Annotated in this window: 49 protein-coding genes; 14 read left to right on the top strand and 35 right to left on the bottom strand. The window is 59.9% G+C overall.

All coding sequences use genetic code 11. The features are described from left to right. The first annotated feature begins 139 nt into the window (after positions 1-139). Both MRS74_RS19515 and MRS74_RS19510 read left to right on the top strand, forming a co-directional pair. A complete protein-coding gene (locus MRS74_RS19515; RefSeq protein ID WP_254581953.1) occupies positions 140-3,013 on the top strand; it encodes an FAD-binding and (Fe-S)-binding domain-containing protein in 2,874 nt (957 codons plus the stop codon). 521 nt (positions 3,014-3,534) lie between these two features. Continuing rightward, positions 3,535-4,428: an AEC family transporter gene (locus MRS74_RS19510; protein WP_254581952.1), complete on the top strand. Its 894-nt coding sequence runs from the start codon at positions 3,535-3,537 to the stop codon at positions 4,426-4,428. 124 nt (positions 4,429-4,552) lie between these two features. Here the strand turns inward: MRS74_RS19510 and MRS74_RS19505 are convergent, their stop codons facing one another. The 11 genes from MRS74_RS19505 to gyrA form a co-directional block, all read right to left on the bottom strand. Beyond that, positions 4,553-4,840, bottom strand: coding sequence for a ComEA family DNA-binding protein (locus MRS74_RS19505; protein WP_254581951.1), 288 nt, complete (start codon positions 4,838-4,840; stop codon positions 4,553-4,555). An 87-nt stretch (positions 4,841-4,927) separates the two neighbouring features. Beyond that, complete coding sequence (pyrF, locus tag MRS74_RS19500) at positions 4,928-5,641, bottom strand: orotidine-5'-phosphate decarboxylase (RefSeq protein WP_254581950.1); 714 nt, start codon at positions 5,639-5,641, stop codon at positions 4,928-4,930. 288 nt (positions 5,642-5,929) lie between these two features. Beyond that, positions 5,930-6,235 carry a LapA family protein gene (locus tag MRS74_RS19495; protein ID WP_254581949.1) on the bottom strand — a complete coding sequence of 102 codons (306 nt, stop codon included), beginning with the start codon at positions 6,233-6,235 and terminating at the stop codon, positions 5,930-5,932. 35 nt (positions 6,236-6,270) lie between these two features. After that, entirely contained in the window at positions 6,271-6,564 is a 294-nt protein-coding gene (ihfB, locus tag MRS74_RS19490) for an integration host factor subunit beta (RefSeq protein ID WP_067298806.1), read from the bottom strand. 108 nt (positions 6,565-6,672) lie between these two features. After that, on the bottom strand, positions 6,673-8,355 hold the full coding sequence (gene rpsA, locus MRS74_RS19485; protein ID WP_254581948.1) for a 30S ribosomal protein S1: 1,683 nt from the start codon (positions 8,353-8,355) through the stop codon (positions 6,673-6,675). A gap of 28 nt (positions 8,356-8,383) precedes the next feature. After that, on the bottom strand, positions 8,384-9,082 hold the full coding sequence (cmk, locus tag MRS74_RS19480) for a (d)CMP kinase (RefSeq protein WP_254581947.1): 699 nt from the start codon (positions 9,080-9,082) through the stop codon (positions 8,384-8,386). Next, positions 9,082-11,295, bottom strand: coding sequence for a bifunctional prephenate dehydrogenase/3-phosphoshikimate 1-carboxyvinyltransferase (locus tag MRS74_RS19475; protein ID WP_254581946.1), 2,214 nt, complete (start codon positions 11,293-11,295; stop codon positions 9,082-9,084). The genes cmk and MRS74_RS19475 overlap by 1 nt, the downstream gene beginning before the upstream one ends. Next, on the bottom strand, positions 11,292-12,395 hold the full coding sequence (gene hisC / locus MRS74_RS19470) for a histidinol-phosphate transaminase (RefSeq protein ID WP_254581945.1): 1,104 nt from the start codon (positions 12,393-12,395) through the stop codon (positions 11,292-11,294). Before hisC ends, MRS74_RS19475 begins: the two co-directional genes overlap by 4 nt. A gap of 22 nt (positions 12,396-12,417) precedes the next feature. Then, positions 12,418-13,521, bottom strand: a complete 1,104-nt coding sequence (gene pheA, locus MRS74_RS19465; protein WP_254581944.1) for a prephenate dehydratase — start codon at positions 13,519-13,521, stop codon at positions 12,418-12,420. Between the two features lie 24 nt (positions 13,522-13,545). After that, positions 13,546-14,628: a 3-phosphoserine/phosphohydroxythreonine transaminase gene (serC, locus tag MRS74_RS19460; RefSeq protein ID WP_254581943.1), complete on the bottom strand. Its 1,083-nt coding sequence runs from the start codon at positions 14,626-14,628 to the stop codon at positions 13,546-13,548. Positions 14,629-14,692: 64 nt separating this feature from the next. Beyond that, positions 14,693-17,347, bottom strand: a complete 2,655-nt coding sequence (gene gyrA, locus MRS74_RS19455) for a DNA gyrase subunit A (protein WP_254581942.1) — start codon at positions 17,345-17,347, stop codon at positions 14,693-14,695. A gap of 454 nt (positions 17,348-17,801) precedes the next feature. Between gyrA and ubiG the strand changes: the two genes are divergently transcribed. The 3 genes from ubiG to MRS74_RS19440 are packed head-to-tail and all read left to right on the top strand — an operon-like array spanning position 17,802 to position 19,977. Then, positions 17,802-18,518, top strand: coding sequence for a bifunctional 2-polyprenyl-6-hydroxyphenol methylase/3-demethylubiquinol 3-O-methyltransferase UbiG (ubiG, locus tag MRS74_RS19450; protein WP_254581941.1), 717 nt, complete (start codon positions 17,802-17,804; stop codon positions 18,516-18,518). Between the two features lies 1 nt (position 18,519). Further along, positions 18,520-19,206, top strand: coding sequence for an HAD family hydrolase (locus MRS74_RS19445; protein WP_254581940.1), 687 nt, complete (start codon positions 18,520-18,522; stop codon positions 19,204-19,206). A 30-nt stretch (positions 19,207-19,236) separates the two neighbouring features. Further along, complete coding sequence (locus tag MRS74_RS19440; RefSeq protein ID WP_254581939.1) at positions 19,237-19,977, top strand: YciK family oxidoreductase; 741 nt, start codon at positions 19,237-19,239, stop codon at positions 19,975-19,977. A gap of 151 nt (positions 19,978-20,128) precedes the next feature. Here MRS74_RS19440 and rluB read toward each other — a convergent pair whose 3' ends face one another. The 4 genes from rluB to MRS74_RS19420 form a co-directional block, all read right to left on the bottom strand. Further along, positions 20,129-20,980: a 23S rRNA pseudouridine(2605) synthase RluB gene (rluB, locus tag MRS74_RS19435; protein ID WP_254581938.1), complete on the bottom strand. Its 852-nt coding sequence runs from the start codon at positions 20,978-20,980 to the stop codon at positions 20,129-20,131. Positions 20,981-21,054: 74 nt separating this feature from the next. Continuing rightward, positions 21,055-21,450 carry an H-NS histone family protein gene (locus MRS74_RS19430; RefSeq protein ID WP_438362348.1) on the bottom strand — a complete coding sequence of 132 codons (396 nt, stop codon included), beginning with the start codon at positions 21,448-21,450 and terminating at the stop codon, positions 21,055-21,057. Positions 21,451-21,616: 166 nt separating this feature from the next. Further along, on the bottom strand, positions 21,617-22,237 hold the full coding sequence (locus MRS74_RS19425) for an L-threonylcarbamoyladenylate synthase (RefSeq protein ID WP_254581936.1): 621 nt from the start codon (positions 22,235-22,237) through the stop codon (positions 21,617-21,619). A gap of 57 nt (positions 22,238-22,294) precedes the next feature. Then, the gene (locus MRS74_RS19420) at positions 22,295-23,131 is read right to left on the bottom strand and encodes a PHP domain-containing protein (protein ID WP_254581935.1); all 837 of its coding nucleotides are present in this window, start codon (positions 23,129-23,131) and stop codon (positions 22,295-22,297) included. A 69-nt stretch (positions 23,132-23,200) separates the two neighbouring features. Here MRS74_RS19420 and MRS74_RS19415 point away from each other — a divergent pair, with 69 nt between their 5' ends. From MRS74_RS19415 to MRS74_RS19405, 3 genes are all read left to right on the top strand, one after another. Then, positions 23,201-23,743, top strand: a complete 543-nt coding sequence (locus MRS74_RS19415) for a septation protein A (protein ID WP_254581934.1) — start codon at positions 23,201-23,203, stop codon at positions 23,741-23,743. Positions 23,744-23,773: 30 nt separating this feature from the next. Beyond that, positions 23,774-24,073 carry a YciI family protein gene (locus MRS74_RS19410; protein ID WP_067298822.1) on the top strand — a complete coding sequence of 100 codons (300 nt, stop codon included), beginning with the start codon at positions 23,774-23,776 and terminating at the stop codon, positions 24,071-24,073. A 192-nt stretch (positions 24,074-24,265) separates the two neighbouring features. After that, positions 24,266-24,883: an OmpA family protein gene (locus MRS74_RS19405; RefSeq protein WP_254581933.1), complete on the top strand. Its 618-nt coding sequence runs from the start codon at positions 24,266-24,268 to the stop codon at positions 24,881-24,883. Between the two features lie 412 nt (positions 24,884-25,295). Here the strand turns inward: MRS74_RS19405 and purL are convergent, their stop codons facing one another. Then, positions 25,296-29,198, bottom strand: coding sequence for a phosphoribosylformylglycinamidine synthase (purL, locus tag MRS74_RS19400; RefSeq protein WP_254581932.1), 3,903 nt, complete (start codon positions 29,196-29,198; stop codon positions 25,296-25,298). A gap of 108 nt (positions 29,199-29,306) precedes the next feature. Here purL and mltF point away from each other — a divergent pair, with 108 nt between their 5' ends. Next, a complete protein-coding gene (mltF, locus tag MRS74_RS19395) occupies positions 29,307-30,770 on the top strand; it encodes a membrane-bound lytic murein transglycosylase MltF (RefSeq protein WP_254581931.1) in 1,464 nt (487 codons plus the stop codon). A 53-nt stretch (positions 30,771-30,823) separates the two neighbouring features. On the opposite strand, the gene tadA is transcribed toward mltF, so the two are convergent. The 3 genes from tadA to guaB form a co-directional block, all read right to left on the bottom strand. Beyond that, positions 30,824-31,345 (bottom strand): tRNA adenosine(34) deaminase TadA, encoded by a 522-nt coding sequence (tadA, locus tag MRS74_RS19390; RefSeq protein ID WP_254581930.1) that lies wholly within the window; start codon positions 31,343-31,345, stop codon positions 30,824-30,826. 263 nt (positions 31,346-31,608) lie between these two features. Then, positions 31,609-33,189, bottom strand: coding sequence for a glutamine-hydrolyzing GMP synthase (guaA, locus tag MRS74_RS19385; protein ID WP_254581929.1), 1,581 nt, complete (start codon positions 33,187-33,189; stop codon positions 31,609-31,611). Between the two features lie 98 nt (positions 33,190-33,287). After that, positions 33,288-34,757, bottom strand: a complete 1,470-nt coding sequence (guaB, locus tag MRS74_RS19380) for an IMP dehydrogenase (protein WP_254581928.1) — start codon at positions 34,755-34,757, stop codon at positions 33,288-33,290. A 235-nt stretch (positions 34,758-34,992) separates the two neighbouring features. Between guaB and xseA the strand changes: the two genes are divergently transcribed. The 4 genes from xseA (at position 34,993) to MRS74_RS19360 (ending at position 38,762) form a co-directional block, all read left to right on the top strand. Beyond that, a complete protein-coding gene (gene xseA / locus MRS74_RS19375) occupies positions 34,993-36,345 on the top strand; it encodes an exodeoxyribonuclease VII large subunit (protein ID WP_254581927.1) in 1,353 nt (450 codons plus the stop codon). Next, the gene (locus tag MRS74_RS19370; RefSeq protein ID WP_254581926.1) at positions 36,345-37,205 is read left to right on the top strand and encodes a M23 family metallopeptidase; all 861 of its coding nucleotides are present in this window, start codon (positions 36,345-36,347) and stop codon (positions 37,203-37,205) included. The genes xseA and MRS74_RS19370 overlap by 1 nt, the downstream gene beginning before the upstream one ends. 57 nt (positions 37,206-37,262) lie before the next feature. Then, complete coding sequence (bamJ, locus tag MRS74_RS19365) at positions 37,263-37,886, top strand: BamJ family beta-barrel-assembly machinery protein (RefSeq protein WP_254581925.1); 624 nt, start codon at positions 37,263-37,265, stop codon at positions 37,884-37,886. A gap of 114 nt (positions 37,887-38,000) precedes the next feature. Continuing rightward, complete coding sequence (locus MRS74_RS19360; protein WP_254581924.1) at positions 38,001-38,762, top strand: alpha/beta fold hydrolase; 762 nt, start codon at positions 38,001-38,003, stop codon at positions 38,760-38,762. 121 nt (positions 38,763-38,883) lie between these two features. On the opposite strand, the gene MRS74_RS19355 is transcribed toward MRS74_RS19360, so the two are convergent. The 4 genes from MRS74_RS19355 to kynA all read right to left on the bottom strand — a co-directional run bounded on the left by MRS74_RS19355 (position 38,884) and on the right by kynA (position 43,153). Next, positions 38,884-40,296: a sodium-dependent transporter gene (locus tag MRS74_RS19355; RefSeq protein WP_254581923.1), complete on the bottom strand. Its 1,413-nt coding sequence runs from the start codon at positions 40,294-40,296 to the stop codon at positions 38,884-38,886. A gap of 116 nt (positions 40,297-40,412) precedes the next feature. Beyond that, positions 40,413-41,654, bottom strand: coding sequence for a kynureninase (gene kynU / locus MRS74_RS19350; RefSeq protein WP_254581922.1), 1,242 nt, complete (start codon positions 41,652-41,654; stop codon positions 40,413-40,415). Between the two features lie 2 nt (positions 41,655-41,656). Further along, positions 41,657-42,283 carry an arylformamidase gene (gene kynB / locus MRS74_RS19345; RefSeq protein ID WP_254581921.1) on the bottom strand — a complete coding sequence of 209 codons (627 nt, stop codon included), beginning with the start codon at positions 42,281-42,283 and terminating at the stop codon, positions 41,657-41,659. A 9-nt stretch (positions 42,284-42,292) separates the two neighbouring features. Next, positions 42,293-43,153, bottom strand: a complete 861-nt coding sequence (gene kynA, locus MRS74_RS19340) for a tryptophan 2,3-dioxygenase (RefSeq protein WP_254581920.1) — start codon at positions 43,151-43,153, stop codon at positions 42,293-42,295. A 118-nt stretch (positions 43,154-43,271) separates the two neighbouring features. Here kynA and MRS74_RS19335 point away from each other — a divergent pair, with 118 nt between their 5' ends. Then, positions 43,272-44,177: a LysR family transcriptional regulator gene (locus MRS74_RS19335; RefSeq protein WP_254581919.1), complete on the top strand. Its 906-nt coding sequence runs from the start codon at positions 43,272-43,274 to the stop codon at positions 44,175-44,177. Between the two features lie 15 nt (positions 44,178-44,192). Here the strand turns inward: MRS74_RS19335 and MRS74_RS19330 are convergent, their stop codons facing one another. From MRS74_RS19330 to antB, 12 genes are all read right to left on the bottom strand, one after another. After that, positions 44,193-45,452 carry a TRAP transporter large permease gene (locus MRS74_RS19330; protein ID WP_254581918.1) on the bottom strand — a complete coding sequence of 420 codons (1,260 nt, stop codon included), beginning with the start codon at positions 45,450-45,452 and terminating at the stop codon, positions 44,193-44,195. Continuing rightward, the gene (locus MRS74_RS19325) at positions 45,449-45,997 is read right to left on the bottom strand and encodes a TRAP transporter small permease (RefSeq protein ID WP_254581917.1); all 549 of its coding nucleotides are present in this window, start codon (positions 45,995-45,997) and stop codon (positions 45,449-45,451) included. Before MRS74_RS19325 ends, MRS74_RS19330 begins: the two co-directional genes overlap by 4 nt. Positions 45,998-46,055: 58 nt before the next feature. After that, on the bottom strand, positions 46,056-47,033 hold the full coding sequence (locus MRS74_RS19320; RefSeq protein ID WP_254581916.1) for a TRAP transporter substrate-binding protein: 978 nt from the start codon (positions 47,031-47,033) through the stop codon (positions 46,056-46,058). 226 nt (positions 47,034-47,259) lie between these two features. Then, positions 47,260-48,876, bottom strand: a complete 1,617-nt coding sequence (locus MRS74_RS19315) for an indolepyruvate oxidoreductase subunit beta family protein (RefSeq protein WP_254581915.1) — start codon at positions 48,874-48,876, stop codon at positions 47,260-47,262. Beyond that, the gene (locus tag MRS74_RS19310) at positions 48,876-51,038 is read right to left on the bottom strand and encodes a ferredoxin family protein (protein ID WP_254581914.1); all 2,163 of its coding nucleotides are present in this window, start codon (positions 51,036-51,038) and stop codon (positions 48,876-48,878) included. Before MRS74_RS19310 ends, MRS74_RS19315 begins: the two co-directional genes overlap by 1 nt. Before the next feature lie 216 nt (positions 51,039-51,254). Beyond that, positions 51,255-52,220, bottom strand: coding sequence for a TRAP transporter substrate-binding protein DctP (gene dctP, locus MRS74_RS19305; RefSeq protein WP_254581913.1), 966 nt, complete (start codon positions 52,218-52,220; stop codon positions 51,255-51,257). Between the two features lie 53 nt (positions 52,221-52,273). After that, complete coding sequence (locus MRS74_RS19300; RefSeq protein ID WP_254581912.1) at positions 52,274-53,593, bottom strand: TRAP transporter large permease; 1,320 nt, start codon at positions 53,591-53,593, stop codon at positions 52,274-52,276. Continuing rightward, positions 53,593-54,114, bottom strand: coding sequence for a TRAP transporter small permease (locus tag MRS74_RS19295; RefSeq protein ID WP_254581911.1), 522 nt, complete (start codon positions 54,112-54,114; stop codon positions 53,593-53,595). Before MRS74_RS19295 ends, MRS74_RS19300 begins: the two co-directional genes overlap by 1 nt. 99 nt (positions 54,115-54,213) lie before the next feature. Next, a complete protein-coding gene (locus MRS74_RS19290; protein WP_254581910.1) occupies positions 54,214-54,651 on the bottom strand; it encodes an acyl-CoA thioesterase in 438 nt (145 codons plus the stop codon). 32 nt (positions 54,652-54,683) lie between these two features. After that, complete coding sequence (locus tag MRS74_RS19285) at positions 54,684-55,127, bottom strand: MarR family winged helix-turn-helix transcriptional regulator (protein ID WP_067298847.1); 444 nt, start codon at positions 55,125-55,127, stop codon at positions 54,684-54,686. Positions 55,128-55,315: 188 nt separating this feature from the next. Continuing rightward, positions 55,316-56,335: an anthranilate 1,2-dioxygenase electron transfer component AntC gene (gene antC, locus MRS74_RS19280; protein WP_254581909.1), complete on the bottom strand. Its 1,020-nt coding sequence runs from the start codon at positions 56,333-56,335 to the stop codon at positions 55,316-55,318. 39 nt (positions 56,336-56,374) lie between these two features. Then, positions 56,375-56,863: an anthranilate 1,2-dioxygenase small subunit gene (antB, locus tag MRS74_RS19275; RefSeq protein WP_254581908.1), complete on the bottom strand. Its 489-nt coding sequence runs from the start codon at positions 56,861-56,863 to the stop codon at positions 56,375-56,377. Between the last annotated feature and the right edge of the window lie 172 nt (positions 56,864-57,035).

Here is a 57,035-nt window from a genome sequence, read left to right as displayed (position 1 = left end):
CATGGTGTTCTGGCCCCAGCTGGTGCTCTGGCTGCCGGCCAATGCCTATAGCTGACAGCCCGGGCTGCTCACACAGCCCTGTTAAACCTTTTGACCAACGAGCTGCGCGTCATTGCCGCTCAGATGAGGCTATCGACAGATGAAACCGGCTTACTCCCTATTCCTGCGGGAACTGGCGGCCTTTATCCCCCAGGCCCGCCTGATCACCGATCCGCTGCGCACGCTGGCCTATGGTACGGACGCAAGCTTCTATCGCCTCGTGCCCCAGATCGTGGTGCGGGTTGAGTCCGAACAGGAAATCATTCAGCTGATACGCCTGGCTGGCGAACAGCATATCCCCCTCACCTTCAGGGCTGCGGGCACCAGCCTGTCCGGGCAGGCGGTGACAGACTCGGTGCTGGTGCAGCTCGGGGATGGCTGGAAGGGGCATCGCCTGCACGATCATGCCCTGGCCATTAGCCTGCAACCCGGCGTCATCGGCGGTCATGCCAACCGCTACCTGGCGCCCTATAACAAGAAGATAGGCCCCGACCCTGCATCCATTAACAGCGCCATGATTGGCGGTATCGCCGCCAACAACGCCAGCGGCATGTGCTGCGGCACGGCGCAGAACAGTTTTAACACCCTGGCCAGCATGCGTCTGATTCTGGCCGATGGCACCCTGCTCGACACGGCGAGGCCCGAGTCGGTAACAGCCTTTCGCAGGAGCCACCGGATACTGCTGGACACCCTCGACAGCCTGGCCCGCCAGACACGGGAAAATACAGCACTCAACCAGCGCATTACGCACAAATACCGCCTTAAAAATACCACCGGCTACGCGCTCAACGCCCTCACCGAACACAAGGATCCGATCGAAATTCTGCAGCACCTGATGATCGGCTCCGAAGGCACCCTGGGCTTTATGGCCGAGATCACCTACAACACCGTCGATGATCATCCCCACAAGGCCTCGGCACTGATTTTCTTCGAACAGCTGCAAAGCTGCTGTGAGGCCGTGGCCCTGCTCAAGCCCACGCCCGTGGCGGCGGTGGAGCTGATCGACAGGGCCGGCCTGCGCTCAGTCGAGAACAAGCCCGGCATGCCTGACTTTATAAAGCAGCTGCCAGGCGGCGCCACCGCCCTGCTGGTTGAGACCCGTGCCGCCAGCCCTGAACTGCTGGCGCAGCAGGTCAGTGCCATTAGCGCTGCAATCGAGCACCTGTCCACGCTAGAGCCGGCGCGCTTCAGCACCGATACAGCCGAATGCGCTCAATACTGGGCCATCCGCAAGGGCCTCTTTCCCGCCGTGGGTGCGGTGCGTGAAACCGGTACGACCGTTATTATCGAGGATGTCGCCTTTCCGGTGGCGCGCCTGGCGGACGCCGTGGCCGACCTGCACCGAATTTTCCAGAAATGGGACTACCCCGATGCGCTTATCTTCGGCCACGCGCTGGAGGGTAACCTGCACTTTGTCTTCACCCAGGCCTTCGACACCGCCGATGCCCTGAGGCGCTATGAAGGCCTGATGGACGATGTCGCACAGATGGTCGTCGGGCGTTACGACGGCTCGCTCAAGGCGGAGCACGGTACCGGACGCAACATGGCGCCCTACGTGGAGCTCGAATGGGGTAGCGAGGCCTATCAGCTGATGTGGCAGCTCAAGGAGTTGCTCGACCCGCTCAACATTCTGAATCCTGGTGTGCTACTCAACCGTGATCCGCGGGTACATCTGGCCAACCTTAAACCCATGCCTGCAGCCGATGCCATCATCGACAAGTGTATCGAGTGTGGCTTTTGCGAGGCGAGCTGCCCGTCCCGGGACCTGACCCTGACGCCGCGCCAGCGCATTGTTATCTGGCGTGAAATCGCTCGCCTTGAAGCCAGTAATGACGACCCCGAGCGCCTTGCCCTCATGCGTGAGGAATATCGCTACCAGGGCACCGATACCTGTGCCGGCTGCGGGCTCTGCTCCACCAGCTGCCCGGTGGGTATCAATACCGGCGACCTGACGCGCTCCATCCGCAGCCGCGACAACGAGAATCAGACCCGGCTCGCCCAGTGGCTGGCCGAACATTACGCTGGCCTCAACCGCACCAGCAAAGCCGCCTTTCGCCTGGCCGACGGCGCCCACGGCCTGTTCGGCAGCAATGCCATGAAAGCCATTACCGGCAGCCTGCGCAAGCTCAGCGGCGAGCGCATTCCGCTCTGGACCGATGCCATGCCAAGGCCCGCTGCCAGAATTCCTACCCTGACCGCACAGCCCGACAGCCAAAGACCCAGGGTGGTCTATCTGCCCAGCTGTGCCAGCCGGACCATGGGGCCGGCCCGGGGCAGCGCCGACAGCCGTTCTCTGGCCCAGGTGACCGAAGCCCTGTTGCGCAAAGCCGGCTATGAGGTGATTTATCCACAGGGGCTGGAAGGACAGTGCTGCGGCATGCCGTTTCAGTCCAAGGGCATGTTCGAGGCCGCCGATTTCAAACGCAACGAAACCGCCGACATACTGCTCGCCGCCAGCGAAAACGGCGCCCTGCCCGTGTACTCAGATACCAGCCCCTGCAGCCTGCGACTGAAGGAGTCGCTGGACAGCCGCATTCGCCTGTTCGACAGCGTAGACTTTATCGATCAGTTCCTGCTAGCGCGCCTGGAGTTCCAGCCGCGCAGCGAACCCGTTGCACTGCACGTCACCTGCAGTGCAAGCCGCATGGGCCAGACCGAGGCACTCAAGCGTATCGTCGGCCAGTGCACCACGAAACTGGTGATACCGGAGAATATCGGCTGCTGCGGCTTTGCCGGCGACAAGGGCTTCACCACCCCCGCACTAAATGCCTCAGCGCTGCGCACTCTGAACCAGGCCGTACAGGGCTGCCAGCAGGGTGTATCCACCAGCCGTACCTGCGAGATTGGCCTGACGCATCACAGCGGCATTGATTACCACTCTATCGTCTACCTGCTGGATGAATGCTCCCGCGCCAGGTCGCCTCAGGCGCACGCTGGCACCCAAGAGACAGCCAACGCCATGCAACGGGCTTGATTCGGGCGAAACAGGGACAGTACCATTCGCACTCAGGCTACAATCTGAAACCCAGCAGCCTGTCGAACTTGGCCGGTCGTAGCGAGGGAAAGACCGATTTGAGTTGGTATTTGAGCTCTGTTGAAGTGATAAATCGGCAGGATTGCCGATTCGCACAGCGATAGCTGCCCGAAGGGCAAGCTACAGGGATGTCGCTTGTGAAAAGTGCTTCTATGTAGCATTTGGAACCAAGTGGTAAGAACCGCTTTAGCGGGGTCGCAGACCGAGGAGCCTGCGACGAGTAAAAAAGAGCACTGGATATGGCCCTTCTTTGCACAAGAGAAGGGACTTTTCCGCATGACTGCATGGATGCAGGAGTTAGGGCGAAGCAGGATGCCCGAGCCGAGTAGATCAGTGTTAAATCCGGCAGACTGCCAGGCGACATCACAGTCGCAGCGCTGCGCGCGTGACCCGATTTCCAAAACCGAAGCGACCTGCGTCGACCGGTGCCACCGCCTTTTACTCCACAGGGAAAAATATCAATGGACGACGCTTCTCTCCTGCTGCTGGAACGCATTTTCCAGGTCGTCTTCCCGCTGGTCGCCATTGTAACCGTGGGCTATTTCTATGCACGCCGCATTCACACTGACATGTCGGTGGCCAACCGCGTAAACATGGATGTCTTCACGCCAGCCCTGATTCTGTCCGTCATGGCGGACCAGTCCTTTGATCTGGCGCTCTATCAGCCGCTGGCGATCGCAGCAGTCTGCGTGGTCATTGGTTCCGGGCTCCTGCTGGCGCCGTTTTGCCGCCTGATCGGTATTCACCCCAAGACCTTCTTGCCCCCCATGATGTTCAACAACAGCGGTAATCTCGGGATTCCGCTGGCCGTGCTGGCCTTTGGCGACTATGCCCTGCCCGCGGCAGTCGTGCTCTTCCTGGTGGAAAACACTCTGCATTTCACTCTGGGCATGTACATGCTCAACCCCCGCACACATCCGCTTTCAATGCTGCGCATTCCCATGATCCTCGCCGCCATCGCAGGCCTGGTCATCAGCAGCGCAGGCTGGGTATTGCCCGTGTATGCAAAAACCTTTATCGACATGCTGGGGCAAATCGCCATCCCGCTGATGCTTTTCTCCCTCGGCGTGCGCATGCTGAGTATTGATTTGTCGAACTGGCGCAGCGGTGTCATAGGCGCCATCCTTTGTCCGCTGAGCGGTGTGCTGATGGCACTGGCAACGCAGCAGGTCGTCCAGCTGGATGAGACCCAGTTTAGTTACCTGATTCTGTTCGGCGCCCTGCCGCCGGCACTGCTGAACTACCTGGTGGCCGAGCGCTACAACCAGGAACCACAGCAGGTGGCATCCATTGTGCTGCTGAGCAATATCGCCAGCCTGGTGATCATTCCGCTGACGCTGGCCTTTATTCTGTAAATCCTGCGTCGGTATTCACGCCCAAATCCCACTCCTGCGCATCCATGCGCCCGTGGGATACATACATCCCTGTATATAAAAACGGCACCTGTGCAGGTGCCGTTTCATTTGCAGGCGGAACAAGCTACTTGGCGGGCGCCGACGTTACGCTGATCAATTCACGGTTCTTGTCCACCGTTGATGTACCTATGCCCTTTACCGCACTAAGCTCATCAACGCTGCCAAAGGGACCCTTGCTATTGCGATAATCCACAATGGCCTGGGCCTTGGCAGGCCCGACGCCGACCATCACGCTGGATAACTGCTCAGCAGTGGCGGTATTTATATCCAGAGTATCCGCTTGAGCCACAGAGAGGGGTACAAAAGCGAGGCAAAACATCAACAACAGGGTACGCAGTAATCGAGAGTTCATCATGAACCTCCTTGTCATCATTATTTAATAGCCGAACTCCTTGTCGACTGTTAAATAGGGATAGCATAGAGGTCGACTTTGCGCCACTCAGCCGCGGATCTGGGCCAGCTCCTGCTGAATGCTTTCGAGCACCGCCAGCGGATCTGCCGCCTGGGTTATCGGCCGCCCGATCACGAGGTAGTCACTGCCCGCCTGCACCGCCTGAGCCGGCGTCATGATGCGGCGCTGATCACCGGCATCCGCATTGGCCGGGCGAATACCCGGCGTTACCAGTTTGAAGTCGGCGCCGATCAGGCCGCGCAGCGGCCCCACTTCCTGGGCCGAACAGACCACACCATCCAGGCCACTGCGCTCGGTGAGCTGAGCCAGACGCTTTACCTGCTCAAGCGGCTCGATATCGATACCTATATCGCAAAGATCCTGTCGCTCCATGCTGGTCAGCACGGTAACGGCAATCAGCAGCGTCTTGCTGCCGACAACGCTGTCAATCTCGTTGCGCGCAGCTTCCATCATGCGGCGCCCGCCGGATGCATGAACGTTCACCATCCAGACACCAAGCTCGGCCGCCGCCCGTACCGCCTTGGCGGTGGTATTGGGTATGTCGTGGAACTTGAGGTCGAGGAATACATCAAAACCGCGGCCTTGCAGTGTTTCCACAATCGCCGGCCCGCTGCGGGTAAACAACTCCTTGCCCACCTTGAGCCGACACTGCGCCGGATCGAGTCGTTGCGCCATTGCAATGGCCTGGGCCTGATCGGGATAGTCGAGCGCGACCAGTACCTGTTTTGAATCCGTTGCCATGAAACCCTCGTGTGTTAGCGTTCACTGTGCCATCAGGCCGGTATGCAGCAGCCATTGAATGCCGCGCGGCGCCTATTATACAGCCAAAAGTGCAGTTTGCAGGCCCCATTGTACACAAACACAAGCGCACTCCGGAGCGAGCACACAAGCTTCAATACAGGCAATGAAGAGACAGATGAGCAGAGGGAATATCAAACAAGGAGGGAATAGCAGAGGCGAGCCAAAAACACGGCCTAACCAAACACAGGCGCTCTGGGTCCCGGTGCCTGGTTCTGCCCTATCGAGCCATCAGATGCTGTCTTTGGCCACCAGGGCGCGTTGCCGTTCCAGATCATGCTGTGCCACGGCCAGGCGTTTGCGGGCCGAACGCAGGCGGGTTTTAAGCCCCAGTACGGCGACACTGCTGAGCAATATCCCGAGCACACCGCCACAGACGAACGCCGCAATCAGCCAGAGCGACAGGCTGGCCTGGGGCAACTGCACCAGAATCAGGTCGATCGAAACCTTGTCGGTATTATGAATAGTGAAGAGTATCCCAACGAACAGGATAACGAGACACAAAACAACGAGTAGCAGCGTTCTCAACCAGCGCACCGGATCAAGCCTCCAACAGGCAGAGTAGATAAACTCTAGTATTCAGACAGACTGTCATTGACCTGCTCCCGCAGTTCCTTGCCAGGTTTAAAATGCGGCACATGCTTGGCCGTCAATGGCACCGACTCACCGGTCTTGGGATTACGTCCCACCCGAGGTGCGCGGTAGTGTAACGAAAAACTGCCAAAGCCGCGAATCTCGATCCTGTCACCATGCGCCAGCGCCTCGGTCATATGATCCAGCATCGTTTTGACGGCAAGCTCAACGTCCTTTACAGATAGCTGATTATGACGATCTATCAGTCGTTCAATCAACTCTGACTTGGTCATGACAACTCTCCCTAAAGATTCAGGCTATTTGGCAAGCCTTCATTCCACTGGCGCTTGGCCGCCACACACCGGTAATACAAACAGGGAGAGCCAAGCTCTCCCTGTTGATCAACTATCCGACTTGTTCATTTGCGCCTTGATCAGGTCACCAATGGTCGTCGGGCCGGCGGATACCACCGGTTGTTCCTGTACCACCTTGAGCGCCTGCTGATCGAGCTTGGCATCGCGCTGCTTCTGCGACAGCTGGATGCTGCGGTTGCGACGATCCACATTGACAACGGATGCTTCCACCGCGTCACCCACCTTGAAATGGGCCGTCAGGTTGTTGCCGTGCTCAACCGATACATCACCTGCCCGCAACACACCGCTAATGCCGTCTGCCAGCTGCAGGGTCACCTGCCTGGCATCAACCTCGCTTACGCTCCCGGTCACAAGCGCGCCTTTGCCGAACTGCGCAGCAAAGTCTCCAAACGGATCCCCCGCCAGTTGCTTGACGCCCAGTGCAATGCGCTCGCGCTCGGTATCGATCGACAGCAGCACGGCGGTCAGGTCGTCACCCTTGTTGAGGGTTTTGGCGACCTGCTCACCCGGCAGGTCCCAGGACAGATCGGACAGATGCACCAGGCCATCGATACCGCCGTCCAGGCCGATAAAGACGCCAAAGTCGGTAATGGAACGAATCTTTCCGCTCAGGGTATCGCCCTTGCTGTAACGGCTGGCAAAGGCCTGCCACGGATTGTCGCGGCACTGCTTCATGCCCAGCGAGATACGACGTCGATCGGTGTCGATATCGAGCACCATGACTTCGATTTCATCGCCAACCTGCACCACCTTGGAGGGATGCACGTTCTTGTTCGTCCAGTCCATTTCGGATACATGCACCAGACCTTCGACACCGGCCTCAATCTCGGCAAAGCAGCCGTAGTCAGCCACATTGGTGACCCGGGCGCTTGACCTCGTACCCACCCCATGGCCATCCATCAGCGTCAGCCAGGGATCCTGACTGAGCTGCTTCAGCCCCAGAGACACACGATTGCGCTCGGTATCAAATCGCAGCACCTTGACGTCGATTTCATCGCCAACCTGTAACACTTCGCTCGGATGCTTCACCCGCTTCCAGGCGATGTCCGTAATGTGCAGCAGCCCATCCAGACCACCCAGGTCGATAAAGGCACCGTAATCGGTCAGGTTCTTGACGATACCCTTGATGACGACGCCTTCCTTGAGCTGCGACAGCAACTTGTCGCGTTCCTCATTGTAAGAGGCCTGCAGTACCGCACGACGGGATACCACTATGTTGTTGCGCTTGGCGTCCAGCTTCACCAGCTTGAAATCAAGCTCGACACCTTCAAGATGGGCGGTATCCCGAATGGGGCGAATGTCGACCAGCGAGCCCGGCAGGAAGGCCTGTACGGTATCCAGATCCACGGTAAAACCACCGCGCACCTTGCCGACGATAACGCCTTTGACGACTTCGTCGTTCTCGAACGCCTGCTCCAGCAGATTCCAGCTCTCGGCGCGCTTGGCCTTCTCGCGGGACAGCGTGGTGGCGCCAAAGCCGTCTTCAACCGATTCAAGTGCCACCTGTACGGTATCGCCGACAGCAATATCCAGCTCGCCCTGCTCATTGAAAAACTGCTCTCGGGGAATAAAGCCTTCAGACTTGAGGCCCGCATGCACCATGACAAAGTCATTTTCGATCGCGACCACTGTTCCCGTGACGATGGAGCCAGGCGCCATCTTCAGGTCTTTGAGGCTTTCCTCAAAGAGTTCGGCAAAACTTTCGCTCATTACCGCCCCATCCTCACAAAACAGAAGCTTACCAGGTCAAACCCTTATGTCTGGCCTGATCCATAACCACCTTCAAAACCTCGTCGATACTCATCTGGGTCGAGTCCAGAATCACCGCGTCAGCCGCGGGTTTCAGCGGCGCCACCGCACGGTTCATATCGCGGTCGTCACGTGCTTGAATATCAACCAATATCGTATCAAGGCTAGCATCGAGACCCTTATTTATCAACTGGTTATAACGGCGCCGCGCACGCTCTTGCGCACTGGCATCCAGATATATTTTTAACTCGGCAGCGGGGAACACCACCGTGCCCATGTCGCGCCCGTCTGCGATCAGCCCCGGGGCCTCACGAAATGCACGCTGGCGCTCAAGCAAAGCCTCGCGCACCGGCCCACAGGCGGCCACCCGGGACGCATCCGCGCCGGCTTCCTCGGTGCGAATCTGCTGGGTCACTTCTTCGCCTTCAAGCAGCACCTGAACCTCATTATCTTCACCGCGCGGCACAAACTTCACATCCAGATGTGCCGCCAGCACGACCAGCGCTTCCTCGTCGTTCAGCGCAACACCGTGATGCCGTGCTGCCAGTGCTGTCAGCCGATACAGGGCACCGCTGTCCAGCAAATGCCACCCCAGCTGGCGCGCCAGCAATCGGCAGATAGTTCCCTTGCCAGAACCACTTGGGCCATCGATGCTGATTACCGGCACGCTCAATTGCTTCGAGACCATCAGTCCCTCTCCTTACCTATTCTGAACCCCGCCTGACAGGCGAGTGCAACAAATTCGGGGAATGCAGCCTCAAGACAGGCGCATTCCGTAATATGAAATTCTGTGTTGGCACGCAGTGAGAGGGCCACAAAGGCCAAAGCGACACGATAGTCGCCAGTGGCACTGAGCGCACCTCCACCGATGGGGCCTCCGCGGACGCAAACACTGCCAGCCCCCACCAGAGCCTCAACGCCCAACTCATCCAGCCCAGCGACCACAGCCTGCAGCAAGGTATCCAGTCCGTAACGCAGTTCACCGATACCACGAATCCAGGTCGTACCCTCGGCACAGGCGGCAGCAGCCATCAGCAGCGGCAACTCATCGCTGGCACGGGCCAGCAGTACGCCTGGGACTTCGATGGCCTGCAGTGGGCGGTAGCGCACGCGGATATCCGCTACCGGCTCGCCACTCACCTCGGTGGCATTGTCGAATTCGATATCCGCCCCCATCAGGCGCAGTATCTCTATCAGGCCAATGCGGGTCGGATTAATACCCACATGCTCAAGCAGCAGCTCGGAGCCCGGTGAGATCGCCGCGCCTACGATAAAGAAGGCCGCCAGAGACATGTCGCCCGGCACATCGATACGGGCCGCCTGCAGCTGACCACCAGCCTGCAGCGCCACCTGCCCCCGGGAGCGTTCCAGCGTCCAGCCCAACCCCTGCAGCATGCGCTCGGTATGATCGCGGGACGGCGTCGGCTCTATGACCCGCGTAGTACCGCGGGCGTAGAGCCCGGCCAGCAACAGCGCCGACTTGACCTGGGCGCTGGGCAGCGGCAACTGCTGCGCAATACCCTGCAGCGACTGGCTGCCGCGAATCCGCAGTGGCGCCAGGCAACCCTCTGCGGTGTCTATCTGTGCGCCCATCTGGCGCAGCGGCCGCACCACCTGCTCCATCGACCAGCTTGACAGCGAAGCATCGCCCGTCAGCTCGGTATCAAAGCTCTGGCCCGCAAGCACACCGCACAGCAGTCGCATTGACATGGCAGAACGCCCCAGATAGAGCGGACCGGGCGGCGGCTGCAGACCCTGCAGGCCAACGCCGTAGATCTTCACGGCACCCTGGTGCGGCCCTTCGATCACCACTCCCATATCGCGAAACGCCTGCAGCGTGGCGAGGCTGTCTTCGCTTTCAAGGAAGCCCTCGATCCGCGTAATGCCTGTCGCCAGGGAGCCCAGCATGATGGCTCGGTGCGAAATCGACTTGTCGCCCGGCAGCCGCACCTGCCCCGTCAGCGCAGTGCCCTGCTGCGCCCGATAACTTACCGCGGCGTTGTGTTGATTCTGTGAATAGGCGGAGCTGGACAGTATGCGGCTGAAATGATCCCGCGAGGCTTTGGCGCGGGTGAAAATACCCAGCATCGCCTGACTGTCGGCCGAACTGATGGCCTGGCGCAGTTTTTCGACCCCGGCGCTGAAGCGATCCAGCTGTGCCAGGATAGCATCGCCATTAGTCAGGCAAATGTCATGCCACATGGTGGGGTCTGAGGCAGCAATGCGGGTAAAGTCCCTAAAGCCGCCGGCGGCATAGCGAAAAATGTCGGTATTAGCCGCTTCTGCGGCCAGCGTATCAACCAGGGAGAACGCCAGCAGGTGCGGCAGATGACTGGTTGCTGCCAGTACCTGGTCATGGCGCGCCACCTCCATCTGCAGCACCTCGGCGCCGACGGCCTGCCACATGCGGGCGATCACCAGGGTCGCGTCGGTGGAGGACGCAGCGGTTGGTGTGAGGATGACCTTGTGACGCTCAAACAGCTGTGCATCGGCCGCCGCAACGCCACTCTTTTCGGAGCCAGCAATCGGGTGACCGGGAACGAAGGTGGCAGGCAGGCAGCCGAATACCGCCTCGGCCGCCGCCACCACATTGCCTTTGGTACTGCCGACATCGGTCAGCAGGGTATGCGGGCGCAGCGCCGTACTGATTTCTGCCAGCACTGCATCGGTCGCCTTGACCGGCACCGCCAGCACCACCAGATCGGCGGCGGCAACAGCCTGGCGCAGATCATGGGCCGCCTCGTCAATCACGCCCAGCGCAAGCCCGGCTTCGAGCTCAGCGGGATTACGGTCGTAGCCGACCACAAGCCGACAGTAGCGCCGATGCTTCAGGGCCTTGGCCAGCGAGCCACCGATCAGCCCCAGGCCGACAACCAGCACGTTATTAATGCAAAACTTCACGCAGACAAAACCTCTTCGAGCATCCGCAGGCAACGCAGATTCTGCGCCTCCAGACCAATGCTGATACGCAGATGATCCGGCATCTGATAGTTGGCCACCGGACGCACAATAACCCCGCGCTGCAACAACTGCTGATAAACCGGCCCCGCCGGGCGCCCCAGCCCGACACAGACAAAGTTGCCCGCCGATGGAATCACCGCCAGTCCAAGGCGCTCCAGCCCGTCCACCAGCTGACGCATACCGGTGCGATTGCACTCCAGCGTGCGAGCGAGGTAATCAGGATCCTGCAGCACCGCCTCGGCGGCAGCCAGCGCCGGCCCCGAAACGTTAAACGGCTGACGCACCCGGTTCAGCAGATCCGTAATCTCGCTATTGGCGGCAGCAAAACCGACCCGCAGACCTGCCAGCCCCCAGGCCTTGGAGAAGGTTCGGGTCACGACCAGGTTCGGATAGCGCGCCAGCAACTCAAGGCCATCAGGAAATTCGGGATCTTCGCTGTATTCGGTGTAGGCTTCATCGAGCACCAGCACCACGGACGCCGGCAACGCATCCATAAAGGCACAGAGCTGCGCCCGGCTTAGCCAGGTGCCGGTAGGATTATTGGGGTTGGCGATAAACACCAGGCGAGTGCGCTCGGTCACGGCCGCCAGCATGGCATCGAGATCATGCCCCCAGTCCCGCGCCGCGGTCACCACCGCCGTGGCGCTGCTGGCCTGAGTAATGATTGGATACACCAGAAACGCATACTGGGAATAAACCACCTCATCGCCGGGACGCAGAAAAGCGCGGGCGATCAATTCCAGCACGTCATTGGAGCCATTGCCGAGGGTGATGCAGTCGGGGCTAAGGCCGAAGTGCTGCTGCAGCGCCTGTTTCAGTCGATAGCCGCTGGCATCGGGATAGAGGTGCAGCTCAGTCAGCGCCTGCGCCGCCGCCGCCAGCGCCAGCGGGCTCGGGCCCAAGGGATTTTCATTACTGGCCAGCTTGACGATGTCGGTCAGGCCCAGCTCGCGTTCGAGCTCCTGCGCCGGCTTGCCGGGGACGTACGGCTGCAGCCCCTGTACACCCGGGGTAGCACGAGCGATAAAATCACAACCCATCTTGCGACTCCTGCGATGGCAGTTACAGCACCGCCTGCGGGTAAGATCCGAGGAGCTTGAGTTCAAGCGACTCTGACTCCAGATCCTTGAACAGCGCCTGCACCGGCGCATCGGACACATGGCCTTCAAAATCAATATAGAACACAGTGTTCCAGGGCCCCGACAGGGTACGGGTTTCGATCCGCGTCAGGCTGATGCCACGCAGACGGAAGGGTGCCAGCAGATCATAGAGCGCGCCCGGCTTGTCATGGGCACAGATCAGTATGGAGGTTTTGTCGTGACCACTGGGGCCGACGTCCTGGCACCCGAGAATCAGAAAGCGGCTACTGCTTTCGGCCTGATCCTCGATATTGCGCACCGCAACCTTCAAGGGGTACAGCTCGATGGCCAGCTCACTGCCAATGGCGGCAGCCAGGCCGACGTCGGTATCGATCGAGGCCTGACGCGCGGCATCGGCATTGGTCGCTACTGCGACCCGTTCCACCGAGGGATAGTGCGCATCCAGCCAGCTACGGCACTGGGACAGCGCTGTCTGGGTGGCATAGATCCGGGTGACCGCATTGCGATCGATGCCGGGGCGCACCAGCAGGTGATGGTGAATATTCAGCTCCACCTCGCCGACGATCGACAGCCGAAAGCGCGAAAACAGGTGCAGGGTATGATTGACCATGCCCTCACTGGTGTTTTCGATCGGCACCACGCCATAGTGCGCCGTGCCGGCTTCAACCTCGCGAAAGACTTCATCCAGCGAAGCCAGGGGCGCAGTAATCGCCGACAGGCCGAAGTGCTTCACCGCTGCCTGCTGGGTGAAGGTACCCTCGGGCCCCAGGAAAGCAATCCGCATGGGCTGCTCGAGTGCCAGACAGACGGACATCACCTCACGGAACAAGCGTGCAACATCCCGCTCAGGCAAGGGCCCGGTGTTACGTTCCATCACCCGACGCAGCACCTGGGCTTCGCGTTCAGGCCTATAGAACACCGCATCGCGGCTGCCCTGATACTTCTGCTTGACCTCGGCCACCTGCTGAGCGCAGGCCGCACGCTGGTTCAGCAGCGTCTGAAGCTGCTGATCGATCTGATCAATCTGATCACGCAGAACCTGCAGTTCCTTTTCCTGGTCACTCATGGCTATGCCACTCTCATATCTGACTTAAGCGTGCTGCTGCGCAAATGTCTGCATGAATTCAATCAAGGCATCAACAGCGGCTTCGGGGACCGCATTGTAAAGACTTGCCCGCATCCCACCCACTGAACGGTGTCCCTGCAGGTTAAGCAGACCCGCAGCTTCGGCCTGCTCCAGGAACAAGCCATCCAGCCCGGCGTCCGCCAGGGTGAAGGGCACGTTCATCCAGGAACGGCAGTCCGGTGCAATGGGGTTGGCGTAAAAGTCGCTGCTATCTATATAGGCATAGAGCTTGGCCGCCTTGCGACGGTTCACCTCTTCGATAGCCGCCACGCCACCCTGGCGCTTGAGCCACTTGAATACGAGGCCCGCCAGATACCAGCCGAAGGTCGGCGGCGTGTTGTTCATGGAGTCCGCACCGGCATGCACCTGATAATCGAACATGGCGGGCGTTGATGCCGCCGCCTTGCCGAGCAGGTCTTCGCGCACGATCACCACGGTCAGGCCCGCAGGACCTATGTTTTTCTGCGCACCGGCATAGATGAGCCCGAAACGGCTGACATCAATTTCGCGGGACAGAATATTGGAGGACATGTCCGCCACCAGTGGAACCGATCCGGTGTCCGGAATGTAGTTGTACTCGACACCACCGATGGTTTCGTTCGGCGTGTAGTGCACATAGGCCGCATTGGGATCCAGCTCCAGCTCGTCCTGGGTCGGCACCCGCGTGAACTGCTCGGATTCGGTGCTGCCGGCAATACGCACATAGCCATAGCGCCGGGCCTCAGCAATGCCTTTCTTCGACCAGATACCGGTATTGATATAATCGGAACTGGTCTTGTCGCCCAGCAGGTTCAGCGGCACCATGGCAAACTGACTGGTCGCGCCGCCCTGCAGGAACAGCACCTTGTAGTTGTCCGGAATGGCCATAAGGTCGCGCAGATCCTGCTCGGCCTGCTCGGCAACCGACACAAAAGCATCGCTGCGATGGCTCATCTCCATGATCGACAGCCCCTGGCCATGCCAGTCGAGCATTTCGTCACGGGCCTGTTCCAGGACCTCTACCGGCAACGCCGCGGGACCAGCACTGAAATTGTATTTGCGACTCATGTTCTCGCTCAAACTCGATCCGGATTAGAGATTAAAAGTTGCGGCCCAGCGGGCCGCAACGGGATTACTCCTCGGTGTCAGCCGCAGGATCCTGCACTGCTGCATCGGAGCTCGGCTCGGCGTTCACGATGGACTCGCCATCAATCGCCTCGCCATCAAGGTCCTCGCTGCCTTCCGGCAGCTCGACTTCTTCCGGCTCCTCGATACGCGCCAGGCCGACCAGGGTTTCATCTTCGGCTACCCGAATAAGCATCACGCCCTGGGTGTTGCGGCTCAGCTCCGAGATTTCCTCGGTACGGGTGCGAACCATGGTGCCGCGATTGCTGATCAGCATCACGTCATCCCCGGAAAACACCTGCACGGCACCGGCCAGCTCGCCGTTGCGATCAGTGCATTGCATCGCAATCACGCCCTGGCCACCGCGCCCCTTGCGGGGGAAGTCTTCCATGACGGTCCGCTTGCCGAAGCCGCGGGCCGACGCCGTCAGCACCTTGCCCTCAGGCTGCGGGATGATCAGGGAAATCACCGAGGTGCCCGGCTGCATGCGCACACCGCGCACACCGCGCGCCAGACGACCCATGGCGCGAACGGCATCTTCCTCAAAACGCATCGCCTTGCCGGCGCTGGTCACGAGCAGAATATCGTCTTCACCGGTGGTGATGGCGGCACCGATCAGGGTATCGCCCTCATCCAGCCCCAGGGCAATCAGGCCACTGGTACGCGGACGGGAGAAGCTGTTGAGCGGGGTTTTCTTCACAGTACCGTTGGCGGTCGCCATAAAGACAAAACGGTCTTCGCGGTATTCATTCACCGGCAGAATGGTGGTGATACGCTCACCCTCTTCCAGTGGCAGAATATTCACGATCGGACGACCGCGGGCAGCGCGGCTGGCCTGCGGAATTTCAAACACCCGCAGCCAGTACACTTTGCCACGGCTGGTGAAGCACAGAATGGTATCGTGGGTACTGGCGATCAGCAGATGTTCGATGAAGTCTTCATCTTTCATCGTCGTCGCCGACTTGCCACGACCACCACGGCGCTGCGCCTGATAGTCCGTCAGCGGCTGCGTCTTGGCATAGCCGCCGTGGGAAATGGTCACGACCATGTCTTCTACAGTAATAAGATCCGCCACCGTCAGGTCACGGCGCGATGCCGTAATCTCGGTGCGACGCTCGTCACCGTACTCTTCCAGCACGGCTTCCAGCTCTTCGCGGATGACTTCCATCAGACGGGTGTGGGATCCGAGGATTTCCAGCAGCTCGGCAATGCGTTCCAGCAATTCACGGTATTCACCGATCAGCTTTTCATGCTCCAGCCCGGTCAGGCGGTGCAGACGCAGATCCAGAATCGCCTGCGCCTGTACCGGCGACAGGTGATAGCGCCCTTCGCGCAGACCAAACTGCGGCTCAAGATCTTCCGGACGACAGGCGTCTTCACCGGCACGCTCGAGCATTTCCAGCACGTTGCCAGGCTCCCAGGCCATGGCGACAAGACCGTCTTTCGCCTCGGCCGGTGTCGGCGAACGCTTGATCAGCTCAATGACCGGATCGATGTTGGCCAGTGCAACCGCCAGGCCCTCAAGGATATGACCGCGTTCACGCGCCTTGCGCAGCAGGTACACGGTACGACGGGTAACCACTTCGCGCCTGTGGCGCACGAAGTTTTCGATCAGCGACTTGAGATCCAGAATCTTCGGCTGGTTGTCCACCAGGGCAACAACGTTGATGCCAAAGACGCTTTCCATCTGCGTCTGGGAGAAAAGATTGTTGACCACCACCTCTGGCACTTCACCGCGACGCAGTTCGATCACGATGCGCATGCCGTCCTTATCGGACTCGTCCCGCAGCTCGGAAATGCCTTCCAGGCGTTTTTCCTTCACCAGGTCGGCGATCTTTTCGATCAGTCGAGCCTTGTTCAGCTGGTACGGAATTTCGGTGACGATAATCGCCGCGCGGTGGGTCTTGGGATCTTCCTCTACATGGTGCTTGGCACGCACATAGATGCGACCGCGACCCGTGCGGTAGGCTTCCAGAATGCCGGCACGACCATTGATAATACCGCCGGTCGGAAAGTCCGGCCCCGGGATGTATTCCATCAGATCATCAACAGTCAGAGTGCTGTCATCAATCAGCGCGATACAGCCACGCACGACCTCGGACAGGTTGTGCGGCGGTATGTTGGTCGCCATACCCACCGCGATACCGGATGAACCGTTTATCAGCAGGTTGGGCACCCGGGTCGGCAGCACGTCGGGAATCTGTTCCGTACCGTCGTAGTTGGGCACAAAGTCGACGGTTTCCTTGTCGAGATCCGCCAGCAGATCATGGGAGATCTTGGCCATGCGGATTTCGGTGTAACGCATGGCTGCCGCGGAATCACCATCGACGGAGCCGAAGTTACCCTGGCCGTCCACCAGCGGATAGCGCATGGAAAAATCCTGCGCCATTCGCACGATAGTGTCGTACACGGCACTGTCGCCGTGGGGGTGGTATTTACCGATCACGTCACCAACGACACGAGCGGACTTTTTATATGGTTTGTTCCAGTCATTGTTCAGTTCGCTCATCGCGAACAGCACTCTGCGATGCACAGGCTTGAGACCGTCGCGCACGTCTGGCAACGCCCGACCGACAATCACGCTCATGGCATAATCCAGGTACGACTGTTTCAGCTCGTCCTCGATATTGACTGGCAGAATCTCTTTGGCTAGATCACCCATTCGTCTCAGCTTTCCTTAGATCCGGTCTGCTCGATAGGGCCGGTATTCCGGCGTTTTTAACCGGGCGAGTATACCACAAAGCTATCCAAAGATTCCCTTAAAAAGAAGGCGTTGCGCGAGGGGCTGTTGACGTTTGCTAATGCACCCTGTTGCTCTGCAAAATGCCTCAGGCAATGAAGCGGACGCCGCTCAGGGTGGCTCCCTTTGCAAGTTCGCTGAAGCTGGATGAGGCGTTTTGCAGAGCAACCCTGACGGGCCGGGGCTGCTTTCGCACAATACGGCGTTGCTCGTCGCTTATTTGGAACAACCAAACCGCGCAACTCGCGCCTTGCCTTGTGCGGAAACAGTACCGGCAGGGCATATCTGCAAACGTCAACAGCCCCTAATCTGTATTCACCTCTGGGGCGGTGCTAGAATGACCGCCATCCTTTTATTGCCAGCGAAAACAGCCACCATGACCGATTCGCACAACCGCAACATTGATCCCGACGAGATCGCCAAATTCGAAGAACTGGCGAGCCGCTGGTGGGACCGCAACAGCGAGTTCAAGCCACTGCACGATATCAACCCGCTGCGCGTGGGCTACATCGACCGCATCGCTCCCCTGGCTGGCAAGCGCGTTCTGGACGTTGGGTGTGGCGGCGGCATATTGTCGGAATCCATGGCACAGCGCGGCGCCGAGGTTTCGGGTATCGACATGGGCGAAGCGCCCCTGAAGGTCGCCAAGCTGCACGGTCTGGAAAGCGGCATCATGATCAACTACCGCCAGGTCACCGTGGAACAACTGGCCAACGAAGCCCCCGAGAGCTTTGACATCATCACCTGCCTGGAAATGCTGGAACACGTCCCGGATCCGTCATCCATCGTCAGCGCCTGCGCCCGCCTGACCCGGCCTGGCGGCAAGCTATTTTTCTCAACCCTGAACAAGAATCCAAAAAGCTATCTGTTCGCCATCCTCGGCGCCGAGCATCTGCTCAAGCTGGTTCCCAAGGGCACACATGATTTCAACAAATTCATCCGCCCATCGGAGCTTGGCCGCTGGATACGCGAAGCCGGGTTGCGCCTGGATGACGTCACCGGCATGACCTACAACCCGCTGACCAAAACGTACAAACTGGATCCAAGGGATGTGGACGTGAACTACATCATGGCCGCGAGCAAGCCCGAATAAGATGCCCCAGCCCAACACCCAACTGCAGGCGGTACTCTTCGACCTGGATGGCACCCTGCTGGACACAGCACCGGACTTCATCTGGGTGATCAACCGCCTGCTGGCCCAAGAGCAGCATAAGGCGCAGGATTTTGATGCGCTGCGCCAGCAAGTTTCCAACGGCGCCACCGCCATGGTGTGCACGGCCTTCGATCTGCCCGAGCAACACCCCCGGGTCGCTGCGCTGCGCCAGCGCTTTCTGGATATATACCTTGAACACCTGGCCATCAAAACCGAGCCCTTCGCGGGCATCATGGCGCTGCTTGACTGGCTCGAGTACCGCGCCATTCCCTGGGGCATCGTTACCAACAAGCCGGAACTCTACACCCACAAGCTGCTGCAGCGGCTCGAGCTGCACCATCGGGCCGGTACCATTATCTGCCCCGAGCAGGTACAGCAACGCAAGCCCCACCCGGAATCCATCTGGCTGGCCTGCAGGGAACTGGGTTGCACGCCTGAGAACAGTGTCTATGTCGGCGATCACATCCGCGACATCGAAGCCGGGCGCCGGGCGGGACTCACGACCATAGCCGCACTTTACGGCTACATCGGTCCCGACGAGAACCCGCGCGACTGGCGCAGCGATCACAATGTCGATAGCGCCGATGCAATCAAACCCCTGCTACAATCCCTTTATTGCCTGAGTTGAACCCGGCCGCCGGCCCGCGAAGGAAGTTTCATGTTCGAATACAAAGCTCCGGAAAACCTGCTGCAAGACCGCATCATCCTTGTCACCGGCGCAGGCGCCGGCATCGGCCGTGCAGCCGCCATCGCCTATGCAGCCCTGGGGGCTACCGTTGTGCTGGCTGGGCGCACACTGGAAAAACTCGAGCAGGTGTATGACGAAATTGAAGCCGCCGGCCACCCGCAGCCTGCCATAGTGCCGTTAAACCTAGAGAGTGCGACCGAACACGAATATCAGGAGCTGGCCAACACCCTGGAACAGGAGTTTGGCCATCTGGACGGACTGCTGCACAACGCCAGCCTGCTGGGCCTGCGCACCCCCATAGAATCCTATGATCCGGTGGTGTGGAACCAGGTTATGCAGGTGAACGTCAATGCGAGCTTTATGCTGACCCAGGCCCTGATACCGCTACTTAACGCGAGCCAGGATGCTTCCATCGTCTTCACAACCTCCAGTGTTGGCCGTACCGGCAAGGCCTACTGGGGTGCCTACGGCGTATCGAAGTTCGCCACCGAAGGGCTGGCGCAGATTCTGGCGCAGGAGCTGGAAAACACCAGCAACACTCGCGTCAACTGCATCAACCCAGGCGCCACCCGCACCCAGATGCGCGCCAGCGCCTATCCGGCGGAAAACCCCGGGACCAACCCCACGCCCGAGCAGATCATGCCGCTGTATCTGTATCTGATGGGGCCCGACAGCAAGACGATCAACGGCCAGTCACTGGATGCCCAGTAAGCCGCGACTCTGATTGCACAGGATTTGAAGCGATTTTCAACGCCAAGGGAGGGTGGCCGCTCGGGGAACCCAGGCCGGAAATAAAGCAGAAACTGCAGATATCTAACCAACGGTGCGATCCGCAACGGATCGCACCGGGCACTCAGGTCACTTATTCACCCGAAGGCTTGCGGCGACCACCCACCTCACGGCGGCTGCGCTGACGCTTGTAACGGCGTTCCAGCACTTCCTTCTCCTTGGTATCAAGCTTCACCGGCCGCTTCTCTTTCAGACTCAACATCTTGCCGAGATTGGTAATTTCCTTGGGCGTCAGTTCCTTCCACGTACCCACAGGCACATCGCTGGGCAGGAATAGCGGCCCGTAACGCACGCGTTTCAGACGGCTAACCTGAATGCCTTGGGATTCCCACAGGCGACGTACTTCACGGTTGCGGCCTTCCATCACCACACAGTGGTACCACTTGTTGGCGCCCTCTCCATCAAAGAACTGCACGTCGGTAAAACGCGCCATGCCATCTTCCAGCAGCACACCCTCTTTCAGGCGGGTCAACATAGCCTCATCAACAGTACCCAGCACACGTACCGCGTACTCACGGTCGATCTGGGCGGATGGATGCATCATCGCATTGGCCAGCTCGCCGTCCGTGGTAAACAACAGCAGGCCGCTGGTGTTAATGTCCAGTCGACCAATGGCGATCCAGCGCCCCTGACTCAGCGGCGGCAGATGACTGAATACAGTCTTGCGGCCTTCAGGGTCGTGACGTGTCGATATCTCACCCAGAGGCTTGTTATAAATCAGCACCCGACGCTGGCTTTCGCGCTCGAACACCAGCTTGACCTCGCGGCCATTCATCAAAACCTGAGCCTTAGGCCCAATACGATCGCCGAGAGTTGCCGTTACACCATCAATGGTGAAACGACCCTCATCAATCCAACGCTCCATCTCACGACGTGAGCCCAATCCGGAGCGCGCCAGTACTTTTTGCAGTTTTTCATCTGACATTTGACGCTTCCTTTAAAACCAAAAAAGCTCCCCATGATTGCCGTGGAGAGCTTCGACAGATAATAGCACGTAACCTATTTGATAAGGGTATCTTCCTTGGTGACACCGTGCTTTTCAAAGTACTCATTAAACACCACCGGTGTACGACCACGCCCCGACCACTCGTGCACTGCACCAGCTGCGTCCTTTATGCGATATTTTGCCTCAACCTTGCGCTTGGGACCCTCAGAGGCCTTGATCGCCTTCAAGTCATCCAGCCCGATACCCGCATCATCCATGCGCTTGCGAATCTCGGCAATCTTTTTCATCCGCTGCTGTTCGGCAGCCTGGGCCTGGGCTTCTTCAGCATGGCGCTCCTCAAGTATTTCATTCAGATCTGTCAGCACCTTTTCGACATCGGAAACAGACATATCCTGACACTGCTTGCGCAGTGAATTTTTGCGGGTGAGCACTTTCACAAAATCAGACATGGGCCGGACGCTCGCAAATTAGAGAAAATGGATAAGGCAATTATCGTTCTAAAACTATTAAATTCAAGCAAAGCAGCCTTAATTAAAGCAGCATCTCATTTATCCGCCCTGAAACACCGCTGCGCCAAAAACCCGAAAGTAAATGCCGCAGCGCAGCAAAACCGCCTCAGGCAAGAGTATCGATTGGCCCCGCGCCCTGGCGAATGATCTCCGGCACACCTTCCACCAGATTAACAACGGTCGTGGCCTCCACGCCGCAATAACCGCCATCGATAACCAGATCGACACTGTTCTGCAGCAGATCACGGATATCATAAGGATCCGCCAGCGGCTCAGCGTCCCCCGGCAAAATCAGAGACGTGCTCATAATAGGCTCGCCAAGAGCCTCCATCAGCGCCAGCGCAATTGGATTATTGGGAATGCGGATACCAATAGTGCGGCGCTTCGGGTGCATCAGCCGACGCGGGACTTCGCTGGTGGCATTCAGGATAAAGGTGTAAGCCCCCGGCGTATGCGCCTTAATAAGGCGATAACATTGATTATCCATCTTGGCGTAGGTACTGATTTCACTCAGATCCTGACACACCAGAGTAAAATTATGCTTATCATCGAGCTTGCGAATACGCTGAATGCGCTCCATCGCCGACTTGTCCCCCAGATGACAGCCCAGAGCATAGGCACAATCCGTGGGATAGACGACAACCCCACCCTGCCTGATTATCTCGGCAGCCTGCTGAACCAGACGTTTTTGGGGATTTTCCTGATGTATCTGAAAAAATTGACTCACGATTAGCCTGCCTGTCCTGATTCCCTCTCAAGGCGCAGTGTAGCCCAGCGCAGAGTACTAAAGAAGAGAGGATAATACATGGCGGCACTCGGTATCCGGCGGCTGAAAGCGCCCAAGCTCCACCCAGGGCTTGCCTGGCTGATGAAAATCGCTGCCGGCTGATACCATAAGATCCATTTTGCGGGCAATCTTTTGCAATTCCCGTTGATGCTCCGGCTTTATGCCTGAATAACTCACCTCAACACCATCACCACCGGCGGCAATAAAATCCGTCAGCAGAGACCGCAGCCGGGTAAAGGTCAGGCGATATTTGGTTGGATGCGCCAATATACCCACACCACCGATACCGTGCAGCAGATCCAGTGCCACCGACATGGCCGGCCAGGCCATCTGCACATCTCCCACCTTGCCTGTGCCCAGATAGTTTTTAAACGCCTGCTGCTCGGTTTCACAAACACCCGCGGCCACCAGGGCCATGGCAAAATGCGGCCGCCCCACCTGACCGTCCCCCGCCAGCTCCAGCACCGCCGGCAGCAAATCCGGCAGCTTTCGACCAATCAGCTTCTTTGCGATACGCTGCGCCCGATCCCTCCGCAGCTCCGTCAGACCCTCAAGGTAACGCTGCAGCGATGGCGCCGCCGGATCAAAACCAAGACCCACCAGATGCACGACCCTAGAACCCCAGCACGCCGTAAGCTCCACCCCCGGCAATAGCCGCATATTGGCCGCCTTCGCCGCAGCCGAGGCCTGGTGCAGGGCAGCAACACTGTCGTGGTCAGTGATCGCCAGCACCTCAACCCCCTGATCCGCCGCCCTGGCCACGAGTTCGACAGGGCTCAGCATGCCGTCTGACGCCGTCGTGTGGCAATGCAGATCATATTTTGGTAATACCATTACAGGGTCCGGTTTATAAGTCATGAACGGGCCTTTATACTGGGGCTCCACACAGTAGACATCAAGCCCATGAAACTTTTACTCGATTTTTTGCCCATCATCATCTTCTTTGCCGTCTACAAGACCAGCGGTGACATCATCCTGGCCACGGCCGTGCTGATCCCGGCCACCATGCTGCAGATGCTCTATACCTGGATTCGCACACACCGCATCGAGAAGATGCAACTGGTCACCCTGGTACTGGTGGTGCTAATGGGCGGGGCCACCGTCATTTTTCAGGACAAGACATTTATTCAGTGGAAGCCCACCGTCGTTAACTGGCTCTTTGGGGCCGTATTTCTGGGCAGCCAGTTTATCGGCAAAAAAACGGTCGTGCAGCGACTCATGGATGCCAATATAGCTCTGCCAGCACAGGCGTGGCGCAACCTCAACATTGCCTGGGTTATATTCTTCATCAGCATGGGTATTGTTAACCTTGCAGTGGCTTACTCGCTGAGCGAAGAAGCCTGGGTAAACTTCAAACTGTTCGGTATGCTTGGGCTCACCTTTGTATTTATCCTGGCCCAGGGACTCTACATGTCCCGGCATATCCAGAGCGACGCCCCAAAATAACGCATACAAAAAAAGAGGAGTACCGGTAACATGTTTTACGCAATCATGGCCGAGGATAAACCCGATAGCCTGGAGCGACGACTGCAGGCGCGGCCCGAGCACCTTGCCCGCCTCGAACAGCTTAAGAATGAAGGACTTCTGCTCGTAGCCGGGCCACACCCGGCAATTGACAGCGAAGACCCGGGCCCGGCAGGTTTTACTGGTAGCCTGGTTATTGCACAATTCAGTTCACTGGAAGCAGCACAGGCCTGGGCCAACGAAGACCCCTATATAAAGGCAGGCGTATACGCACGCGTTACAGTAAAACCTTACAAAAAAGTTTTACCATAAATACACAATCTGTATGTTAGTATGTTGCCGATTAGCTATACCGTAACCGGCAGCTGTCTACAGCTGTGAAAAGTACCCCTGGCCACCACGGACGTTGACGGTTACATTCAACCATCATTCAGGAACCGTGGGAGAGAATTTGGGCTATTTTTATAGACTAACCACCCACAACAGGCACAAGGAAATCTTACTATGAAAAAGTTTGCCCTCTCCGCCGGTGTCGCTCTGGCTATGACTCTGTCTGCCGTCGCCCAGGCGCACCCCACCAACCAAGGCTACGTTGAAGACTCTTCCGCCACTATCTGGCGCAACAGCTTCGGCGAATGCTGGCACACTGGCTTCTGGACCGAAGCCGATGCCACAGTTGAAGGCTGCGACGGCTACCAGGCCATGGCTCAAGCCGAAGAACCCGCTCCGGCTCCGGCTCCGGCCCAGCCGATGATGGTCAGCGCTGACAAGAAATTCAGCCTGTTCTTCGACTTCGACAGCGCCAAGGTTGAAGAAGACATCAGCGCCATCGTCAACTACATCGGCTCTATGTCCAAGCTGGACAACGTAGATCTGGTAGGTAACGCTGACTTCATCGGCAACGCCGATTACAACCAGCGTCTGGGCCAGCGTCGCGCAGAAGCCGTTGCTTCCGAGCTGCGTGCTGCCGGCGTTGATGGTAGCAAGATCAGCGTCAGCTCCCTGGGTGAATCCGCACCTGTCGCCAGCTGCTCCGGCCGCGGCGCTGCCCTGATTGCCTGCCTGCGTGCAGACCGTCGTGTAGATGTGCAGATCTCCGGCGACAAGAAAGACAACATGTAATCTTTCTTAAGCTGTAAAAAAGCCGGCATCTGCCGGCTTTTTTTGTGCCTGTTATTCCAGCTCGCAGCTGCAGACCCCATGCGCCCGCAGGATGACCGCCAGGGATGGCGGGAATACTGAAATAGCAGGAGCACATTGCAGAAGACCGCCAGGGATGGCGGGAATACTGAAATAGCAGGAGCACATTGCAGAAGACCGCCAGGGATGGCGGGAATACTGAAATTGCAGGAGCACATTTCAGCAGACCGCCAGGGATGGCGGGACTATTGTTATTGCAGGAGCAAATAACAATAAAGTACGTCCCTGTACAAACCCTGCTCTTGCGCATCCATGCGCCCGCAGGATAAGTACGTCCCTGTACAAAAAACGGCAGCCCGAGGGCTGCCGTTTTCATTTTGAGCAAGTGCGCCTATCAACCAACCCAGACGCGGGCATTGCGGAACATGCGCATCCAGGCGCCGTCTTCTTCCCAGGCATCCGGCGCCCAGGAGTTTTGCACCGCCCTGAACACACGTTCCGGATGCGGCATCATGATGGTGACACGACCATCCGCCGTGGTCACACCACCGATACCGGCCGGGGAGCCGTTCGGGTTGGCCGGATACTGTTCGGTCACGCGGCCATAGTTATCCACATAGCGCAGCGCGATGTCTCCGGCACCCTGCAAACCGATCAGGTGCGCCTCGTCACGGAATTCCGCACGGCCTTCGCCGTGGGCAATGGCGATCGGCATGCGCGAGCCCTGCATCCCCTGCAGCAGGATGGATGCACTCTGCTGCACCTCCACCATGGCGACACGGGCTTCGAACTGCTCGGACATGTTGCGCACGAAGTGCGGCCAGAGTCCGGCGCCCGGAATCAGCTCATGCAGGTTGGACAGCATCTGACAGCCGTTACAGATACCCAGCGCAAAGGTATCGGTGCGATTGAAGTAGGCTTCGAACTGCTCGCGTGCGACAGCGTTGAACAGTATCGACTTGGCCCAGCCTTCACCGGCGCCCAGTACGTCACCGTAGGAGAAGCCGCCGCAGGCTACCAGGCCCTTGAACTCCTCCAGCGAACGACGCCCGGAAATGATGTCACTCATGTGTACATCCACCGCCGCAAACCCGGCCCGATCAAAGGCAGCTGCCATTTCCACCTGACCGTTGACACCCTGCTCACGCAGGACCGCAATGCGCGGACGCACACCGGTATTGATGAAAGGCGCAGCCACATCTTCATTCTGATCAAAGCTCAGCTCGGCATGCAGACCCGGATCCGCCGCATCCAGCAGAGAATCGAATTCCTGCTGGGCACATTCAGAGTTGTCCCGCAGCGCCTGAATGCGGTAGGAGGTTTCAGACCAGACACGCTGCAGCTCGATACGCGCAGCGCTGTACACTTCTTCGTCATCGAAGTGGATGCACAGCTGATCGTCATCGTTCAGCGAACCTATGACCTTGGCAATATCGCCCAGGCCCGCAGCATTAAGCTCCGTCAGCACGGTTTCGGTATCGGCCCTGGAGACCTGAACCACGGCACCGAGCTCTTCAGCAAAAAGCGCCGCCGCGATCTCGGTTGCATCTGCCGCCAGCAGATCAAGATGCAGATCCACACCCGTGTGACCCGCAAAAGCCATTTCGACCACGGTGGCAAGCAGACCACCATCAGAACGGTCATGGTACGCCAGCAGCAAACCCTGTTCGTTCAGCTCCTGAATGGCCGCAAAGAACGCCGCCAGCTGATCGGCATCATCCACATCCGGTACCGACTGACCGACCTGGTTATACACCTGCGCCAGTGCAGACAGCCCAAGGCGGTTCTGGCCGTTGCCCAGATCCAGCAGGATCAGGTCAGTTTCGCCCTTGTCGGTACGTAACTGCGGCGTCAGGGTTTTGCGCGCATCCAGCACAGGTGCAAAACCGGAGATAATCAGCGACAGCGGCGCCGTGACGCTCTTCTGCTCGCCATTGTCATCCCATACCGTACGCATGGACATGGAGTCCTTGCCCACCGGTACGGTAATGCCCAGCTGCGGGCAGAGCTCCATACCTACGGCACGCACGGTGTCGTACAGCTTTTCGTCTTCACCCGGATGACCGGCTGCACACATCCAGTTGGCCGACAGGCGCACTTCGCCGATGGCACCAATGCGGGCCGCCGCCAGGTTGGTCAGGGTTTCGCCGATCGCCATGCGACCGGACGCAGGGCCATCCACCAGCGCCAGCGGCGTGCGCTCGCCCAGCGCCATGGCTTCACCGGCATAGGTATCGTAAGCCGAAGTGGTCACGGCACAGTCCGCCACCGGCACCTGCCAGGGGCCGACCATCTGGTCACGGGCAACCTGGCCGGTAATCGAGCGGTCGCCAATAGTGATCAGGAAGGATTTCGAGCCCACCGCCGGCAGGCGCAGCACGCGCTCAACCGCGTCACCCAGCACGATATCGCCGGTTGAGAACTCCGCCACTTCGTAGCTGCTGCGCTGCACACTGCGGTGCATCTTCGGCGGCTTGCCGAACAGCACGCTCATCGGCAGATCCACCGGCTTGTTGTCAAAATGCGTATCGCCGAGCGTCAGATGATGTTCTTCGGTTGCCTCACCGACAATCGCATAGGGGCAGCGCTCACGGGCGCAGATGGCCTCGAAGCGCGCCATGTCTTGCGGCTGCACCGCCAGCACATAACGCTCCTGCGCCTCGTTGCACCAGATGGCCAGCGGCGTCATGCCAGGCTCATCACTGTTGATATTGCGCAGCCCGAAGTCACCACCGCGACCGCCGTCCTTTACCAGCTCGGGGAAGGCATTGGACAAGCCGCCGGCACCAACGTCATGAATAAAGGCGATGGGGTTGCTTTCACCCAGCTGCCAGCACTGGTCGATGACTTCCTGGCAGCGACGCTCCAGCTCGGGGTTGCCGCGCTGTACCGATGCAAAATCCAGATCTTCGGAGGAGGTGCCAGAGGACATGGACGATGCAGCCCCGCCGCCCAGACCGATCTGCATGGCCGGCCCGCCGAGGCACACCAGCCTGGCGCCGGTCTGGATCTCGCCTTTTTCGACATGGTCCGCACGGATATTACCCAGACCTCCCGCCAGCATGATGGGCTTGTGGTAACCACGCACCTCCTCACCCGCGGCGCCGTTGACGCGCTGCTCAAAGGTACGGAAGTAGCCGGTCAGCGCCGGGCGACCGAACTCGTTGTTGAAGGCCGCGCCACCTATGGGGCCTTCGAGCATGATATCCAGCGCCGAGACAATGCGGTCCGGCTTGCCGTACCGGGATTCCCAGGGCTGCACAAAACCCGGAATATTCAGATCGGAGACACTGAAACCGGTCAAACCCGCCTTCGGTTTGCCGCCACGACCGGTCGCACCTTCGTCGCGAATCTCGCCACCGGAGCCCGTTGCCGCACCCGGATGGGGCGCAATGGCGGTCGGGTGGTTGTGCGTCTCGACCTTGATCAGGATATGGATATCTTCCTGATTGGCGCCATACTCTCGGCTTTCAGCATCCGGATAGAAGCGTCCGGCGCGGCTACCAACGATAACGGCAGCGTTATCCTTGTATGCCGACAGCACGCCTTCACCACCCAGTTCGTGGGTGTTGCGGATCATCGCAAACAAGGAGCGATCCTGCTCTTCACCGTCTATATCCCAGGAGGCATTGAAGATCTTGTGACGGCAATGCTCGGAGTTGGCCTGGGCAAACATCATCAGCTCAACATCGGTCGGATTGCGATCCAGCCCCTTGAAGCTGTCGACCAGGTAATCGATCTCGTCGTCGGCGAGCGCCAGACCCAGAGCCGTATTGGCCTGAACCAGGGCATCACGCCCACCGCCCAGCACATCAACGCGACTCAGCGGCTGCGGCACGTCTTCCACAAATAGCTGTGCGGCCTCGTCCAGCGAGCCCAGTACGGCTTCGACCATGCGGTCATACAGCTCTGCACGAATCAGCGCACGATCGGCTTGATCCAGGGCCTTGGATGACTGAATATAGTACGCCACACCACGCTCGAGGCGCTTAACGTCGGCCAGGCCGCAGTTGCGGGCAATATCGGTTGCCTTGGAGGACCAGGGTGAAATGGTGCCGGGACGGGGAACCACCAGCACCAGTTCGCCCTGCGGCTCACCGGCTTCGGCTTTGGGGCCGTAACGCAGGATACGATCCAGTACATTACGCTGGCTCTGCGCCAGGTCCTGCTTGAGGTCGGCAAAGTGAATGAACTCGCCGTAGAGCGCCGTAACCACTGCAACTTTGGATTGCAGGGCTGACAGCAGCTTTTCGTGACGGAATGCAGAAAGAGCGGGCGCTCCACGCAGTACGAGCATGTCGTTTTCGAGCCTCTTGAATGTATGCCTGAACGGACAGGGATTACAGAAAAAACAGGCCCTGAATTTTACCGAAACAGCCCTACGGATACCAGAAAAGCCCGAACTATGTTGCTAAACCTTCATCGTCGCAAAGATGCCCTAATCCTGCTCAGCCTGCTTGTATTGCTGAGTTTTCCGGCACTTGTGAGCTATAACAGCCAGACCCGACTGGAAGTTATTCAGGAACGCGGCCTGTTGCGCCTGGCGACCCGCAACACCCCCAGCGACTATTTTCTCGACAAGGGCGAACCGTCCGGCTTCGAATACGAGCTCGCCCAGGCCTTCGCCAAAGAGATTGGCGTGCGACTGGAACTGCAGATCCCGGACACCTTTTCCGACCTGCTGCGCCAGGTTCGTGAACGCAGCGCCCACCTCGCCGCCGCCGGCCTGACCATCACCCCCGAACGCCTGCAGGACTTCAGCTTCGCACCAGCCTACATGGAAAGCGCCGCCAACCTGATCTATCGCGTCACCCAGGGCAAACCCGCCCCCACCTCAATCAAGGACCTGATTGGCAAGAAAATCCGCGTGGTCGCCAATTCCAGTCACAGCGAGCTGCTGCGCCAATACCAGCAGGACTTTGCGGAACTGAGCTGGGAAGAAACCGACGCGCTCAGCGTCAACGACCTGCTGGAACAGGTGCACAACGAGGAGATCGACTACACCATTGCCGACAGCATCCGCTTCGATGGCCAGTACTCCTTCTTCCCCGGCCTCGAAAAAGCTTTCGCACTGGAGCAGCCCCAGCCCGTCGCCTGGATGCTGCCCAAACTGCAGGACGGCTCCATGCTCGAGGCGCTGAACCGCTTCTTTGCCAAGGAGGAAACCCGCACCCTCATTCGCCAGCTGCAGGAAAAATACTTCGAGCGCAGCAATGCCCTCAATTATTTCGATACCGTGACCTTCAAGAAAGACCTGCGCGAGCGCCTGCCGGAGTATGAGCAGTACTTTTACATCGCCGAACAGGAAACCGATATCGACTGGACCCTGCTCGCCTCGGTGGCCTATCAGGAGTCACACTGGAATCCGGCGGCGGTCTCACCCACCGGCGTAAAAGGCATCATGATGCTGACCAATGCCGCGGCATCGGAAGTGGGTGTTGCAGACCGCACCGACCCGATCCAGAGCATCATCGGCGGCGCCCACTATCTTATCAGCGTGAAGAACCAGATCCCGGAACGCATCCCGGAACCCGACCACACCTGGATGGCCCTGGCCGGCTATAACGTCGGCTTCGGCCACCTGGAAGACGCCCGCATCCTGACCCAGCGCGCCGGCAAGAACCCCGACAAATGGGAGGATGTCGCCAAGCACCTGCCCCTGCTGACCAAGGAACAGTACTACAGCACCGTACGCCTGGGGTACGCCCGCGGCTACGAGCCGGTGCTTTACGTCAACAACATCCAGAAGTACATCGACCTGCTACGCTGGGAAAAACAGCTGGACCGCATACGCCAGAATCGTGACACCGCCCCCTCGGAACCCAGCCCGAGCGAGAGCCTGCTGGAAACCCTGCCGCCGACCCTCTGATACCCAACAAGGGAAAAACAGCTCGACGCTACCGGCCCCCTGATGTCGAGCGCTTAGTCCTGCGTCGCATCAGGCGCCGAATTGTGAGCCAGTTTCAGCGCCCGCTTGTGCTCCCGGCGGCGTCGAAAAAAGTCGCTGATGCAGGCGCTGCACTCTTCCGCCCTTATACCGCCCTCCACCGCAACGCCGTGATTCAGCCAGGCCTGCTGCAGCAACTGGCCGTTGCTGACCACAGCGCCGGACTTGGGCTCAGTGGCGCCAAAGACCAGCCGACGGATACGCCCGTGCACTATGGCGCCGGCACACATGGTGCACGGTTCTATAGTGACATACAGATCCGCCCCCACCAGGCGGTAATTGCCGATCGCCGCCGCCGCCTCGCGCAGCGCCATGATCTCGGCATGGGCAGTGGGATCATGACCGCTGATGGGCCTGTTCCAGCCGCGCCCGATAATCTCGCCATCCAGCACCACCACGGCACCGACCGGCACCTCATCCAGCGCATCGGCCTGCATGGCCATCAGCAGCGCCTCATCCATCCAGCGCTCGTCAAGCTGTTGCTGCTTGTCAACCATGCCCTCTCCTGTCGCCGCTCCTGCGCATCACTGCGCTCGCGGCATACCGTACATAAAAAAGCCCGCAGTAGCGGGCTTTTGAATCACTTAGTTTGCAGTCTGTCGGGCTTGGCCGATCGTAGCGAGGGAAAGACCGATTTGAGTTAGTTTTTGAGCTCTTTTGAGGCAAATAGTGGTTCTATTTAACAATAAAGAGAACGAAAAATAACCACACTCGGCTTTTCCGCAGTAGATCAGTGTTAAGTCCAATAGTCTGCTAGCGATCATTCCCACTCGATGGTGGCCGGCGGCTTGCTCGACACATCATAGGTCACGCGGGAAACCTGCGGGATCTCGTTGATCACGCGGCTCGATACGGTTTCCAGCAGCTCGTAGGGCAGGTGCGCCCAGCGTGCGGTCATGAAATCGATGGTTTCCACGGCGCGCAGCGCGATGACGTATTCGTAACGGCGACCGTCACCCACCACACCCACGGACTTCACCGGCAGGAAAACCGCAAAGGCCTGGCTGGTCTTGTGGTACCAGCCGGAGTTGTGCAGCTCTTCGATAAAGATGGCATCCGCCTCACGCAGGATGTCGGCGTATTCCTTTTTGACTTCACCCAGGATACGCACACCCAGACCCGGACCCGGGAAGGGGTGACGGTAGACCATGTCGTAGGGCAGACCCAGCTCCAGACCGATCTTGCGCACTTCGTCCTTGAAGAGTTCGCGCAGCGGCTCCACCAGTTCAAACTGCATGTCGTCCGGCAGGCCGCCCACGTTGTGGTGCGACTTGATCACGTGCGCCTTGCCAGTCTTGGAGGCCGCGGACTCGATCACGTCCGGATAAATAGTGCCCTGCGCCAGGAAGTTAACGTCCTTCAGCGTGGTGGCTTCTTCATCGAATACTTCGATAAAGGTGTTGCCGATCAGCTTGCGCTTTTTCTCCGGGTCATTTTCACCCAGCAGACGGGACAGGAACTTTTCTTCGGCATTGGCGCGAACCACGCGCACACCCATGTTCTGGGCAAACATGTCCATGACATGATCGCCTTCGTTCTTGCGCAGCAGGCCGTTATCGACAAACACGCAGGTCAGCTGATCGCCAATGGCCTGGTGCAGCAGTGCCGCCACGACAGACGAATCCACGCCACCGGACAATCCCAGCAGAACCTTCTGACCGCCGACCTGGGCACGCACCTTGGCGATCAGATCGCTGACGATGTTCGCCGCCGTCCAGAGACCATCGGTGCTACAGATTTCACGCACGAAGCGCTCGAGGATACGGCCACCCTGCTTGGTGTGTGTCACCTCGGGGTGGAACTGCACGCCATAGAGCTTGCGCTTCGGATCGCACATGGCCGCAACCGGCGCAGAATCGGTGGATGCGATAATCGCAAAACCTTCCGGCAGCTCGGTGACCTTGTCACCGTGGCTCATCCAGACATCCAGAATCAGCGAGCCGTTGTTGGCCAGATGATCCTCGATACCTTCGAGCAGACGACTCGGGCTGGCGGCAAGGCGTACCTTGGCATAGCCGAATTCGCGCTTGTCGGAGTTTTCAACCTTGCCGCCCAGCTGCTCGGCCATGGTCTGCATGCCGTAGCAGATGCCCAGCACCGGAATACCCAGGTCAAACACGGCCTGGGGCGCACGGGGCGAATCATACTCGGTGACCGATTCCGGACCGCCGGCGAGAATAATGCCCACGGGGGCAAACTCGCGGATGGCCGCTTCGTCCATATCCCAGGGATGAATTTCGCTGTACACACCGATTTCGCGAACCCTGCGCGCAATCAGCTGGGTGTACTGGGAACCAAAATCCAGAATCAGGATGCGTTGTGCATGAATATCTTGTGTCATTCGACAGTGTCTCCACCGGTTGCCGGGCAACTAATGCGCTAGCAAAAAAAAAATGGAGCGGTCAGTTGCCACCCCATTTATCGGAGATGTTACAAGGCTTAGCCGACGCGGTAGTTCGGTGCTTCCTTGGTGATGCTTACATCATGTACATGGCTTTCATTCATGCCCGCACTGGTGATGCGCACAAACTGCGGCACCGTACGCATGACATCAATGTTGGCGCTGCCGGTATAGCCCATGGACGAGCGCAGGCCACCCATCAGTTGATGAATCACGCCGGCAACAGGACCCTTGCAGGGCACGCGGCCTTCAATACCTTCGGGCACCAGCTTCTCGACGCCTTCAGAGGCATCCTGGAAGTAGCGGTCCGACGAGCCTGAGCTCTGCGCCATGGCGCCGAGTGAACCCATGCCACGGTAAGACTTGAACGCCCGCCCCTGGAACAGTTCCACTTCGCCCGGTGCTTCATCGGTACCGGCCAGCATGGAGCCGACCATGATGCAGGAGGCGCCAGCGGCGACAGCCTTGGCCAGATCGCCCGAGAAGCGGATGCCGCCATCGGCAATGACCGGTACGCCCCGCTCCTTCATGACCGCCGCCACGTTGGCCACCGCAGTAATCTGCGGCACACCGATACCGGAGACGATACGGGTGGTGCAGATGGAGCCAGGACCAATACCCACCTTGACGCCATCAGCACCGGCATCGGCCAGAGCGATAGCCGCTTCAGCGGTGGCGATATTGCCGCCGACCACCTGAACCTGCGGGTAGGTCTGCTTGACCCAGGCAACGCGATCGATCACGCCCTTGGAGTGACCATGGGCGGTATCCACAATGATTACATCGACGCCCGCTTCTACCAGTGCGGCCACGCGATCAGGCGTATCGGCACCGGTACCCACCGCAGCCCCCACAATCAGCCGACCCTGGGAATCCTTGGCGGCATTGGGATAGGCCTTGGCCTTGTACATGTCCTTGACGGTCATCATGCCACGCAGCTTGAAGGCATCATCAACCACCAGGATGCGCTCAATGCGGTGCTTGCGCAGCAGGTTGCGTACCTTGTCCGGATCCGCGCCTTCCTTAACTGTCACCAGACGCTCTTTGGGCGTCATGATGGTGGAGACTTTCTCATCCAGATACTGCTCGAAACGCACATCGCGACTGGTCACGATACCCACCAGCTCGCCATCATCCACCACCGGGAAGCCGGAGTAGGTCAGACGCTCGGACAGCGCACGCAGCTCGCCCACCGTCATGTCGGAGCTGCAGGTGACCGGGTTATTGACGATGCCGGCCTCGAACTTCTTGACCCGACGCACTTCGTCGGCCTGCTGCTCGATGGTCAGGTTCTTGTGGATGATGCCGATGCCGCCTTCCTGCGCCATGGTGATCGCCAGGCGCGCCTCGGTCACGGTATCCATCGCCGCGGACGCCAGCGGGATATTCAGCTCGATACCCTTGCTCAGACGGGTCTTGAGGGACACATCCTTGGGCAGCACCTCGGAATAACCAGGCATCAGGAGAACGTCATCAAAAGTGAGCGCTTCTTCAACGATTCGTAACATTATCAGCAGCCCATTAAGTAGCATGAAAGGAGCGTAAAAAATGAAACGCGCAAGTATACAGAGATCACCGGCAAAAGTACAAAAACGATTAACCTCTGACCAGCCTGAATTAGAGCCCGGCGGCTATCTCCGGCCGCCACTGTGCACAGGCTAACATAGACACAACCGACAACCGCTTATCCTGGTGCGAATGCGCCCTATTGCGACTTGTTCGGCGCCTCCTTAAGATGCAGCCATGACCCTAAAAGCCCAGACCCACGCCCTCTCCGTTTCCGACCTTAACCGGCAGGCACGCTCGCTGCTGGAAAGCTCGTTCATGATGATTCAGGTACAGGGGGAAATCTCGAATTTTGTCCGGCCCAGCTCAGGCCACTGGTACTTCACCCTCAAGGATGACCGCGCCCAGGTACGCTGCGCCCTGTTCCGCAACCGCAGCCAGTTCCTGAAATACCGCCCCAGGGACGGCGATCAGGTCATGGTGCGCGCCAAGGTCTCGCTCTACGAAGGCCGCGGCGAATTCCAGCTGATCTGCGACTACATGGAAGAAAGCGGCGTCGGCCAGCTGCAGCAGGCCTTTGAAGCCCTGAAGCAGAGACTGGCCGCCGAAGGCCTGTTTGACCAGGCCAGCAAGCAGCCTTTGCCGGCGCACCCGCGCCACCTGGGCGTGATCACCTCCCCCACGGGGGCCGCTATCCACGATATTCTCAGTGTGCTGAAACGCCGTTTCCCGAGCCTGCCCGTGACCCTCTACCCCAGTGCCGTACAGGGTGCAGAAGCCGCCCCCGCCATAGTGCGGGCGCTGCAGCAGGCCCAGCGCCACGACCAGTGCGACGTGATTATTCTTGGCCGCGGCGGCGGCTCCCTGGAGGATCTCTGGCCCTTCAACGAAGAAAGCGTGGCCCGCGCCATTCATGCCTGTTCAATTCCCGTCGTCAGCGCCGTGGGCCATGAAACCGATATCTCGATCAGCGACTTTGTTGCCGATCTGCGCGCGCCCACGCCCTCGGCGGCGGCTGAACTGCTGACGCCCGATCAGCGCGAACTGCAGCTTCGCCTCGACCAGGCACGCAGGCGTCTGCAGGCACGGCTCGGACAACAGCTGCAGCAGCACCAGGAACGCCTGATTGCACTGCAGCGCCGGCTGCGCCATCCGGGTGAGCGCCTGCGCGAACGCGCCCAGCGTCTGGATGAACTGGAACTGCGCCTGCGCAAGGCCGCCCTGCGGCTGCTCAGCGACAAACGCAATCGGCTGGAACGCCAGCAGGCCCGACTGGTACAGATAAGGCCCGAGCGCCAGCTTGCCCAGCTGCGTCAGCATCTGGCCGCGCTGCGCCAGCAGCTTGAACGCCAGATGGCTTACCAGCTGCACGACAAACGCCTGCGCAGCGCCGCCCTGGCCGGTCAGCTCAATGCCGTAAGCCCGCTGGCCACGCTGGAACGCGGCTACGCCATAGTGCAGGACAGCCGTGGCCAGGTGATCGACGATGCCAGCCTGCTTGAAATTGATGATCTGATCGAAACCCGCCTGGCCAGGGGGCGCGTGCACAGCCGGGTCACCGCCACCCTGATGTCCGACGAGAACGCCTGATGCCGGCACTGCTCCCCATATTACTGTCTGTTTTGCTGCTGTTTGGCTCCCTGCAGCCAGGTTACGCCGCCAGCGCCGACAGCCGTCTCCCGAGGGAAGCTCGCGTACCGGGGGGCCTGGCCCTGGTGCCGTTCCAGGCAGCCGCCGCGCCCAGGGTCAGCTATCAGGACGCGCGGGTACTGGTGCTGCCACAGCCCAAGGCCGGCCCCGACCAGTGGCTCGCCGTCGTCGGCATACCCCTGGACGCCGATGCCAGGCTCGCGCAACAGCTGAATATCGATGGCAAGGCCCTGTCTTTCGATATCGAGGACAAGACCTACAAGGCACAGTACCTGACCGTCAAAAACAAGCGTCACGTAGACCCGGACCCGGAGGACCTGAAACGCTGGGCACGGGAAAAGGCCGAGATGGATGCGGCCTTCAGTTACTGGTCCGAACCCGCAGCTCCGGTGCTGCAATTCGCATTGCCGGCAGACGGGCGCTTTAGCAGCCCCTTTGGCCTCAAGCGCTACTTTAACCAGCAGCCGCGCAACCCCCACAGCGGTCTCGATATCGCCGCCCCCGAAGGCACACCTGTACGGGCACCGGCCCCAGGCGTGGTGCGCGCCACTGGCAACTACTTTTTTAACGGCAATACCGTCATTGTCGATCACGGCTTTGGCCTGACCAGCCTTTACTGCCACCTCAGCCGCATTGATGTCACGCCAGGCCAGAGCATGAGCGCCGGCGAACAGCTGGGGCTGGTCGGCAAGACCGGACGCGTCACAGGTGCACACCTGCACTGGAGCCTCAGCCTCAACAACGTGCGGGTTGACCCGCTGCTGTTTGTCGACGAGCACCTGGTTATCGACAAGAAATAAAGCGGCGCTTGTGGTAGCCTGCCCGTTTTTAAAATCACAGAACCGACAGGGTCATGCATGTCTGAACTGAAACTGGAAACACTTGAACAACACGCCAGCTACGGCATTGGTCGCCAGATGGGCGATCAGCTCGCCCAGGGCGGCTTTGAAGGTCTGGATCTGAACGCGGTCGCGACCGGTATCAAGGACGCCTACAACAATCTGGAACTTCGGGTACAGGTCGAAGACATTCAGACGGCCTTTACCGAAATCAACCGCCGCATTCGCGAGCAGAAAGAAGCCGAAGCCAAGGAATTCTCCGCTGCCGGCGAAGCCTTCCTCAGCGAAAATGCTCAGCGCGACGGAGTTGTCACCCTCGAGTCCGGCCTGCAGTACGAAGTCATTACCGCCGGTGATGGCAGCGCCAGCCCGACCCGCGATTCCAAGGTACGCACGCACTACCACGGCACCTTCATCGACGGCAATGTCTTCGACAGCTCCTACGATCGCGGCCAGCCGGCCGAGTTCCCGGTCGGTGGCGTGATTGCCGGCTGGACCGAAGCCCTGCAGCTGATGTCCAAAGGCGCCAAGTGGAAACTCTACGTGCCCTACAAACTGGCATACGGTTCCCAGGGGTCCCAGGGCAGCATCCCGCCGTACTCGACCCTCATCTTTGATGTCGAGCTGCTCGAGATCCTGTGATCAAAATGTAGGGTTACAGGCTGCACTGTTCCACCCAGGCTGCGGTACGAACGCAGGCTGGGTGGATGTGAGTGTAACCCAGCACAGATACCCCCTCAGCAATCCGGAACCACCATGAAACTGCACCATCAGATCCAGGGCCAAGGTAAACCGCTGCTTATCCTGCACGGCCTGTTCGGCAGTCTCGACAACTGGGGCAGCCAGGCCAAGGCACTGGCGCAGCAGTTTCAGGTTATCAGCGTTGATCTGCGCAACCATGGCCGCTCGCCCCACAGCGACGAGGTGAGCTATGCCGCCATGGCGCAGGACCTGATCGAACTGATGGATAGCCTGCATATTGCATGTGCCCAGATTCTGGGGCATTCCATGGGCGGCAAGGTCGCCATGCAGCTGGCACTGAACTTTCCCGAGCGCATCGACCGGCTTATTGTTGTCGACATAGCGCCGGTGCAATACCCGCATCACCACGACGATGTTTTCAAGGGGCTCTTCGCGGTGGAGCTGAACACCCTGAAATCACGCAGCGATGCCGAGAAGCAGCTGGCACCGCTGGTCGAAGATCCCATGGTGCGCGCCTTCCTGCTGCGCAACCTGTACCGCACAGACGCCGGCGGCTTCGCCTGGCGCATCAATCTCGAGGGCCTGCACCGCGGCTACGCCGGCATCGCCGCCGCTCCCCAGGGCACGCCCTTTGATGGGCCGACCCTCTTTATCAAGGGTGGCAACTCCGACTATATCCAGCCGCAGCACCGCGATGCCCTGCTCGCCCTGTTCCCGAACGCGGGCTACAAGGTGATCGACGGCGCCGGCCACTGGCCGCAGGCAGAGAAACCCGCACTTGTAACCAGGCTCGTTCAGAACTTTCTGCAGAGCTAAACAAGCCGGCCACTCAGGCAGGGGCAAAATAACCCTCTTGTAGGAGCCCAGTCTCTGGGCGAACCCCTGGGATCTTTACAGGCAGCCCCCAGACTGAGCTCCCACAACAACCTCATCGCCCTTACAAGACCCCGATGGCGTTGAGAAAGATCAGCAGGATGCCTACCGGTACGATGTAACGGATAAGGAAGTGCCAAACCCTGTGTCCCAGCCCCTCGCCCAGCTCGTCGCGGGTCGCGGCCTTGGTCATGATCCAGCCGGTAAAGACGGCCATCGCCAGACCGCTCAGCGGCATGATCCAGCCACTGGTCAGGTAGTCGAGCACGTCGAAGAAGGTCTTGCCATACAGCTTGTGCTCTTCCCAGATGTTGAACGAGAACACCGACCCCAGGCTCAGCAGCCAGATACCGGCAGAGGTTAGCAAACCGGCTTTGAGGCGCGAGAAACCGCGTTTCTCGGTCAACCAGGAGACCGCCGGTTCCAGCAGCGAGATTGCCGATGTCAGCGCGGCGAACGACAGCATGATGAAGAACAGCACCCCCACCAGTTGACCAAACGGCATCTGCCCGAACGCCAGCGGCAGGGTCACGAAGATCAAACCGGGGCCGGCACCGGGTTCAAGGCCGTTGGCGAACACGATCGGAAAGATGGCCAGCCCCGCAATCAGCGCCACCAGGGTATCGAGCAGGCCGATCGTCAGCACCGTCCTGCCGAGCGAGACCTGCTTCGGCAGATAGGAGCCGTAGGTCATCATGCCGCCACCGGCCAGACTCAGGGAAAAGAAGGCATGGCCGAGCGCTACCAGTACGCTGGTGCCGGTCAGCTTGCTGAAATCCGGGCTGAACATGAACTCGAAGCCATGGGCAAACTGTCCGGTCGTCATCGAATAGCCGACCAGGATCAGCAGGATCAGCAACAACCCCGGCATCATGATGGTGACCGCGCGCTCCAGTCCCAGTTTCACGCCTTTGATAACGATAGTGGCGGTGATCGCCAGTACCAGGCTACCCCAGAGGGTAGATGCCAGCGGATCCCCCACCAGACTGCCGAAAAGGCCGCCAATCTCGTCACTGGACGCGCCGGCAAAAGCGCCGCCTCCGGCGTTGAAGATATAGGCCACGGCCCAGCCGGCCACTACCAGGTAGAAGCTCAACAGCACAAAACCGGTGATAACACCAACCCAGCCGACAATCTGCCAGCGCGGGCTGACTCCCGCCTCGATGGCCAGCGCCTTCATCGCATCCGGCGGGCTCTGCTTGCCGCGCCGACCGATCATGATCTCGGCCATCAGCAGCGGAATGCCGATCAGGGCGATACAGCCCAGATACAGCAGCACGAAGGCACCACCGCCATTTTCGCCGGTGATATAGGGGAATTTCCAGATATTGCCAAGACCCACGGCCGAGCCGGTCGCGGCCAGAATGAACGCGAGCCGGGTCGACCACTGGGTCCGCCCGCGCTCGGGAGCAGCCTGGTTCAGCGAGGCCGTCGCGGCCACCGACGCTGCAGCTGCAGAAATACTGTTGTTACTCATGCTGTATGGTTCCTGATCTTATAGTTATTCAGAGCGTACAAGTGCGCCTTTGCGCCGCCGATGCGGCGCATAAAAAACGCAGACGCCCGCTGTGCGGGCGCATCAGATTTCTTGCTTCAGGTCACCGCGGTGAGCTGTCGGTAAACCGCCTGATCCCAGTCGCGGGTCGCCATAATGTCGACCAGTGCATCCACGCAGTCCCAGAGATCAACGAAACGGACATAGAGCGGCGTGAAGCCGAAGCGCAGAATATCCGGCGCACGGAAGTCACCTATGATGTTGCGCGCAATCAGGGCCTGCATGATGGCGAAGCCCTGCTCGTGCGTCAGCGACACCTGGCTGCCGCGTAACGCCGGATTCTTTGAGGAGGCGATACCAAAGCCGTAGTCGCCGAGGCGCTGCTCCACCAGTTCGATAAAGAGCTGCCCCATCTGCAGCGATTTCTCGCGCACCAGCGCCATATCGGCCGATGCCATGATATCGACCCCGACCTCCAGCAGGCTGGCGCCGATGACCGGGGTGGTACCGCACAGCGTGCGTTCGATACCGGGCGCAGGTTCGTAGTCGTCACGCATCTGGAAGGGGCTGGCATGGCCAAACCAGCCGCTCAGGGGTTGCTGCAGCTGCGCCTGATGGCGCCGGGCGACGAACAGGAAACCCGGCGCACCGGGGCCGCCATTGAGGTACTTGTAACCGCAGCCGATGGCAAAATCGGCACCCACGTCGTTTAGCGCCACCGGCACGGCCCCGGCGCTGTGGCTAAGATCCCAGAGTACCAGCGCACCCATTTCATGGGCGCGGGCCGTGATCGCCGCCATGTCGAACATGCTGCCGCTCTTGTAGTGCACCTGGGTCAGCACCACCAGCGCGGTATCTTCGTTGATGGCCGGCAGAATCTCGTCGCGGTGTACGGTATTGAGCTGCACGCCGCCGTCCATAAAGGCCTCAAGCCCCTGCAGGATATAGAGATCAGTCGGAAAGTTGCCGGGCTCGGACAGGATCTTGCTGCGCCCGGGGCGCAACTTCACCGCCGCCGCCGCAAGCTTGAACAGATTGACCGAGGTGGAGTCCGCCACCACCACTTCGCCAGCATCGGCGCCGATCAGGCCGGCGATCTTGTCGCCGACACGGCGCGGCAGGCTGATCCAGTCAGCGGTATTCCAGCTGCGGATCAGCCCCTGACCCCACTCCTGCTCCACCACTTCCCGCGCCCGCGCCTTGGCGGCCCTGGGCAATACGCCGAGCGAGTTGCCGTTGAGGTAGATATGCCCGGCCGGCAGCTCGAACTCCTGTTGAAAAGCGGCCAGCGAATCCTGCTGGTCCAGTCTGGTGAAGTGGTCACGCGTCAGTGTCGTCATGCTTAAATGCTCCTCAGCAGCGCCCGCACGGGCGAGGCATCAAGTTTGTCCAGTTTCAAAGGCGGTGCGATCAGCTCGTAGGCGCCGGCCGGTACCCCGTCGAGCACCAGGCCTTCGAGGATGGCCATGCGGTGGCGACGTACCGCCCGGTGCGCATCCAGCGTCTTGGAGTCCTGCGGGTCCAGCGACGGACTGTCGATGCCGATCAGCCGGGCGCCGCGTGCGGCCAGCAGTTCAATGGTCTGGGCCGCGACGGCGGTGAAGTCGGATGTCCAGCGTTCACGGGGAAACTGCGCGAAGGTGCGCAGCAACACCCGCTCGACCCGCTCGGGCAGCTGATCGACAATGTGTTCGGGAAGCACCAGAGCGCCGGACGCCACCGTATCGATCAGCAGGCAGGGACCGATGTAATACTCGAGGCTCACCTCGGCAATCGGCAGGCCTGCGGCGTCATAATGCAGCGGCGCATCGGCATGGGTGCCGGAGTGGGTCGAGAGGCGAAAGCGCCCCACATTGACCGGACAGCCGTCCTCCAGCACCCAGTGCGGGTCGGATTCAAATGCGGTATCACCGGGCCAGACCGGCAGCCCCGCACGCAATGTCTGCGAGATATCCCAGAGTGTGCTCATACCTGTGCCTCAGACCGAGGTCCGCACGGACCAGAGTTCCGGGAAGAACTGCAGCTCCAGCGCCTTGACCAGATAGTTCACGCCGGCGGTGCCGCCGGTTCCATGGCGATAACCGATAATGCGCTCCACCGTCTTCATGTGGCTGAAGCGCCATTTCTGGAAGTTGAATTCCATGTCCACCAGCTTCTCGGCCAGTTCGTACAGATCCCAGTATTTCGAGGTGTTGCGGTAGATCTCGGACCAGACCGCCTCAACCTGCGGGCTGGCGCTGTAAGGCTCGGACCAGTCGCGCTGCAGCTGGCTGTCGGGGATATCGAAGCCGCGCTTTTTCAGCAGTTGCAGCGTGATGTCGTACAGGCTCGGCGCCTTGAGCACGGCCTGCAGATGCGCGTAATGCTGCCCGTGGGCGCGATGCGCCTCGATCATGCGGGCGTTCTTGTTGCCCAGCAGAAATTCCAGCTCACGGTACTGGTAGGACTGGAAACCGGAACTCTGGCCCAGGTCATCACGAAAGCTCGCATAGTCCGCCGGTGTCATGGTCACCAGAACTTCCCAGGCATTGATCAGCTGTTCCTGGATACGGGCGACGCGGCTCAGCATCTTGAAGGCGGGGCGCAGATTATCCTGGCGGATATGCTGTGCAGCGCCATAGGCCTCGTGCAGGCAGAGTTTCATCCACAGCTCAGAGGCCTGATGGATAACAATGAACAGCATCTCATCATGCTGCTCGGAAACCGGGTTCTGGCAGGCCAGCAGCGGCTCCAGCGCCAGATACTGGCCATAACTCATGTCCTGATCCCAGTGGACCTTCTCGTCGTCCAGATTGACCTGCTGCCTGTCTGCCGCCTGTGCCCTGCATCCGTCGCTCATCGTTCGTATCCTTGCTGCCGTTGAATTGTTGTTATTGAACTGCAGTGAGTTTACGTAGCGCCAATTTGCATGTAAATTTCATAAAATTACTCATTTTTATTAGTTTTTTACATACTTTATGAGCACCCGAGTCAGCACCCGCCATCTGCAGATGATCCTGGCGATCGCCACCACCGGCAGCGTCTCCGAGGCCGCCGGCCTGATCGGGCTGACGCAGTCGGCGCTGAGCCACCGTATCCGCGAAGCCGAGCGTCTGCTCAATACCGAACTCTTCTACAGACGCCACAAGAAACTGATCCCTACCAGTGCCGGCAAACGCCTGTTGCAGTCGGCGCGGGTGGTGCTGGGTGAGCTGGAGCGGGCGGAAAACGATATCAACAAGCTGTCGGTGGGGATCGAGCATGTGGTGCGGATCGGCAATGAAGCCTATGGCAGCTACCACTGGCTGCCGCCCTTTCTGACAGGCTTCATGGCCGAACATCCGAGCATCAGCGTCGAGATCATTCCGGATGTGTCGATGGACCCCTATACGGCACTGCGCAACGGCAGCATCGACCTGTCCATCGTGTCGGGAACTGTGGTGCAGACGGGATTCCGGACACTGAAGCTGTTCCGGGACGAGATGGTGGCGGTGTTACCCGAGGATCATGCCAACGCTGGCCAGGACTGGTTGTCGCCCGAGGAGATCGCCGACAACACCTATATTACCTACCACACCAACCCGGGTCCTGGGCGCGAGTACGAGCAGCTGTTCAGCCGCTATCAGCTGCTGCCCCCCAGGGTGATCCGCGCCGGCGTTACGGAGGCGGTGGTGGAGTTTGTGCGCGCAGGCGCAGGCATCACCATAATGCCGACCTGGGCCCTGAAACCCTACCTGCGCCACGGCGGCCTCAATACGGTGAAAGTGACAAAAGAAGGACTCTATCTGGACTGGCAGGTAGTGCTGCGCAAGGACGAACGCCTGGATTCACCGATCACCATGCTGGCCAAAGCGCTGAAGCAGGGCGATTTGAGACAATTCTAGAGCGCAACCAGCCCGTCAAAGCAGCATGGTTACCAGCTCGCCCTTCCAGCTCAGCAGCACCAGGGTGATGAGCGTTGCCCCCAGGAAAGGCAGCAGCGCACGGAAGATGCGCATCGGCGGCGCGCCTGTCATGGTCGAGGCGATAAAGAGCCCGGCGCCGACCGGCGGCGTCAGCAGTCCAAGCACCAGCGTCAGGCACACCACCACGCCGAACTGGTATGGACTGATACCGAACTGGGACTGGGCGATCGGCAGCAATATGGGCACCACCAGGATCAGCGCGGCGATACCGTCGATCACCATGCCCACCAGCAGCAGTATGCCCACCACCATCAGCAGGAACATGAAGGGGTCGGCGGTCTGGGCGGCGATCCAGATTGCCGCATTCTGCGGAATCTTCTCGAACACTATCACCCAGCCGAAAACGCCAGCGGCCGCGATCAGCATGATCACCATGCCGGAGTTGAAAGCGGTGCGCTTGAGCACCTCGAACAGCATCGAATACTTGAAATCCCTGTACACGTATTTACCGATCAGCAGCGCGCCCAGCGAGGCCAGCGCGGCAGACTCCGTCGGTGTCGCCAGCCCGGTCAGAATGCCGCCGATAATGATCAGCGGGATCAGCCCTGCCGGTATCCCCATGAGGATATATTCCCGCGCCTGTTGACGGCTCGGCCATTCCCCCTTCGGATACTCGTATACCAGTCCCATCAGGCTGATCGTGAGGAAAAACAGCCCCCCCATGATCAGGCCGGGGATAATACCGGCGATGAACATCTCGGCAATCGGTACCTGCGCCAGCACGCCAAACAGCACGAACAGCATCGAGGGCGGAATAATCGGCGACAGCAGGCCGCCGGCCGCCGTAATGGCCGCGGCATAGGGTTTGTCGTAGCCCTCCTTTTCCATCGCCGGCACCATGGCGCGGGACATGATGGCAATCTGCGAGGCAGCCGATCCCATGATTGCCGCCATCATCATGTTGGCCACCAGGTTGATGTAGGCCAGACCACCACGAAAGCCGCCCACCAGAATGCGGGCCAGATTGATCAAGCGGGACGTCAGTCCGCCCTCATTCATCAGCTCCCCGGCCAGCATGAACAGTGGAATCGCCAGCAGACCGTAGCTTTCGATCGCGCCAAACAGCTGCTGCGGATAGGAATCGAACAGTACCGCATTGCCGGAGGCATTGATGTACCAGAGGGCCGTCAGCGCCAGTACCAGGGCGATGGGCACCGCCATGAAGAGCAACAGCAGAAATACAGCGAACGTCATAGGGTTTCTCCCGCAAGGACGGGGGTGGGCCGCAGGTTCTCAAGCAGATTACTCAGCGCATGCAGCGAGAGCGAGAACGCAAACAGCGGCAGCGCCAGCCATATCCAGAACTTTTTCAGCCCCAGAGTGTTGGTATTCTCCGCGTACATGAAATTGAAGGTTTCGCCCTGGAAAGCCTGCAGGTCGAAGCCTGACTGGTACAGCGTGAAGGGGTCGTACCAGTTCCAGCACAACCAGAACAGAAAAAGGGCAAAAAACAGCACCATCAGATCGCTGAACAGCGCCAGCCAGTAGCGAATTTCGGCATTGAAATAGTCGGTCAGAATGGTGACGGCGACGCACTGGCGCTTTTTCAGCAGCACCGAGGTGGTAAAAAAGGTCATCCATACCATGCAGTAGATCGCCAGCTCATCCACCCAGTAGATCGCGTGGCCCGCTGCGCGGCTGACGATATTCAGCAACACCAGCAGTGTCACGGCGCCGGCCAGCGAGGCCGCTACAACGACCTCGGCCCGGGCAATCAGATTCGAGACAGCTTTAAGCATGACAGTTCCTCCCACAGCTCCCGGAACCCTACCGGGAGGCTGTTAGTGTTGTGGCTTATCAGCTGCCCTTGACCTGGGCAGCCGCCTTGCGGAGATCCTGCAGTGAGCTGGCCTTCTCGGACCAGATGGCTTCCCAGTTTGCGATTACATCGGTGAATTCGTCGCGACCCGCTTCACTGATAGTGATATCGAGCTGGCGCAACTGCTGCTCCTGGTCCTTCTCCTGGGCCTGGAAACGGTCGATCACCGAATCAAGGTGCGCTTTCATGGTGGTCTGGATCAGCGCCCTGTCCTCGTCGCTGAGGCCGCGCCAGACGCGGCCCGACACCACGCCAACCATCGGGAACATCATGTGGTTGGAGATCATCAGGTTGTTGGCCCGCTCGTAGAATTTGAGGATCAGGATGGAGTCGAAATCCATGTCGATGGCATCGACCTGGCCATTGGCCAGCGCATCGTAGACGCCCGGCAGCGGCAACGGCGTGGGCGCCGCGCCCACGGCAGTGTAGAAGTCGCGGATAGGTTCAAACGGTGTAATGCGCAGCTTCTTGCCCGCGAGGTCGGCGGGGCCTGTGACCGCATCACGGCTCAGCACCTGGCGCATGCCGGCCATGCCATAGCCGATTCCCACCACACCAACACCGCCGGGAAGCTGATCCAGCAAGCTTGTTGCCGTCTCGGAGCGCAACAGCGCCGCGGCCTGATCGATATCATCGACCAGGTAAGGCGCATAGAGGGCACCGAAGTCCGGCACCCGGTTGGACATTTCCGCGAGGGTCAGGAAGGCCATGTCCAGGGCACCGGTCTGCAACTGCTGCACCATTTGTGCCTCGTTGCCGAGCTGCTGCGCCGGGAAAACCGAGACACTGTGCTCGCCGGCGGATTTTTCGTTCAGTTCCTTGGCGAAATCGTTGGCCGCCTGGGTCCAGATATGGGGCGGAGGCGTAATCAGGCCGAGGCGGAATTCCTGCGCCTGGGCCGAGACTGCGGATAACGCCAGCGAGGTCGCCAGCAGCAGGGGTTTGAAGTCAATCATGGTGAGCTCCATTGTTGTTATGGGCAACGTCTGCCCACGAACAATCAACGGGGCAGTCTGTGCTGTCTGGCACTGCACGCATAAGGCTCACGCCGGCAGGCGCGGGCGTCAGCTTCGTGGTGCCAGATACAGCTATCAGACCAGAGAGCGCAGGCATCAAACTATCCCGATACTTCACGATCTCTATCCGCTTTTACCCCACCGGGGACCCAGGTTCGACAACACCCTATCTGGCCGCCGCGTCCACATACTGCGCAGCACAGGAAGCGCCGTCCTGCTGCTTGCCTGGCAGCGGTTCGAACAGATGCCCAAGCTGATGGCGCTGCAAGGCGGCCGCAAGCTCAGAACCCTCTTCACTTTGCAGCGCGGCGGCCTTGAGGCGGCCCAGGAGGTCACTGGCATCAGGGCGCCCATGGAACGCCCGGGCCGCGGCCGAAATCGCCCTGAAACTGCGCAGCCCCCGCTCCCGGGTTTTGCTGTAGCCCTTGATCAGCTCCGGCAGTGCCGCCACTTCGCAGCCCAGGTCATAGTCTGCCACCAGCGTCCTTTCCAGCTGTTCCAGCCAGGCATCAATCTGCGTCTGCTCAATAGCATCACGCAGCGAAAAACGCCTGAGCGGGCGTAGTTGTGCCACCAGGTACAGCGACACAAAACCGCAGAGGCTCTGGGTCGAGAGTTTTTTCGGGCCCGCGAACATGGCTTCCAGCAGCCGCCCCGCCCAGCGGGTGCGCAACACCCAGCGTCCCAGGCCCGCAGGCAGTGTTTCGGCCACTTCTTCGAGCCTTGGGTGCATGAACTCGGTGAAATGGGATACCTGGTCCGCATCGATGCCCACCTCGTCATACAGGCGCTCAAACCGCTGCGAGCGCGTCTTGATATCCGCCACCCGGATCGTATCCTCATAGGCCATCCAGAGCCCCAGGGTGCGGGCCGCTATAGCGCTGCAACGCCAGCCTTTACCGCCCAGGTCATCCGCCTCGGTCTCCAGCGCTAGCAGCCGCTGCATCCGTTGGACATAGCGCTTGGCGTAACGCAGGTCGCTGTGGTCCAGCATTCTGCGTACCCCTTCCTGCAACAGCGGCCGCAACGCCGGTGTAAAGTCCCGCTCGACAAGCGCCAGCAGTTGACGGATGCCGGCATCCTGCCCCCGGTAGTGCCAGCCCTCGGCAACAGCCCTGGGGACAACAGGATTTTCCGGCTTGCGGTTGGCCTCGGCCTGCGCGGCACCTGCCGCAAAGGCGGCGAGACTCGCCTCAACGCCCACGCCGCCCCTGCGTATGGCCTGTTCGAAGTCCTCCCGGCCAAAGGGCAGTACGCCGCTGCCGTGAATGGCGCCAAACAGCACCGCACTCACCACACTGCGGCATTGCTCGGCCAGGGCCGCCATATCAAAGCAGATATAACGCCGGGCCATTTGTGCTGCAGTGACATGGACCGACTCGGAATTGGCGATGGCGTTGCCCATGGACTCCTTTTCGGCCACGGCATAGGCCCGGTGTGACGACGCGATCAGCGTGGTGCGATCCGGCGTCACAAAGCCCCGCTGCATGGCACGCCCGGCTTCCATCAGCTCGGCCGCAACCACCAGGTCGACATCACCGCTGGCCGGTGACAGCGACAGCACGGGGCGCCTTGTGTCTGTGTCGCCCGGCTGCGGCCGGAACAACTCCAAGTAGTAGATGGTCGCCCCGGTACGCTGGGCCACGCCCGGCACCGAGGTGGTCTGGGCGTGCCAGTTCGCCGCCTCCGCCATACCCACGATCCAGTCGGCCAGTACACCGCCGCCCTGCCCGCCCATGGCGGTAATGGCAATATTGAAACGCTGTTTATCGAGTGTTTTCATCAGGCAGCTCCATCCAGCTGGTAGATTTCATGACGCCTTTGCGCCCTTTTCTGCAACCTGCGAATCACGCTTTGGGACAGACGTCGTCTGAAGGTCTCCCAGCGGCCGGCATTGCGCACCACTTCCACCCGCACAAAGGATGGACAGAGAATATCGGCGTGCACGTTTTCTCCGCACAGACCGCATCCGACACAGCTGTTGTCGATGCGGGTCACCGGGTCTGAGCGCCAGGGATCGGGGTTTTCCTTCACCGTCAGGGATGGGCAGCCCGACAGACGGATGCAGGCCCGATCGCCGGTGCAGGTTTGCTCATCGATGGCAAAGCGCGCCTCGGATACGCGCTTGCCGGCTTTAAGATCGGCGCGCTTGTTGCGTTTTTCCCGCCGCTGCAGATTCAGCATGCACTCGGATTGCGCCACTATTACCTTGGGCCCCTGGCCTTTTGTGCTGACCGCCTCGCGCAGCGTCTTGAGCATGGCGCTCACATCGTAGGTGCGGGTCAGGGTCCGCACCCATTTCACCCCCACGCCCTCAACCGCGCGGGAAATCGGGTTATTGGTCGCAAGGTTCGCATTCGCGGCCCGGGATGACAGAATATCCTGGCCCCCGGTGGCGGCGGTGTAGGCATTGTCGATGATCAAATTGACGCCATCGCTCTTGTTGAAGACGGCATTGCCGACACCACTGGTCAGGCCGTTATGCCAGAAGCCGCCATCCCCCATGATCGAAATCGCAGGCTTGTCGGAGCTGACATTGAAGGCCGAGGCCGAGGCACTGCCAAGGCCGTAACCCATGGTGGTGGCGCCCAGGTTAAAGGGCGGCAGGATCGAGAACAGGTGGCAGCCGATATCACAGCTGATATGAAAATCGCCGCGCTCCTTCTGCAACAGTTTGATGGCGGAGAAAATCGGCCGCTCCGGACAACCGGTGCAGAAACCCGCCGGGCGGGCCGGCACCACCTCGCTCAGGGCCTCGAGGGACAGGGGCCGGGCTGGCACGAAGGACAGCGCGGTCTCGTGTTGCAGCAAGTCCGTGGTCTGGGCCTGCAGGAAGTTACGGATACCGGCCTTCACCACATCGGTGGTGTATTCACCGACCCGCGGCAGCACCGCCTTGCCCTGCAGCAGCGTCTTGCAGCCGGCCCGGGCGAAGAGGGTATGGAGTTCATGCTCGATAAATTCAGGGTTACCCTCTTCCACCAGCAGTACCGCCGACTTGCCTTGGGCAAAGCGCAGCAGCTCGTCATCGATCAGCGGAAAAGCCACGTTCATTACATAGAGCGGGATCTGTGACTGACCATAGGCATCCGCCAGCCCCAGGTGCTCCAGGGCACGAATCACGGTGTTGTAGCTGCCGCCCTGCAGAATAATACCGACGTCCTCGCGGCTGCCAGGGAAAAACTCGTTCAGTTCCTGCGCCTTGATAAACTCGATGGCCGCCGGCAGGCGCGCTTCGATCTTTTCCCGCTCGTGCAGGAAGGTCGCCGGTGGCAGCACCAGGCGACTCAGGTCGCGCTTGGGATTCTGTAGCGCGTCCTGCAAGCTGAACTCGGCCTTGCGATTGTCCCTGGCCACAAACTGGCCATGCACATGACAGGCACGGATGCGCATCTGCAGCATGACGGGGGTATGGCTGGCCTCGGACAGCTCAAAACTCTTTTCCACTGCATCGACGATGCTCGGCAGGTTGGGCCTGGGATCGAGCAGCCAGATATGGGACTTCATCGCAAAAGCATGGGTACGCTCCTGCATGATGGAAGAGCCTTCGCCATAGTCCTCGCCGATAATGATCACGGCACCACCGGTCACCCCGCCCGATGCCAGATTGGCCAGCGCATCGGAGGCCACGTTGGTGCCCACCGTCGACTTCCAGGTGACGGCACCGCGCAGCGGATAGTGCACCGACGCCGACAGCATGGCGGCTGCGGTGGCTTCACTGGCACTGGTCTCGAAGTGAATGCCCATGTCATCGAGAATTTCTTCCCGCGCATCGGCCAGCACATCCATCAGGTGAGAGATGGGCGAGCCCTGATAGCCCCCGACATAGGACACGCCCGACTGCAGCAGCGCCTTGGTCACGGCGAGGATGCCCTCGCCATGGAATACCTCGCCGTCGCCTGCGTGCAACTTCTTCACTTCACTCTTGAACGATCTTTCCGCCATCAGGCCTGTTCTCCCGCACTGTTTAACCGAGCCTGTTAACTCGCGATCAGAAAATTGACAGGGGCGCGTTCAGCGCTGCCTCTGTTTTAGCGTGGCGACATCCGGGCAGCATCGCGCTGCAGAACACGTCTTCCAGCAGCTGCAGACGTGCCCTGCGCACCGCCAGCAGCACCGCCAGACGCGAAGGACTGGCGGCAGAGCGCCCGGCCTGTGCGATCAGCTGCCAAAACTGGACTTGAGCTGTTGCGCATACTGCGGGCTGAGCTCTTCCACCGCCTGCCAGCCGGCACTTTGGGACAATGCCTGAAAGCGATCGGCCTGTTCCGGCGGCAAGACGATAGCCTCGATACCCACGCTGGCCTGCTGCCGCTTGTCGGCCTCGGCATCCGCGCCGGCAGCCTCATTGAGGGATTCAATCCAGGCCACTTGCTGGCGCATGAACTCACGTTGCGGCTGATCCAGCTTTTCCCAGGTGTTCTGGTTCATGAACAGGCTGACTTCGACGTTGTAGAACCCAGGCTCAACGCGGTAGCGGGTTTTTTCCTGCCAGCCCAGATCGAAGATGCCCACCGACGGCCAGCCGTAACCGTCCACCACACCCCGTTCCAGCGCAGTAAAGACTTCACCGGGTGCCACCTGCAGCGGCGTGGCGCCCAGGGCCTGGAAGAAGGAGCGGTATACCGGCACGCCCCGCAGCTTGAAGCCGGACAGATCAGCCGACTCAACCTTTTTATTGGTATAGATATGGTATTGCAGCCCGTCAGACAGACGTGCCAGCCACACCATGTTGGCCTTGTCGCGATGGATCTGATCCATCAACTCATAGCCGCCATTGGCGCGCAGTTCCGACATGGGCTTGCGGGTGAGCGTCATGGCCAGGGACTCAGGCACCATATTGGCGTGGAACACCCCGGTGCTATTGGCGATGTCCACGATGCCGGCACGCACCGCATTGCCAATCTCGAACGGCGGCATGGACTCGGGACCACCCATGACCTGAATCTGCACCAGACCCTTGCCCTGTTCGTTCACGCTGTGCACAAACTGCTTGAAACGCTGATTGAAGTAGGTGTCCTGGCCAAAGGCCGTGACCGCCTTGAGGGTAATTTCCTGCGCCTGGGCCAGCCAGGGAACGCAGACCAGCAAACCGCCGCATAACGCTTTCTTAAAATTATTCTTCATGGGGTTTCTCCAGTTATTTTATTGCACCATCGGGAAAACAGGGGTGTGGTGTCCTACCCCATCAGATTGGGCAGTCCGGTGGCCAGCCAGGGCATCAGCAGGATGCAGCTCAGCACCAGCAACTCGATCAGCAGGAATGGCACTGCCGAGGCATAGATCTGGGTCAGACGAATGGATGGCGGTGCTACGCTTTGCATCACCATCAGCAGCAAGCCAAAGGGCGGGGTCAGCAGACCCAGTTCCATGGCAATCAGCATCATGACGCCGAGCCAAATAGGATCTATACCGGCCGCCGCGGCCAGGGGCATAAAGAACGGCAGGGTAATCATCATCATGCTGACCTGGTCGATGACACAGCCCATGATCAGAATCACCGCCAGCATGCCGACCACCAGCCAGAACGCCGACAGCTCGTACTCCCCAACCAGCGACAGCAGGCCACCGGTGGCACCGGAAAAGCTCAGTTGCTGGGAAAAGGCCGTGGAGGCCACCAGCACAAACAGGATGATCACCGAAATGCGCGCCGTTTCGATCAGCGCCCGAATCAGCTTCGCCTTTGTCAGTACGCCGTAGGCCAGGGTCGCCAGTACGGCGGCCAGGGCACCGATGGCCGCCGATTCCGTCGGCGATGCCCAGCCGGCCAGCATGCTGCCCACCACGGCGACAAAGATCCCCAGCAAGGGCACCACATCCCGCAGAAAAGGCCACCAGCGCTCCCAGCGTGTTTCGCGAATCTCATCAGCGGTATCAGCCTCGCGGCTTTTCTCATGCAGGCATGAACGCACGATAACGAATCCAAGAAAGCCCGCCGCCATCAGCAGACCCGGCACTATGCCACCGATCAGCAGACCCGAGATCGACACACCGGCCAGGCTGCCGAGCATGACCGCCAATGCAGAAGGCGGAATCAGCATGGCGATGCCACCCACAGCCATGATGGGGCCCATGGCGACCGTGGGGTGATAGCCGCGCTTGAGCATTTCCGGCAGCAGGGCGCTGCCCATCATCGCCGTGTTGGCGATGGTGGAACCGGACAGCGCGGCAAACACTGTGCCGCCGAGAATCGAGACGATGGACAGCTGACCCGGCACCCGGGAAATCAGGCGCTCGATACTCGAGATGGCCCTATAGGCCAGGCCACTGTGGAACAGCACCTCCCCCATCATCACGAACAGCGGAATCGGCGTGAGGGAAAAACTGCTCACAGACCCCACCGAATTGCGCACCAGCTGGCCGATGCCGGCCTCACCCCCCATAAACAGCCAGGCACCCAGCAGATTCACGCCCAGGAAAGCAAAGGCCACCGGCATGCCGATCAGCATCAAGCCAAAGAGCGTGCCCAGCAACACCGTCAACGCCAGATACCAATCCATCAGGAGGCCTCCTTCACGGCCGGGGCGGGATCAAGCAGACGGCGCACAAACTCCAGCGTCAGCAGCACGAAGCCCGCGATCATGGGCAGGTTCAGCCACCACTGGGGGAACACCAGCACCTTGAACACCAGCCCGCCCTGGCGCGCCGTATCCAAGGTGACTTCCAGGCTGTACCAGCTCAGTACGGCGCATATGGTGGCGCCCAGCAGACTGAGACCGCGCTCGAACAGTGCGCGCCAGCGCGAGGGCATCAGTTGCAGCGCAAGATCGATGCGAATATGGTCGCCGCAGTACAGCAACCAGGGGGCGGCCAGCATGGTCGCCGTCATTAACAGGTATTCCGAGGCTTCCACCGTCCAGGGCAGCGAGAAGCTGGTTATGTTGCGCAGCGCTATATCGGTGCATACCAGTAGCGCCATAAGCGCGAACATCAGCGCCGCCAACAGGCCGCAGCCGTTAAACAGCCCGTGGTAAAACCGGTTGACGGCTATCGTATCCGGCAGTTCAGTCACCCTATCCATGTCGTCGCTTCCGTTATTGTTATGGTTTCCCGTTACCGCAACGTCCGGTAACGGCCTGTTCGCAGTAGGTCAGTGTTAAGCCCGACAGGCTGTCAGGCCTCAGCCCGCAGGGGCCGGCACCACTGCCGGGGCAGCTTGGTATTTCAGCAGCTGCTGGCGAATCTGTGGCGGAATCGAGACCTTGCCCACCCGGTCGCCAATGGCGCTAAAACACAGCACCAGCTGCGCATCCAGAATGGCTTCACCGGCACACCAACCGCTGATCTTGATCTCAAACGAGCTGTCGCCGACCCGCAGGCACGAGAGCAGCAACCTCAGCCGATCCGACTGACGGCAGGGTTTCGAGAAGGTGATATTGAGATTCACCGTCGGCACACCGGCACCGAAGCGCGCCTGCATGTCGCTGAATGCAAATCCCATGGCCTGAAACCAGTCTTCCACGGTGTCGTTCAGGATCTCCAGATAGCGCGGGTAGAATACAATTCCGGCGGGGTCACAATGCCTGAAGCGAATGACTTCTTCCTTCTGAAAAACCATAGCGTTGTCCTGTATGCGTTAATTCGAAAACGTTATCGGGCTCTGTCTTTCAGAACCCGACTCATCAGCACCAGCTGGCGGTGCAGCTCACCCATATCTTCGTCACCCAGCCCGCCCAGCACCTCGGTAATCCAGGCCTTGTGGACGGCGGCCATGCGCTCGAACCTGTCGCGCCCCAATGGCGTGAGACTGATCAGCTTGACGCGTCTGTCATCCGCCTGCGCCTGGCGCTGTACCAGACCATCGCGTTCCAGCCGATCCACCACCCCGGTGATATTGCCGTTGGAGACCTTCATCCATTGCGACAGGGCCGACATTTTCTCGGTCCCGCCGGCGTGCTGCAGTGCGGCCAGCAGGTCGAACTGCGGCAGGGTGACATTGAACTCTTTCAGCAGCAGAGCCCGCAGTTCCTGCTCGATCAAGGCGGTGTTGGATAGCATCCGAAACCAGGTTTTCAGCGAAAGTTCGTCTCTCATCGGCCTCAGCTCCCGTCAACCCGCACCGCGCCCCGGCTGTCAGCCTTGCGGTGCTCCTGCGGGAATTTCCTTTGTGGTTAAATTATTCATACACTAATATTTTAAGGTTAAAGTATCTAGTTAAAAATACACTCCGCTATTACTCCAGGAGAGCAAGAACGGAGCGCCCTAGCCATGCGCAGCACGGCTCAGCTGGCGGAAAATTTCTCGAAATACACCTGGCAGTTCGCCATGGCCCGCTGATCCAGCCACTGCTTGACCGCTTCGACCATCGGCGGTGGCCCGCACAGATAGGTGTCCACCTCACCATCGTTGAAATGACATTCCTCGAACAGGTCCGTCACCACGCCAACGGGGCCCTGCCAGTCTTCGCTCTCCCGCATCACAATGCGGTGATAGCTGAATCCCGGCAACCGTTCGGCATAACGCTGCAAACGTTCCAGCTCGCACAGGTCCTGCGCCTGGGTCACGCCATAGAACAGGGTCACCGGCTGGGTGCAGGCGCCAGGCTCTGCTGCCATCTCGTCCAGCATGCCCAGGAAAGCCGAGAGTCCGGTGCCACCGGCCACCAGCACCAGCGGGCGGCTCACCTTGCGCAGGTAGAACGCGCCCAGCGGCGCCTTCAGCCGGATTTGATCCCCGGGCGCTGCCCGGTCGCGCAGGTAATCACTCATGGCCCCCTGGGGCAGCAGCCGAATCAGGAACTGCAGGCCATTGGTCGCATTGGGCGCGCAGGCGAAGGAATAGGAACGCCACTGGTCGGTGCCCGGCACCTGCACATGGGCATACTGCCCCGGCAGAAAATCGAGCTGCTGATCCAGTGACGCCGCATCGATATGCACGATGGCGGTGGAGTCGGACAGCTGCTCGACGCTCTGCACCACAGCCTCAACCTCCAGCGGTCCGGCCGAGGTGCAGAGCGTCGATTCAAAGTCGAACTTTACCGCGCAGTCGGAGCTGACCCGCATCTGACAGGCCAGCACCGCGCCCCGCGCCAGATCGGCCTCGGACAGCGCATCTTCATCCACATAATCCAGGCTGTAGTCACCGGACTCGCAGGTGCCCTTGCAGGTGGCGCAGACGCCTTCGCGACAATCCACCGGCAGCGTGATTCCCTGGCGCAGCGCGGCATCCAGCAGCGGCTCATTGGCATTAACACCGACAAAATGGGTCCGTCCGTCGGTAAAACTCAAGGCTACTTTGTGCATGGCGCACCCCCTTGTTTCTGTCCGTCACTTGCGTGCCGATCAGACGTGATAGAAGTCCAGTACGTGGCGAATCTTGTCGTTCAGCAGGATCACCTGCTTCCTGCTGATACGAAAGCTCTCGCCCTCGGCACGCAGGCGGTATTCGACCCGCCCAAAGAACACCTCAGCCTCGCCGAAGCGGTAGAAATGGGTCGCCCAGTTGGCCTTCACCCGCCAGCTGCCGTCCTCCTGCTGCTCTGCCTGGACATTGCTGACCTGGTGCAAGGTGCGCGGCATCGGCGTACAGGCCGCCGACTTGCCGGTGCGAATGCGGTAGACCCGATCCTCCAGCCCGCCCCGATTGGGGTAGTAGATCAGTGACATTTCCCGCTTGGGGTCGGTGGTATGCACATGCTCCGACTCCCACTGCGGCATGTGAAACTCGGCGTCTTCGTCAAACAGCGCCAGGTACTCATCCCACTGCTGACGATCACAGAGCTCAGCCTTGTGGTACAGAAACTGTTCAATGCTTTGCACGGTCGGGTTCATCAGTTGCTCTCCTCTGCCTGGCGGGTCTTGGCGGCCAGTCCCTGCAGCAGATAGCGCTGCCAGGTGGAATGCTGATTCACGTACAGGCCTTCCTGGGTAAATTCAGTGCCGGTCAGTACCGGCCGGATACCCAGCGCCTCGGTATTGGCCGTCGGGCCACTGGTCCAGTTTT

The organism is Marinobacterium sedimentorum (genome assembly GCF_024267675.1).
GTDB classification, from domain to species: Bacteria; Pseudomonadota; Gammaproteobacteria; order Pseudomonadales; family Balneatricaceae; genus Marinobacterium_A; species Marinobacterium_A sedimentorum.
Note: the sequence above shows the minus strand (reverse complement) of the source record. Positions and strands in the feature narration are given on the sequence as shown.

What these genes read in the sequence shown, in the direction of transcription:
- MRS74_RS19370 (WP_254581926.1), top strand. Translation starts at nt 36,345, where the DNA reads ATGCCGGCACTGCTCCCCATATTACTGTCTGTTTTGCTGCTGTTTGGC.
- bamJ (WP_254581925.1), top strand. Translation starts at nt 37,263, where the DNA reads ATGTCTGAACTGAAACTGGAAACACTTGAACAACACGCCAGCTACGGC.
- MRS74_RS19300 (WP_254581912.1), bottom strand. Translation starts at nt 53,593, where the DNA reads ATGGATTGGTATCTGGCGTTGACGGTGTTGCTGGGCACGCTCTTTGGC.
- MRS74_RS19320 (WP_254581916.1), bottom strand. Translation starts at nt 47,033, where the DNA reads ATGATTGACTTCAAACCCCTGCTGCTGGCGACCTCGCTGGCGTTATCC.
- MRS74_RS19315 (WP_254581915.1), bottom strand. Translation starts at nt 48,876, where the DNA reads ATGAAAACACTCGATAAACAGCGTTTCAATATTGCCATTACCGCCATG.
- rluB (WP_254581938.1), bottom strand. Translation starts at nt 20,980, where the DNA reads ATGTCAGATGAAAAACTGCAAAAAGTACTGGCGCGCTCCGGATTGGGC.
- antB (WP_254581908.1), bottom strand. Translation starts at nt 56,863, where the DNA reads ATGAACCCGACCGTGCAAAGCATTGAACAGTTTCTGTACCACAAGGCT.
- dctP (WP_254581913.1), bottom strand. Translation starts at nt 52,220, where the DNA reads ATGAAGAATAATTTTAAGAAAGCGTTATGCGGCGGTTTGCTGGTCTGC.
- MRS74_RS19515 (WP_254581953.1), top strand. Translation starts at nt 140, where the DNA reads ATGAAACCGGCTTACTCCCTATTCCTGCGGGAACTGGCGGCCTTTATC.
- MRS74_RS19440 (WP_254581939.1), top strand. Translation starts at nt 19,237, where the DNA reads ATGTTCGAATACAAAGCTCCGGAAAACCTGCTGCAAGACCGCATCATC.
- ihfB (WP_067298806.1), bottom strand. Translation starts at nt 6,564, where the DNA reads ATGACCAAGTCAGAGTTGATTGAACGACTGATAGATCGTCATAATCAG.
- MRS74_RS19360 (WP_254581924.1), top strand. Translation starts at nt 38,001, where the DNA reads ATGAAACTGCACCATCAGATCCAGGGCCAAGGTAAACCGCTGCTTATC.
- antC (WP_254581909.1), bottom strand. Translation starts at nt 56,335, where the DNA reads ATGCACAAAGTAGCCTTGAGTTTTACCGACGGACGGACCCATTTTGTC.
- kynB (WP_254581921.1), bottom strand. Translation starts at nt 42,283, where the DNA reads ATGAGCACACTCTGGGATATCTCGCAGACATTGCGTGCGGGGCTGCCG.
- pyrF (WP_254581950.1), bottom strand. Translation starts at nt 5,641, where the DNA reads ATGGCAACGGATTCAAAACAGGTACTGGTCGCGCTCGACTATCCCGAT.
- guaA (WP_254581929.1), bottom strand. Translation starts at nt 33,189, where the DNA reads ATGACACAAGATATTCATGCACAACGCATCCTGATTCTGGATTTTGGT.
- hisC (WP_254581945.1), bottom strand. Translation starts at nt 12,395, where the DNA reads ATGGGTTGTGATTTTATCGCTCGTGCTACCCCGGGTGTACAGGGGCTG.
- kynU (WP_254581922.1), bottom strand. Translation starts at nt 41,654, where the DNA reads ATGACGACACTGACGCGTGACCACTTCACCAGACTGGACCAGCAGGAT.
- rpsA (WP_254581948.1), bottom strand. Translation starts at nt 8,355, where the DNA reads ATGAGCGAAAGTTTTGCCGAACTCTTTGAGGAAAGCCTCAAAGACCTG.
- MRS74_RS19330 (WP_254581918.1), bottom strand. Translation starts at nt 45,452, where the DNA reads ATGACGTTCGCTGTATTTCTGCTGTTGCTCTTCATGGCGGTGCCCATC.
- pheA (WP_254581944.1), bottom strand. Translation starts at nt 13,521, where the DNA reads ATGAGTGACCAGGAAAAGGAACTGCAGGTTCTGCGTGATCAGATTGAT.
- gyrA (WP_254581942.1), bottom strand. Translation starts at nt 17,347, where the DNA reads ATGGGTGATCTAGCCAAAGAGATTCTGCCAGTCAATATCGAGGACGAG.
- MRS74_RS19510 (WP_254581952.1), top strand. Translation starts at nt 3,535, where the DNA reads ATGGACGACGCTTCTCTCCTGCTGCTGGAACGCATTTTCCAGGTCGTC.
- MRS74_RS19310 (WP_254581914.1), bottom strand. Translation starts at nt 51,038, where the DNA reads ATGGCGGAAAGATCGTTCAAGAGTGAAGTGAAGAAGTTGCACGCAGGC.
- cmk (WP_254581947.1), bottom strand. Translation starts at nt 9,082, where the DNA reads ATGGTCTCGAAGCAATTGAGCGTGCCGGTAATCAGCATCGATGGCCCA.
- MRS74_RS19420 (WP_254581935.1), bottom strand. Translation starts at nt 23,131, where the DNA reads ATGGTATTACCAAAATATGATCTGCATTGCCACACGACGGCGTCAGAC.
- MRS74_RS19290 (WP_254581910.1), bottom strand. Translation starts at nt 54,651, where the DNA reads ATGGTTTTTCAGAAGGAAGAAGTCATTCGCTTCAGGCATTGTGACCCC.
- MRS74_RS19285 (WP_067298847.1), bottom strand. Translation starts at nt 55,127, where the DNA reads ATGAGAGACGAACTTTCGCTGAAAACCTGGTTTCGGATGCTATCCAAC.
- ubiG (WP_254581941.1), top strand. Translation starts at nt 17,802, where the DNA reads ATGACCGATTCGCACAACCGCAACATTGATCCCGACGAGATCGCCAAA.
- MRS74_RS19445 (WP_254581940.1), top strand. Translation starts at nt 18,520, where the DNA reads ATGCCCCAGCCCAACACCCAACTGCAGGCGGTACTCTTCGACCTGGAT.
- MRS74_RS19430 (WP_438362348.1), bottom strand. Translation starts at nt 21,450, where the DNA reads ATGTCTGATTTTGTGAAAGTGCTCACCCGCAAAAATTCACTGCGCAAG.
- guaB (WP_254581928.1), bottom strand. Translation starts at nt 34,757, where the DNA reads ATGTTACGAATCGTTGAAGAAGCGCTCACTTTTGATGACGTTCTCCTG.
- purL (WP_254581932.1), bottom strand. Translation starts at nt 29,198, where the DNA reads ATGCTCGTACTGCGTGGAGCGCCCGCTCTTTCTGCATTCCGTCACGAA.
- kynA (WP_254581920.1), bottom strand. Translation starts at nt 43,153, where the DNA reads ATGAGCGACGGATGCAGGGCACAGGCGGCAGACAGGCAGCAGGTCAAT.
- xseA (WP_254581927.1), top strand. Translation starts at nt 34,993, where the DNA reads ATGACCCTAAAAGCCCAGACCCACGCCCTCTCCGTTTCCGACCTTAAC.
- MRS74_RS19325 (WP_254581917.1), bottom strand. Translation starts at nt 45,997, where the DNA reads ATGCTTAAAGCTGTCTCGAATCTGATTGCCCGGGCCGAGGTCGTTGTA.
- MRS74_RS19355 (WP_254581923.1), bottom strand. Translation starts at nt 40,296, where the DNA reads ATGAGTAACAACAGTATTTCTGCAGCTGCAGCGTCGGTGGCCGCGACG.
- MRS74_RS19335 (WP_254581919.1), top strand. Translation starts at nt 43,272, where the DNA reads ATGAGCACCCGAGTCAGCACCCGCCATCTGCAGATGATCCTGGCGATC.
- serC (WP_254581943.1), bottom strand. Translation starts at nt 14,628, where the DNA reads ATGAGTCGCAAATACAATTTCAGTGCTGGTCCCGCGGCGTTGCCGGTA.
- MRS74_RS19295 (WP_254581911.1), bottom strand. Translation starts at nt 54,114, where the DNA reads ATGGATAGGGTGACTGAACTGCCGGATACGATAGCCGTCAACCGGTTT.
- tadA (WP_254581930.1), bottom strand. Translation starts at nt 31,345, where the DNA reads ATGGTTGACAAGCAGCAACAGCTTGACGAGCGCTGGATGGATGAGGCG.
- MRS74_RS19415 (WP_254581934.1), top strand. Translation starts at nt 23,201, where the DNA reads ATGAAACTTTTACTCGATTTTTTGCCCATCATCATCTTCTTTGCCGTC.
- MRS74_RS19410 (WP_067298822.1), top strand. Translation starts at nt 23,774, where the DNA reads ATGTTTTACGCAATCATGGCCGAGGATAAACCCGATAGCCTGGAGCGA.
- MRS74_RS19505 (WP_254581951.1), bottom strand. Translation starts at nt 4,840, where the DNA reads ATGAACTCTCGATTACTGCGTACCCTGTTGTTGATGTTTTGCCTCGCT.
- mltF (WP_254581931.1), top strand. Translation starts at nt 29,307, where the DNA reads ATGTTGCTAAACCTTCATCGTCGCAAAGATGCCCTAATCCTGCTCAGC.
- MRS74_RS19405 (WP_254581933.1), top strand. Translation starts at nt 24,266, where the DNA reads ATGAAAAAGTTTGCCCTCTCCGCCGGTGTCGCTCTGGCTATGACTCTG.